General features: G+C 72.2%; 50 protein-coding genes (1 of these 50 only partly in view). 35 read left to right on the top strand and 15 right to left on the bottom strand.

The genetic code is table 11. The annotated features are described in order from the left end of the window. The 17 genes from ABD371_RS32405 to ABD371_RS32325 form a co-directional block, all read left to right on the top strand. On the top strand, positions 1-38 hold the 3' end of the coding sequence (locus ABD371_RS32405; RefSeq protein ID WP_344485125.1) for a DUF2617 family protein. Its footprint begins 514 nt before the window's first position; the window shows 38 of its 552 coding nt (coding positions 515-552); the start codon falls outside the window, past its left edge; it ends in the stop codon at positions 36-38. A 115-nt stretch (positions 39-153) separates the two neighbouring features. Next, positions 154-1755: a polyamine aminopropyltransferase gene (locus ABD371_RS32400; RefSeq protein ID WP_344485122.1), complete on the top strand. Its 1602-nt coding sequence runs from the start codon at positions 154-156 to the stop codon at positions 1753-1755. Between the two features lie 73 nt (positions 1756-1828). Then, positions 1829-2749 (top strand): SRPBCC family protein, encoded by a 921-nt coding sequence (locus ABD371_RS32395; RefSeq protein ID WP_344485119.1) that lies wholly within the window; start codon positions 1829-1831, stop codon positions 2747-2749. Positions 2750-2774: 25 nt separating this feature from the next. Beyond that, positions 2775-3584 carry an aldose epimerase family protein gene (locus tag ABD371_RS32390; protein ID WP_344485116.1) on the top strand — a complete coding sequence of 270 codons (810 nt, stop codon included), beginning with the start codon at positions 2775-2777 and terminating at the stop codon, positions 3582-3584. Between the two features lie 10 nt (positions 3585-3594). Beyond that, positions 3595-4143: an orotate phosphoribosyltransferase gene (pyrE, locus tag ABD371_RS32385; protein ID WP_344485113.1), complete on the top strand. Its 549-nt coding sequence runs from the start codon at positions 3595-3597 to the stop codon at positions 4141-4143. Between the two features lie 215 nt (positions 4144-4358). Continuing rightward, positions 4359-5381, top strand: coding sequence for a class II fructose-bisphosphate aldolase (fbaA, locus tag ABD371_RS32380; protein ID WP_344485110.1), 1023 nt, complete (start codon positions 4359-4361; stop codon positions 5379-5381). 142 nt (positions 5382-5523) lie between these two features. Further along, the gene (locus ABD371_RS32375; protein WP_344485107.1) at positions 5524-6126 is read left to right on the top strand and encodes a Uma2 family endonuclease; all 603 of its coding nucleotides are present in this window, start codon (positions 5524-5526) and stop codon (positions 6124-6126) included. Positions 6127-6179: 53 nt separating this feature from the next. Then, the gene (locus tag ABD371_RS32370; protein WP_344485104.1) at positions 6180-7622 is read left to right on the top strand and encodes an MFS transporter; all 1443 of its coding nucleotides are present in this window, start codon (positions 6180-6182) and stop codon (positions 7620-7622) included. A gap of 41 nt (positions 7623-7663) precedes the next feature. Beyond that, the gene (locus ABD371_RS32365; protein WP_190120940.1) at positions 7664-8077 is read left to right on the top strand and encodes a DUF3151 domain-containing protein; all 414 of its coding nucleotides are present in this window, start codon (positions 7664-7666) and stop codon (positions 8075-8077) included. Positions 8078-8227: 150 nt separating this feature from the next. Next, positions 8228-9049, top strand: coding sequence for a tryptophan 2,3-dioxygenase family protein (locus ABD371_RS32360; protein WP_344485100.1), 822 nt, complete (start codon positions 8228-8230; stop codon positions 9047-9049). Positions 9050-9056: 7 nt separating this feature from the next. Then, the gene (kynU, locus tag ABD371_RS32355; RefSeq protein ID WP_344485097.1) at positions 9057-10286 is read left to right on the top strand and encodes a kynureninase; all 1230 of its coding nucleotides are present in this window, start codon (positions 9057-9059) and stop codon (positions 10284-10286) included. A gap of 122 nt (positions 10287-10408) precedes the next feature. After that, positions 10409-11290, top strand: a complete 882-nt coding sequence (locus ABD371_RS32350) for an alpha/beta hydrolase family protein (protein WP_344485094.1) — start codon at positions 10409-10411, stop codon at positions 11288-11290. A gap of 52 nt (positions 11291-11342) precedes the next feature. Then, positions 11343-12185 (top strand): NAD(P)H-binding protein, encoded by an 843-nt coding sequence (locus tag ABD371_RS32345; RefSeq protein ID WP_344485091.1) that lies wholly within the window; start codon positions 11343-11345, stop codon positions 12183-12185. 85 nt (positions 12186-12270) lie between these two features. Continuing rightward, complete coding sequence (locus ABD371_RS32340) at positions 12271-13569, top strand: sensor histidine kinase (protein WP_344485088.1); 1299 nt, start codon at positions 12271-12273, stop codon at positions 13567-13569. Next, positions 13566-14225 (top strand): response regulator, encoded by a 660-nt coding sequence (locus tag ABD371_RS32335; protein ID WP_344485085.1) that lies wholly within the window; start codon positions 13566-13568, stop codon positions 14223-14225. Before ABD371_RS32340 ends, ABD371_RS32335 begins: the two co-directional genes overlap by 4 nt. Before the next feature lie 84 nt (positions 14226-14309). Then, positions 14310-15515 (top strand): cytochrome P450, encoded by a 1206-nt coding sequence (locus ABD371_RS32330; protein ID WP_344485082.1) that lies wholly within the window; start codon positions 14310-14312, stop codon positions 15513-15515. Between the two features lie 74 nt (positions 15516-15589). After that, a complete protein-coding gene (locus tag ABD371_RS32325; protein ID WP_344485079.1) occupies positions 15590-17047 on the top strand; it encodes a ricin-type beta-trefoil lectin domain protein in 1458 nt (485 codons plus the stop codon). 16 nt (positions 17048-17063) lie between these two features. Here ABD371_RS32325 and ABD371_RS32320 read toward each other — a convergent pair whose 3' ends face one another. Next, entirely contained in the window at positions 17064-18650 is a 1587-nt protein-coding gene (locus ABD371_RS32320) for an ABC transporter permease (protein ID WP_344485076.1), read from the bottom strand. Then, positions 18647-19543, bottom strand: coding sequence for an ABC transporter ATP-binding protein (locus tag ABD371_RS32315; RefSeq protein WP_344485073.1), 897 nt, complete (start codon positions 19541-19543; stop codon positions 18647-18649). Before ABD371_RS32315 ends, ABD371_RS32320 begins: the two co-directional genes overlap by 4 nt. A gap of 90 nt (positions 19544-19633) precedes the next feature. Here ABD371_RS32315 and ABD371_RS32310 point away from each other — a divergent pair, with 90 nt between their 5' ends. Next, positions 19634-20146 carry a GbsR/MarR family transcriptional regulator gene (locus tag ABD371_RS32310; protein ID WP_344485070.1) on the top strand — a complete coding sequence of 171 codons (513 nt, stop codon included), beginning with the start codon at positions 19634-19636 and terminating at the stop codon, positions 20144-20146. A 42-nt stretch (positions 20147-20188) separates the two neighbouring features. On the opposite strand, the gene ABD371_RS32305 is transcribed toward ABD371_RS32310, so the two are convergent. After that, entirely contained in the window at positions 20189-20992 is an 804-nt protein-coding gene (locus ABD371_RS32305; protein ID WP_344485067.1) for a diacylglycerol kinase family protein, read from the bottom strand. A 153-nt stretch (positions 20993-21145) separates the two neighbouring features. On the opposite strand from ABD371_RS32305, the gene ABD371_RS32300 reads away from it, so the two are divergent. The 5 genes from ABD371_RS32300 to ABD371_RS32280 all read left to right on the top strand — a co-directional run bounded on the left by ABD371_RS32300 (position 21146) and on the right by ABD371_RS32280 (position 29219). Next, entirely contained in the window at positions 21146-22429 is a 1284-nt protein-coding gene (locus tag ABD371_RS32300; protein WP_344485064.1) for an adenylosuccinate synthase, read from the top strand. A gap of 191 nt (positions 22430-22620) precedes the next feature. Continuing rightward, positions 22621-23187, top strand: a complete 567-nt coding sequence (locus ABD371_RS32295) for an RICIN domain-containing protein (RefSeq protein WP_344485061.1) — start codon at positions 22621-22623, stop codon at positions 23185-23187. Positions 23188-23615: 428 nt separating this feature from the next. After that, the gene (locus ABD371_RS32290) at positions 23616-24824 is read left to right on the top strand and encodes a DUF11 domain-containing protein (RefSeq protein ID WP_344485058.1); all 1209 of its coding nucleotides are present in this window, start codon (positions 23616-23618) and stop codon (positions 24822-24824) included. Positions 24825-24870: 46 nt separating this feature from the next. Then, the gene (locus tag ABD371_RS32285) at positions 24871-27006 is read left to right on the top strand and encodes a hypothetical protein (RefSeq protein ID WP_344485055.1); all 2136 of its coding nucleotides are present in this window, start codon (positions 24871-24873) and stop codon (positions 27004-27006) included. A gap of 86 nt (positions 27007-27092) precedes the next feature. Then, entirely contained in the window at positions 27093-29219 is a 2127-nt protein-coding gene (locus ABD371_RS32280) for a COG1361 S-layer family protein (protein WP_344485052.1), read from the top strand. 70 nt (positions 29220-29289) lie between these two features. Here the strand turns inward: ABD371_RS32280 and dapF are convergent, their stop codons facing one another. The 3 genes from dapF to ABD371_RS32265 all read right to left on the bottom strand — a co-directional run bounded on the left by dapF (position 29290) and on the right by ABD371_RS32265 (position 31243). Beyond that, positions 29290-30297, bottom strand: a complete 1008-nt coding sequence (gene dapF / locus ABD371_RS32275; RefSeq protein ID WP_344485049.1) for a diaminopimelate epimerase — start codon at positions 30295-30297, stop codon at positions 29290-29292. A gap of 68 nt (positions 30298-30365) precedes the next feature. Further along, on the bottom strand, positions 30366-30773 hold the full coding sequence (locus tag ABD371_RS32270) for a hypothetical protein (RefSeq protein WP_344485046.1): 408 nt from the start codon (positions 30771-30773) through the stop codon (positions 30366-30368). Between the two features lie 11 nt (positions 30774-30784). Continuing rightward, positions 30785-31243, bottom strand: a complete 459-nt coding sequence (locus ABD371_RS32265; protein ID WP_344485043.1) for an ATP-binding protein — start codon at positions 31241-31243, stop codon at positions 30785-30787. A 292-nt stretch (positions 31244-31535) separates the two neighbouring features. Here ABD371_RS32265 and ABD371_RS32260 point away from each other — a divergent pair, with 292 nt between their 5' ends. From ABD371_RS32260 to ABD371_RS32245, 4 genes are all read left to right on the top strand, one after another. Beyond that, a complete protein-coding gene (locus ABD371_RS32260) occupies positions 31536-32405 on the top strand; it encodes a helix-turn-helix domain-containing protein (protein ID WP_344485040.1) in 870 nt (289 codons plus the stop codon). Positions 32406-32434: 29 nt separating this feature from the next. Further along, entirely contained in the window at positions 32435-32620 is a 186-nt protein-coding gene (locus tag ABD371_RS32255) for a DUF397 domain-containing protein (RefSeq protein ID WP_344485037.1), read from the top strand. 113 nt (positions 32621-32733) lie between these two features. Beyond that, entirely contained in the window at positions 32734-33270 is a 537-nt protein-coding gene (locus ABD371_RS32250; RefSeq protein WP_344485034.1) for a phosphoribosyltransferase family protein, read from the top strand. 166 nt (positions 33271-33436) lie between these two features. Further along, positions 33437-34642: an esterase/lipase family protein gene (locus ABD371_RS32245; protein WP_344485031.1), complete on the top strand. Its 1206-nt coding sequence runs from the start codon at positions 33437-33439 to the stop codon at positions 34640-34642. Positions 34643-34759: 117 nt separating this feature from the next. Here the strand turns inward: ABD371_RS32245 and ABD371_RS32240 are convergent, their stop codons facing one another. The 5 genes from ABD371_RS32240 to ABD371_RS32220 all read right to left on the bottom strand — a co-directional run bounded on the left by ABD371_RS32240 (position 34760) and on the right by ABD371_RS32220 (position 40318). Further along, on the bottom strand, positions 34760-35878 hold the full coding sequence (locus ABD371_RS32240) for a methyltransferase domain-containing protein (RefSeq protein WP_344485191.1): 1119 nt from the start codon (positions 35876-35878) through the stop codon (positions 34760-34762). Between the two features lie 155 nt (positions 35879-36033). Continuing rightward, on the bottom strand, positions 36034-37326 hold the full coding sequence (locus ABD371_RS32235) for a glutaminase (protein WP_344485028.1): 1293 nt from the start codon (positions 37324-37326) through the stop codon (positions 36034-36036). A gap of 216 nt (positions 37327-37542) precedes the next feature. Further along, entirely contained in the window at positions 37543-39165 is a 1623-nt protein-coding gene (locus ABD371_RS32230) for a serine/threonine-protein kinase (RefSeq protein WP_344485025.1), read from the bottom strand. A gap of 68 nt (positions 39166-39233) precedes the next feature. Next, complete coding sequence (locus tag ABD371_RS32225; protein ID WP_344485022.1) at positions 39234-39701, bottom strand: MarR family winged helix-turn-helix transcriptional regulator; 468 nt, start codon at positions 39699-39701, stop codon at positions 39234-39236. Next, complete coding sequence (locus ABD371_RS32220) at positions 39698-40318, bottom strand: DJ-1/PfpI family protein (RefSeq protein WP_344485019.1); 621 nt, start codon at positions 40316-40318, stop codon at positions 39698-39700. Before ABD371_RS32220 ends, ABD371_RS32225 begins: the two co-directional genes overlap by 4 nt. Positions 40319-40434: 116 nt before the next feature. On the opposite strand from ABD371_RS32220, the gene ABD371_RS32215 reads away from it, so the two are divergent. Beyond that, positions 40435-41808 carry an aspartate aminotransferase family protein gene (locus tag ABD371_RS32215; RefSeq protein ID WP_344485016.1) on the top strand — a complete coding sequence of 458 codons (1374 nt, stop codon included), beginning with the start codon at positions 40435-40437 and terminating at the stop codon, positions 41806-41808. A 186-nt stretch (positions 41809-41994) separates the two neighbouring features. After that, positions 41995-43101: a hypothetical protein gene (locus ABD371_RS32210; RefSeq protein ID WP_344485013.1), complete on the top strand. Its 1107-nt coding sequence runs from the start codon at positions 41995-41997 to the stop codon at positions 43099-43101. 3 nt (positions 43102-43104) lie between these two features. Here the strand turns inward: ABD371_RS32210 and ABD371_RS32205 are convergent, their stop codons facing one another. Next, positions 43105-46746: an nSTAND1 domain-containing NTPase gene (locus tag ABD371_RS32205; RefSeq protein ID WP_344485010.1), complete on the bottom strand. Its 3642-nt coding sequence runs from the start codon at positions 46744-46746 to the stop codon at positions 43105-43107. A gap of 95 nt (positions 46747-46841) precedes the next feature. Here ABD371_RS32205 and ABD371_RS32200 point away from each other — a divergent pair, with 95 nt between their 5' ends. Next, positions 46842-48248, top strand: a complete 1407-nt coding sequence (locus ABD371_RS32200) for a glycosyltransferase family 39 protein (RefSeq protein ID WP_344485007.1) — start codon at positions 46842-46844, stop codon at positions 48246-48248. Positions 48249-48529: 281 nt separating this feature from the next. On the opposite strand, the gene ABD371_RS32195 is transcribed toward ABD371_RS32200, so the two are convergent. Then, a complete protein-coding gene (locus ABD371_RS32195; RefSeq protein ID WP_344485004.1) occupies positions 48530-49006 on the bottom strand; it encodes a hypothetical protein in 477 nt (158 codons plus the stop codon). A 70-nt stretch (positions 49007-49076) separates the two neighbouring features. On the opposite strand from ABD371_RS32195, the gene ABD371_RS32190 reads away from it, so the two are divergent. The 3 genes from ABD371_RS32190 (at position 49077) to ABD371_RS32180 (ending at position 53124) form a co-directional block, all read left to right on the top strand. Next, on the top strand, positions 49077-49766 hold the full coding sequence (locus ABD371_RS32190; protein WP_344485001.1) for a GntR family transcriptional regulator: 690 nt from the start codon (positions 49077-49079) through the stop codon (positions 49764-49766). A 56-nt stretch (positions 49767-49822) separates the two neighbouring features. Then, positions 49823-52267 (top strand): dolichyl-phosphate beta-glucosyltransferase, encoded by a 2445-nt coding sequence (locus ABD371_RS32185; RefSeq protein WP_344485188.1) that lies wholly within the window; start codon positions 49823-49825, stop codon positions 52265-52267. 206 nt (positions 52268-52473) lie between these two features. Beyond that, positions 52474-53124 carry a hypothetical protein gene (locus ABD371_RS32180; RefSeq protein WP_190120910.1) on the top strand — a complete coding sequence of 217 codons (651 nt, stop codon included), beginning with the start codon at positions 52474-52476 and terminating at the stop codon, positions 53122-53124. A gap of 25 nt (positions 53125-53149) precedes the next feature. Here the strand turns inward: ABD371_RS32180 and ABD371_RS32175 are convergent, their stop codons facing one another. Then, positions 53150-54376, bottom strand: coding sequence for an alpha/beta hydrolase family protein (locus tag ABD371_RS32175; protein WP_344484995.1), 1227 nt, complete (start codon positions 54374-54376; stop codon positions 53150-53152). 86 nt (positions 54377-54462) lie between these two features. Here ABD371_RS32175 and ABD371_RS32170 point away from each other — a divergent pair, with 86 nt between their 5' ends. Together ABD371_RS32170 and ABD371_RS32165 are read left to right on the top strand one after the other, a co-directional pair. Beyond that, positions 54463-55452, top strand: a complete 990-nt coding sequence (locus ABD371_RS32170; RefSeq protein ID WP_344484992.1) for an ArsR/SmtB family transcription factor — start codon at positions 54463-54465, stop codon at positions 55450-55452. A 22-nt stretch (positions 55453-55474) separates the two neighbouring features. Next, positions 55475-56350 carry a MerR family transcriptional regulator gene (locus ABD371_RS32165; protein ID WP_344484989.1) on the top strand — a complete coding sequence of 292 codons (876 nt, stop codon included), beginning with the start codon at positions 55475-55477 and terminating at the stop codon, positions 56348-56350. 4 nt (positions 56351-56354) lie between these two features. On the opposite strand, the gene ABD371_RS32160 is transcribed toward ABD371_RS32165, so the two are convergent. Further along, positions 56355-56831, bottom strand: coding sequence for a DUF6234 family protein (locus ABD371_RS32160; protein WP_344484986.1), 477 nt, complete (start codon positions 56829-56831; stop codon positions 56355-56357). Positions 56832-57051 lie beyond the last annotated feature (220 nt).

Here is a 57051-nt window from a genome sequence, read left to right as displayed (position 1 = left end):
AGCGGGTCAGACGGCTGCCGCAGCCCGTCGCGCTGTAGACCGGAGGGGACGGACCGGTCCCGGGACCGCCCCCGGGACCGGTCCGTACACCGTGGCGCAGGTGCACACGTGTGGGTGACAGTTCGCACGCCAAACGTGACGTAGCGTTACTGCATGATCGACCGTACGGAGCAACTGTCACCGCCCCCGGGCCCGGTGCGGTTGCCGGTACGCCCGGCGGCGGGCCGGTTCCTCGTGCTGCTGGTCGTCTTCGTCTGCGCGGCCTGTGGACTGGTGTACGAGCTGGAGCTGGTCGCCCTCGCCTCCTATCTCATCGGCGACTCGGTCACCCAGGCCTCCGTCGTGCTGTCGGTGATGGTCTTCGCCATGGGCGTCGGCTCGCTGCTGGCCAAGCGGCTGCGCTGCCGGGCCGCCGTCGGCTTCGGGCTGCTGGAGCTGTCGCTGGCGCTGATCGGCGGCTGCTCGGCGATGGCGCTGTACGCCTCCTTCGCCTGGGTGGGCGAGTCCCAGACCGTCCTGGTCGCCTTCTCGCTCATCATCGGGGTGCTCATCGGGGCCGAACTGCCGCTGCTGATGTCCCTGATCCAGCGCGTCTCCCGGCAGGACGTCGAGGGCACGGTCGCCGATCTCTTCGCCGCCGACTACGTGGGCGCGCTCGTCGGCGGGCTCGCCTTCCCCTTTCTGCTGCTGCCCTGGCTCGGCCAGCTCACCAGCGGACTGCTGACCGGCGCGGTCAACGCGGTCGCGGGCGGGCTGCTCGTCCTCTGGCTCTTCCGCCGCGACCTCACCCGGCGCTCCCGCGCCTGGCTGATCGTCGCCAACGCGGCCGTCCTCGCCGTGCTCGGCACCGCCACCGTCCTCGTGGACGACTTCGAGCGGGCCGCGCGCGCGGCGGTCTACGGGGACCGGGTGCGGGTCGCCGTCCAGACCGAGGTCCAGGAAGTGGTGATCACCGGCGACCGGGAGGGCCCGCTCGACCTCTTCCTCGACGGCCGCCTCTGGGTCAGCTCCCGCGACGAGCGCCGCTACCACGAGGCCCTCGTCCACCCCGCGATGCTCGGCCGGCACGAGCGGGTGCTGATCCTCGGCGGCGGCGACGGACTCGCCGCCCGCGAGGCGCTGCGCCACCCCGACACCGCCTCGGTGACCGTCGTGGAGCTGGACCCGGGCGTCGTCCGTCTCGCCCGCTCCGACCCGGCGCTCGCCGCGCTCAACGGGCGGGCCCACCAGGACCACCGGATCCGGGTGGTGACCTCCGACGCCTTCAGCTGGCTGCGCGCCCCGCGCGGTCTCTGGGACGTGGTGATCGTGGATCTCCCCGACCCCGGGATCACCCAGAGCGCCAAGTTCTACTCGCAGGAGTTCTACGGGCTGATCACCGCCGCGCTCGCCGACGGCGGCCGGCTGGCGGTGCACGCCGGATCGCCGGGCTCCCGCCCGCGCACCTACTGGACGGTCGACGCCACCCTGCGCGCCGCCGGGTTCGGCACCAGCCCCTACCGGGTCACCGGCCGGGGCTCCCGGCTCGCCGGCGGCACGGACAGCCGCGCGGCGGGCGAGTCCGCGACCCCGGGCGACTGGGGCTTTCTGCTCGCCGCGCGCGGCTCGCGCCCACCGCTCGGCCTCGACCCCGACGGCCCCCCGCCCCGGACGCTGACCCGGGCGTCCCTCGCCGCGAACGGCTGGGGCGCGGAGCGCACCAGAGTGCGGGGGCTGCGGCCCTCGACGCTGGTACAGCCCCGCTATCCGGACTGACAACCGATACACGGACACACGGCGGACACACAGACGCAGACGTGCGCGGGCCCGCTGGGTACGCTCGATTCCCATGGACCATGAGGTGTTCGTTCCGGTACCCGCTGAGACCGTCCGACAGGTGCTCAGGGACCCCGCGCGGGTCGCCCGCTGCGTCCACGGCCTGCAACAGGACGCCGACGGCACGGCGGGCCCGCTCTCCGGCCGGCTCAAGGTCCGCGTCGGCGGCCACTCGATCACCTACCGGGGCGCTCTGCGCCTGCTGGAGCGCGACGGCGGCTTCACCGCCGAGGGCGAGGGCACGGAGGCGCGCGGCGGCGGCACGGTACGGGTGACGCTGACGATCCGTCTCACCGAGGCCGACGGCGGTACGAATCTGAGCGTCACCGGCTCCGCCGAACCGGCCGGGCGGCTCGCCGAGCTGTCGGCCGGGGCCCGGGAGGAGACCGCCCACCGGCTGCTCGACCGGCTCGGCGAGCGGCTCGCCGAGGAGGCCGCCAGAGGGACCGCCGGGGAGGCCGAACCGCCCGGCTTCGAGGGCCCGGGGCCGGTGAGCGGCGCGGACGCCGAACGGCTGGGCATCACCGGGGAGGACGGGGACGAGGGCGAGGACGGGACGGCCTCCGTCTTCGACACCCCCGTACCGCCGTCCTCGCTCTCCGCCGACGCCGACGCCGACACCGATGCCGACGGGTTCGGCGGCGCCTCCGAGCTGGACGACCTGGAGGGGCTGGCGGACCTCTCCAAGTTCTCCGAGGAGCTGCCCGAGGAGCTGCCCGATGCCCTGCCGGCCGAGGCCGCCCACGCCCGCCGCACCATGATCGGACGCAGCGCCGAAGAGGTCGACCACGCCCCGCCGCGCGGCCGTTACGCCCCCGTCCCCGCGCCCGACGCGACCGCCACCGGCCTGCCGCTGCGCTGGGTCGCGCCCGCCGCCGCCCTCGCCCTCGCGTCGGCCGTCGTCGTCGGCCGGGCGCTGCGCCGCCGGAAATGATCACCCGTACCAGTACTGTCGTGGGGTGAGCAGCAGCGAAGAGAACGTCCGTCTGGCCTCGTCCGACGTCGAGTTGACCGTGAACCCGAAAGCCGGCTGCCGGATCGAGAGCCTGACCGTCGGCGGTGTCGAACTGCTGCGCCAGGGCGAGCGGTACGGCTCCTTCCCGATGGCCCCCTGGTGCGGCCGGACCGAGAACGGACGGTTCCGCAACGGCGGCGAGGTCCACCAACTGCCGCTGAACGCCGCACCGCACGCCATCCACGGCACCGTCCGCGACCTCCCCTGGCGCACCGCCCGCAGCGGCCCGGCCGAGGCGGCCTTCACCCGCGAACTCGGCGAGCCCTGGCCGTACGGCGGGCGCGTCACCCAGCTCTTCGAGCTGGCGGCGGACTCGCTCACCCTCACCCTGGGCGTCGAGACCCACGGCGACTCCTTCCCCGCCCAGGCGGGCTGGCACCCCTGGTTCCGGCGCGACCTCGGCAGCGGCGCGGCGGAGATCGCCTTCGAGCCGCAGTGGCAGGAGGAGCGGGGCGAGGACCATCTGCCGACCGGCCGGCGGATCCCGCCGCTCCCGGGCCCCTGGGACGACTGCTTCGGCATGCCCGACGGGGTCGCGGTCACCCTCACCTGGCCCGGACTGCTGGAGCTGACCGTCACCAGCCGCGCCGAGTGGGTCGTGATCTACGACGAGCAGACCGAGGCGATCTGTGTGGAACCCCAGTCCGGCCCGCCGAACGGCCTCAACACCCTGCCGCGTCTCGTCACCCCGATCGACCCGCTGGAGATCTCGACCACCTGGAGCTGGCGTCGGCTGGGAAACGACAGGCCCTAAGCTCGGAGCCATGAGTGATGTACGCGCTGAGCTGCTCCAGCAGATCAAGGACAAGGCCGTGGTGCACGGCAAGGTGACCCTCTCCTCGGGTCTTGAGGCCGACTACTACGTGGATCTGCGCCGGATCACGCTCGACGGCGCGGCCGCTCCGCTGGTCGGCCAGGTCATGACCGAGCTGACCGCCGATCTCGACTACGACTGCGTCGGCGGGCTCACCCTCGGCGCCGACCCGGTGGCGACCTCGGTCCTGCACGCGTCGGCCGCGCGCGGCCGGCGGGTGGACGCCTTCGTCGTACGGAAGGCGGCCAAGGCCCACGGCATGCAGCGCCAGGTGGAGGGCCCGGACATCAAGGGCCGCCGCTGCCTGGTCGTGGAGGACACCTCCACCACCGGCGGCTCCCCGCTCACCGCCGTCGAGGCCGTGCGCGCGGCCGGCGGCGTGGTCGTCGCGGTCGCGACGATCGTGGACCGGGCCACCGGCGCCGGGGAGAAGATCAGCCAGACGGCGGGGGTGCCGTATCTGTACGCGTACTCCCTGGACGAGCTGGGCCTTTCCTGAGCCCCCTGGGGCCTTCCTGAGCCTCCTTTGACCTCGACAAGCCCCTGACCTGCGGTGACGCAAGGTCGGGGGCTTGTTTGGCGCTCCGTGCGCACGGCGGGGGACCGGCCGTGGTGGAGTCCTGGGCCGAGTCTGGAAAGATGAGGGCTGACGATGACGTCGCCCCAAGGTCAGGGCCAGTACCTATCGCACACCGCACATAACAAGGAGCGGACATGCCCATCGCAACCCCCGAGGTCTACAACGAGATGCTCGACCGGGCGAAGGCAGGAAAGTTCGCCTACCCGGCCATCAACGTGACCTCCTCCCAGACCCTCCACGCGGCGCTGCGCGGCTTCGCGGAGGCCGAGAGCGACGGCATCATCCAGATCTCCACCGGCGGAGCCGAGTTCCTGGGCGGCCAGTACAGCAAGGACATGGTCACCGGCGCGGTCGCCCTGGCCGAGTTCGCGCACATCGTCGCCGCCAAGTACGACATCACCGTCGCGCTCCACACGGACCACTGCCCCAAGGACAAGCTGGACGGCTATGTCCGCCCGCTGCTCGCGGTCTCCGCCGAGCGCGTCGCCCGTGGTGAGAACCCGCTCTTCCAGTCCCACATGTGGGACGGCTCCGCCGAGAACCTCGCCGACAACCTCTCCATCGGCCAGGAGCTGCTGGCGCAGGCCGCCGCCGCCAAGATCATCCTTGAGGTCGAGATCACCCCGACCGGCGGCGAGGAGGACGGTGTCACGCACGAGATCAACGACGAGCTGTACACCACCGTCGACGACGCCCTGCGCACCGCCGAGGCCCTCGGCCTGGGTGAGAAGGGCCGCTACCTGCTGGCCGCCTCCTTCGGCAACGTCCACGGTGTCTACAAGCCGGGCAATGTCGTCCTCCGCCCGGAGCTGCTCAAGGACCTCCAGCAGGGCGTGAGCGAGCGGTACGGCAAGGCCGACCCGTTCGACTTCGTCTTCCACGGAGGCTCCGGCTCCACCGCCGAGGAGATCGCCACCGCGCTGGAGAACGGCGTCGTGAAGATGAACCTCGACACCGACACCCAGTACGCCTTCACGCGTCCCGTCGCCGCCCACATGTTCACCAACTACGACCGCGTCCTCAAGGTCGACGGCGAGGTCGGCGACAAGAAGACCTACGACCCCCGCACCTGGGGCAAGCTCGCCGAGGCCGGCATGGCCGCCCGCGTCACCGAGGCGTGCGGCGCGCTGCGCTCGGCGGGCACGAAGCTGAAGTAGTCGCGTAGATCGCCCCTGATGAGGCCCGGTGTCCCTGGTGGACGCCGGGCCTCACTCGTACGGGTGGACGAGTCGCTGTGGGACACATACGGGCCCGCCGTCCTACGATGATGTTCTCGACATCAGCCATCAGGAGGTTCATATGTCTGCCGCAGCAGTCGAGCACCCCTGTGACAGCGAGCCCGAGTCCCTCCTTGAGGCGGCGGACCGTCTCATGGAGGAGGGGCATCGCGTCGAGATCATCGGAGGCATCATCACCGTGTCCCCATCTGCGGACGGCGATCACGCCGATATCTTGACGGACCTCATGGTCCCTTTTATCGCCGCCGGGCTGCACGGCAAAGAGACCAGGGTGCATCAAAGCGTCGGCATCTGGCTGCCGAGTGGGCCGTCGGACTATGCGATCCCTGATCTCGCGGTGGTGGACGCAGACTTCCGTGATCATGTCGTTGAGCACGGATGCTTCGACCCGGTGATCGTTCACCTCGTCGTGGAAGTGACGTCCAGCAACTACAACAACGATCTCCGCGGCAAGGTCAACGCCTACGCCGAGGCCAAGATCCCGGTCTACTTGATCGTCAACCGCGAGCACGGCCGGATCCACGTCCTGACCGACCCGGTGGGCGTCGTCTACGAGAACCACCAGGTGTACGCCCCGGGGCAGCGGATCACCCTGCCCGCCTCCGTCGGGGCCGAGGGCACGTCCGAGATCACTCTCGACGTCTCGGAGCTGCTCGGCGTCTGAGCCCCCGCCCGGCCCCGCGAGCGGCGGGCCGTGATCGGGGGGATGATCCCGGTATGGGCGAGGCTCCCGGGGACATCAGGCTGGGTACGGCGACCGGGCGGTGGGTGGTGCTCACCACCGTGCTCGGGTCGACCATGGCGCTGCTGGACTCGACCGTGGTCAATGTGGCGCTGCCGCGCATCGGCGAGGACCTCAACGCGGACATGGCGGTCCTCCAGTGGACCGTGAACGCGTACATGCTCTCCCTGGCCGGGCTGATCCTGCTGGGCGGGGCGCTCGGCGACCGGTACGGGCGGCGGAAGGTGTTCGTCGTCGGGGTGGTGTGGTTCGCGGTGGGGTCGCTGCTGTGCGGGATCGCGCCGAGCGGGGAGACGCTGGTGCTGGCGCGGGCCTTTCAGGGGATCGGCGGGGCGCTGCTCACGCCGGGGTCGCTGGCGCTGATCCAGGCGAGTTTTCATCCGGACGACCGGTCGCGGGCGGTGGGGCTCTGGTCGGGGCTTGGCGGGGTCGGGGCGGCGGTCGGGCCGTTCGTCGGGGGGTGGCTGGTCGACGGGCCGGGGTGGCGGTGGGTCTTTCTGATCAATGTGCCGCTCGCGGCGCTCTGTGTGCCGGTCGCGCTGCGTCACGTACCGGAGTCGAGGGATCCCCGGGCGCACGGCAAGGGCTTCGACATCCTCGGCGCGGTCCTCGGCGCGGCGGCGCTGACGCTGGTCACCTACGCGCTGATCGCGCCCGCCTGGTGGGCGGGGGCGGCGGGGGTGGTGGTCGGGGCGGTGTTCATCGCGGTGGAGCGGCGGCGGCCGGATCCGATGCTGCCGCTGTCGATCTTCCGCTCGCGGCTGTTCACCGCCGTCAATCTGGTGACGCTCTGTGTGTACGCGGCGTTCGGCGGCTTCTTCTTCCTGGTGGCGCTCCAGCTCCAGGTGGTCTCCGGCTACTCCCCGCTCCAGGCCGGGGTGGCGCTGCTGCCGACCACCGTGCTGATGCTGCTCTTCTCGGCCCGCTCGGGCGCGCTCGCGGAGCGCATCGGGCCCCGGATCCCGCTGACCGTGGGGCCGCTGCTGTGCGCCGCCGGGATGCTGCTGATGCTGCGGGTGGGGGAGCGCCCCTCGTACGTGGCGGACGTCCTGCCCGCGCTGCTGGTGATGGGCCTGGGCATGGTGACCCTGGTCGCCCCGCTCACCGCGACCGTCCTCGCGTCCGTGGACACCGCCCGCGCGGGCATCGCCAGCGGGGTCAACAACGCGGCGGCCCGCGCGGCGGGTCTCCTCGCGGTGGCGGCGCTGCCGCTGCTGGCCGGCATGGGCCCGGAGGCGTACCGCTCGGCGGCGGAGTTCGGCGCGACGTTCAAGCGGGCGATGCCGATGTGCGCGGGGGTGCTGGTGCTGGGGGCGCTGATCGCGGCCGGGTGGGTACGGCGGCCGGAGCGGGCGGGTCCGCGCCCGGAGTGCAGGGTGAACTGCGGGGTGGGGGCGCCGCCCCTGGAGAAGGTGTGAGGCGCGCAGGTGCGCCTGCCGGGACCTGGGAGACTGGGGGCATGGGTATCCACGAGAATCTTCTGGGGGGACCGGCGCCCACGCATCTGCCGGACGAGGCCGAGCCGCGTGAGCTGCTGGCGGCCGGGGCCTCGGCGGCCGAGGTCGCCGCGAAGTTCCCGACGTCGTCGCTGGCGTGGGCGCTGCTCGCGGACGAGGCGTACGAGCGGGGCAGTGTGGTGGAGTCGTACGCGTACGCCCGCACCGGGTACCACCGGGGGCTGGACGCGCTGCGGCGCAGTGGATGGAAGGGCCACGGGCCCGTGCCGTGGGAGCACGAGCCGAACCGGGGATTCCTGCGGGCGCTGCACGCGCTGGCGCGGGCCGCCGGGGCCATCGGTGAGCAGGCCGAGTACGAGCGGTGCTCGACGTTCCTGCGGGACTCCTCCGAGACGGCGGCGGCCACGCTCGGCTGATCGGAAGCGGTGGACGGCGGGGCCCGTGCCCCTTTCGCGCAGACGCGTGGAGGGGGCACGGGCCCCGGCTTATGATGCGATTGGGGACCGGGGCTCCCACACCGGACAGGAAGGGGCGGACCGCTACCCGGACACGTCGAGGAGACAGCGATGTCACATGACGCGACCCCGAATCTGGACTTCGCGGGGACCACGCCCTACGAGGACTACGTCCAGGCCGATGTGCTGACCCATCTTCAGCACCCGAGGTCGAAGGACCCGGGCGAGATGGTCTTCCTGGTCACCACCCAGGTCATGGAGCTGTGGTTCACGGTGATCGTCCATGAGTGGGAGACCGCCGGCCGCGCCCTGCGCGAGGACCGGATCCCGGCGGCGGTGGACGCGCTCAAGCGGTCGGTGCGCGAGCTGGAGGCGCTGAACGCCTCCTGGAAGCCGCTCGGCCAGCTGACGCCCGCCCAGTTCAACGCGTACCGGGGCGCGCTCGGCGAGGGCTCGGGCTTCCAGTCGGCGATGTACCGGCGGATGGAGTTCCTGCTCGGCGAGAAGTCCGCGTCGATGCTGGTGCCGCACCGGGGCGCGCCCCGGGTCCACGCCGAGCTGGAGAAGGCGCTGCACGAGCCCAGCCTGTACGACGAGGTGCTGAGTCTGCTGTCGCGGCGCGGGCTGCCCGTACCGCAGGAGGTGCTGCGGCGCGATCCGGCGCTGAGGTACGAGCCGGACGCGGTCGTGGAGCGGATCTGGGCCGGGGTGTACGCGGAGCCCGGGCGGCACGAGGAGCTGATCCGGCTCGGGGAGGCGCTCACGGACGTCGGCGAGCTGGTGTGGCGCTGGCGCAACGACCATCTGGTGGCGACCCGGCGGGCCATGGGCTCCAAGACGGGCACCGGGGGCTCCGCCGGGGTGGCCTGGCTGGAGAAGCGCGCCGTGAAGAACGTCTTCCCCGAGCTGTGGACGGCCCGCAGCCATGTCTGACCACCGGATGACGGACGCTGACGGACTGGTCCGCGACGCCGCCGCGCTGGACGCCGCCGATCCGCTCGCCCCGCTGCGCGAGCTGTTCGTCCTGGACGGCGGGGTCTATCTCGACGGGAACTCGCTCGGCGCGCTCCCCGCCCATGTCCCCGCCCGTCTCGCCGATGTCGTCGCCCGCCAGTGGGGCGAACTGCGGATCCACTCCTGGCGCGAGAGCGGCTGGTGGGACGCGCCCGAGCGGATCGGCGACCGGATCGCGCCGCTGGTCGGGGCGGGGCCGGGGCAGATCGTGGTCGGGGACTCCACCAGTGTCAATGTGTTCAAGGCCGTGGTCGCCGGGGTCCGGCTGAGCGCGGACGAGAGCCGTACGGACATCGTGGTGGACGCCGCCACCTTCCCCACGGACGGCTATGTCGCCGAGTCGGCGGCCCGGATGACGGGCCGCCGGATCGTCCGCGCCGACCCCCGGGAGCTGTCCGCCGCGCTCGGCCCGGCCACCGCCGTCGTCCTCCTCAACCATGTGGACTACCGCAGCGGCCGGCTGCACGATCTGCCCGCGCTGACCGCCGCCGTCCACGAGGCGGGCGCGATCGCCGTCTGGGACCTGTGCCACAGCGCGGGCGCGCTGCCCGTGGGCCTGGACGCCCACGGGGTCGACCTCGCGGTGGGCTGCACCTACAAGTATCTGAACGGCGGGCCCGGTTCACCCGCGTATCTGTACGTCGCCGAGCGCCACCAGGAGGCGTTCGAGTCCCCGCTGCCGGGGTGGAACTCGCACGCGGACCCGTTCGCGATGGACCACCGCTACACCCCGGCCGGCGGCGCGGCGCGCGGGCGGGTGGGGACGCCGGACATCCTCTCCCTGCTGGCGCTGGACGCGGCGCTGGACGTCTGGGACGGGGTCGGCATGGACTCCGTACGGGCGAAGAGTCTGGCCCTGACCGACTTCTTCCTCCGGTGCGCGGAGGCGTACACGGAGGGTGGTCTCAACGGGGTTGATTCCAGGGTGAGTTCACTGACCCCGGTCGCGCACGAGGCCCGGGGCAGCCAGATCGCGCTGCGCTGCGCCGAGGCTCCCGCCGTGATGGAGCGGCTCGCCGGGCGCGGGGTCGTCGGGGATCTGCGCGGGCCCGACGTGCTGCGTTTTGGGTTTACGCCCCTGTACACCGGATTCGAGGACGTCCGGCGGGCGGCGGCAACGCTCGGGGAGGTGCTCGCCGAAGTGCCGAGGGCCTGAGCCGGGGTTGGGATCGGCCGGCGGGGGGTACTGATAGCGTCCCCGCTGATCAGATCATTTCCGCGGGTCGCCCTTCCGGGGCCCGCGGCCAATTCCGCGACTTCCCGGGAAGGTTGACCCGCATGCCGGACCCTGTCGCCCGTGACACCGCCGAGGCCGAGTCGGTCTTCTCGCACCCGGCGGTGGCTCCGGACGCCTCCATCGCGTACGGCGATCATCCCGATCAGCTCGTCGACTTCTACGCGCCGCGCGACGGCCGGGAGGGCGTGCCGCTCGTCGTCCTGCTGCACGGCGGGGCCTGGCGGGCCCGGTACGACCGGCGGCATGTCACCCCGTTCGCGGACTTCCTGGCCCGGCGCGGTCTCGCGGTCGCCAATGTGGAGTACCGGCGCGGCCGGGACCTGCCCCAGCAGGGCGGGTCCGGGCCGGTCGCCGGGCGCTGGCCGGAGACCTTCGACGATGTGGCCGCCGTGCTGGACGCACTGCCCGCGCTCGCCCGCGAGGCGCTGCCGGCGGCCGACGCCTCGCGGACCGTGCTGAGCGGCCACTCGGCGGGCGGTCAGCTCGCGCTGTGGGCCGCCGCCCGGCATGTGCTGCCCGCCGGGTCCCCCTGGCGGCTGCCCGCGCCGCCGCCGCTGCGCGGGGTGGTCGCGCTCGCCCCGCTCGCCGATCTGGCGCTCGCCGTGGAACTGGACGGCTGCGGCGGCGCGGTGCGCCAGTTCCTGGTGGGGGAGGGCGGCGGCGACGGACTGCTCGCCGAGCGGCGGGCGCACAGCGACCCGGCCGTGCTGCTGCCCACCGGGATCGCCACCGCCCTGGTGCAGGGGCGGGCGGACATCACCGTGCCGCACACGCTCGCCGAGTCGTTCGTCGACGCCGCAGCCAGGGCCGGGGAGACCGTCGGGCTGACCCTGCTGGAGGAGATCGGGCACTTCGCGCTGATCGACCCGGCGGCGGACGCCTGCGCGGTGGTCGCCGAGGAGATCGCCCAGCTCGCCTGGTGAGACAGACGGATTGAGGACAGCGGCTGACCGTAAGGCTTTCTACGGTGTTCCCATGACTCATCTCGTCACCGGAGCAACCGGAACCGTCGGCCGCCGGCTTGTCCGCGAACTGCTGGACCGAGGCCACTCGGTACGCGCCCTCACCCGTGACCCCGCGCGTGCGGACCTCCCCGCCGGGGTGGAGACCGTACGCGGCGACCTCACCGACCCCGAGTCCCTCGCCGCCGCCCTCCAGGGCGTCACGGGACTCCATCTGATCACCTTCGGCGGGCCGTACTTCACCCCGCTGGAGACCGGCCCGCGCATTCTGGAGCTGGCCCGCGAGGCGGGCGTCCGCCGGATCACCGTGCTGCACGGCGGCGGCCCCACCCCGCTGGAGGACGCGGTCCGCGCCAGTGAGTTCGGGTGGACGGTGCTGATGCCGGTCGAGTTCATGTCGAACGCCCTGGAGTGGGCCGAGTCCGTCCGTACCGACGGCGAGGTCCGCGAGCCGTTCACCGACCGGCTCAGCGCCATGGTCCACGAGGGGGACATCGGCGCGGTCGCCGCCGTCGCCCTCACCGAGGACGGCCACGGCGGACAGGAGTATGTGATCACCGGGCCGCAGGTGCTGACGATCGCGGACAAGACGGAGACGCTGGCCGCCGCGCGCGGCGGGGCCATTCGGCTGGTGGAGCTGACCGAGGAGGAGGCCGTCGCCCGCTGGCGGGCGGCCGGACAGTCCGAGGAGGTCGTCGACTTCCTGCTGATGGTCTACCGCGACACCCCGCCGGTGGGCCGTACCGTCGTCGACACCGTCGAGCGGGTCACCGGCCGCCCGGCGCGCACCTTCGCCGAGTGGGCGAAGGAGCACGCGGGCGTCTTCACCGCCGACGCGGCCAAGGGCGACGTGTGACCTACACGTAGTCCTCAGGACGGACGCGGCGGTATCCGCAGCCAGCGGGACGACCGCGTCCGTACCCGCCCGTACCGTTTGGGGCGTGACCGAGAAGACCCGAAGCCCTGAGTACCGGCTGGCCTCCGGGGCCCTGAGCGGCCTCCGCCAGGACCTCTTCCACGACGCCTTCGCCTACCGCCCGCTGCCCCCGCTGCGCCCCGACGGGTCGCTGATCCGCCGGCTCCCGGAGCGGATACGCGGGCACGCGGTCCGGGCCCCGCACGCCGCCGTGCTCACGGTGGCGGCGTTCATCATGATGGGGGCCGCCGCGTCGATCCGGAACGGCGCGCTCATGCCGCTGTTCGCCCTGGCCTACGGGGCCGTCGTGGCGATGACGCTGCTCCGCCCGGTCGCCGCGTTCTGGGCCTCGATGGCCGCCACCCCGCTCATCATGGCGCTCATGCCCTACGCGGACATGTGGCCGTGGACACCGCCCGGCTTCGTCGCGCATCTGGCGGTGCTGACGGTGGTGGCGCTGCGGACCCGGCCGCGCACCGCCGTCTGGATGTGGGTGCTGACCGCCGCCTACGCGATGCTCTTCGAGCTGTTCTTCGACTGGGCCGGGTACGGGAGCAACTCCGTGCCGCTGCTCTTCTGCGCCGCCCTGCTGCTGCTCGCCACCACCGTGGTGCACGTACGCCGCGAGGCCAGGGTGGAGGTCGCCGTCCAGCAGTCCGTCACCGCCGTGGAGCGCGACCGCCGCACCCTGCTGGAGGAGCGCACCACCATCGCCCGCGAGCTGCACGACGTGGTCGCCCACCACATGTCCGTGGTCGCGATCCAGGCCGAGGCCGCGCCCTACCGGGTGGAGAACCCGCCGCCCGAGCTGGAGAAGGCGTTCGCCACCATCCGCGAGAACGCGGTCGCCGCCCTGACCGAGCTGCGCCGGATCCTCGGCGTCGTCCGCGCGGAGGACTACGAGGCCCCCGACGCCCCGCAGCCCGTCCTCGGCGATCTGGGCCGTCTCCTCGACAACGTCCGCGAGGCGGGCCTCGAGGTGGAGAAGACCGTCACCGGATCGGTGCGGACCCTTCCGCAGGGCGTCGAGCTGTCGGCGTACCGGATCATCCAGGAGGCGCTGAGCAACGCCCTGCGGCACGCCCCGGGTTCTTCGGCGAAGGTCGAGGTCAGCTATGTTCTCGGCGGGCTCGGGCTGCGGGTCGTGAACACCGCCGCCAAGGGCCTGGTCAAGCCGTCGCCGGGAGCGGGGCACGGCATCACCGGGATGCGGGAGCGGGTGTCGATGCTGGGCGGCGAGATGACCGCGCTCGACACCGAGGACGGCGGCTACGAGGTCGCCGTCTTCCTTCCCGTCGCCCTGAACGCGGAGGAGCCGGTATGACGATCCGGGTAATGATCGTGGACGACCAGATGATGGTCCGCGAGGGATTCTCCGTACTGCTGAACGCGATGCCGGACATCGAGGTCGTCGGCGAGGCGGTCAACGGCCGCGAGGCCGTCGTCAAGGTGGCCGAGCTGCGGCCCGACGTGGTGCTGATGGACATCCGGATGCCGGAGCTGAACGGCATCGAGGCCACCCGTGAGATCGTCGCCGCCGACAGTGGTTCCAAGGTGCTGGTGCTGACCACCTTCGATCTGGACGAGTACGTCTATCAGGCGCTGCGCGCGGGGGCCTCGGGCTTTCTGCTCAAGGACGCCTCCGCGCGGCAGCTCGCCGACGGCGTACGGGTGGTGGCGGCGGGCGAGGCGCTGCTCGCGCCGACCGTGACCCGCCGGCTGATCACCGAGTTCTCCAAGCTCAGCACCGTGCCCAGGGTGGCTTCCGCCGCCCGGGTCGGGGAGCTGACCGAGCGGGAGACGGAGGTACTGGTGCTGATAGCCCAGGGGCTGTCCAACATGGAGATCGCCTCGCATCTGGTGGTCGCGGAGTCCACCATCAAGACGCATGTGAGCCGGGTGCTGGTGAAGCTGGGGCTGCGGGACCGCACCCAGGCGGCGGTCTTCGCTTATGAGGCACGGTTGGTCACTCCGGGATAAACACTCGATAGCCGCAGGTCACAAGCGGGTGGAGCTTGCTGTTCCGCTCTGGTCAGCGAGGTGCACGAGCGTTAACGTCCCGCTATGAGCGCACTTTTCGAACCTTGGTCGCCCGCCTTCGTGGCGAATCCGTACCCCGCGTATGAGCGGCTCCGGGCCGAGGGGCGGGTGCACTGGTTCGAGCCGACCCGGCAGTGGCTCGTACCGCACTACGAGGATGTCTCCGCGCTGCTGCGGGACCGCAGGCTGGGGCGGACCTATCTGCACCGTTTCACCCACGAGGAGTTCGGCCGCACCCCGCCGCCCGCCGCCCACGAGCCGTTCCACACCCTCAACGACCACGGCATCCTTGATCTGGAGGCCCCGGACCACACCAGGATCCGGCGGCTGATCACCAAGGCGTTCACCCCGAGGACGGTGGCCGCGCTGGAGCCGACCGTACGGCGGCTCGCCGCCGAACTGGTCGCGAAGGTGGTGAAGGAGGGCGGCGGCGATCTGCTCGCCGATGTCGCCGAGCCGCTGCCGGTGGCGGTCATCGCCGAGATGCTGGGCGTCCCGGAGGGCGACCGGGGCCTGCTGCGGCCCTGGTCGGCCGATATCTGCGGAATGTTCGAGCTGAACCCCTCCGAGGAGACCGCGCGCCGGGCGGTGACGGCGTCGGTGGAGTTCTCCGACTATCTGCGGACGCTGATCGCCGAGCGCAGAAGGTCGCCCGGCGAGGATCTGATCTCCGCCCTCATCGCCGCCCACGACGAGGGCGACCGGCTGAGCGAGCAGGAGATGATCTCCACCTGTGTGCTGCTGCTCAACGCCGGCCACGAAGCCACCGTCAACACCACCGCCAACGGCTGGTGGACCCTCTTCCGCCACCCCGAGCAGCTCGCCGAGCTGCGCGCCGACCACTCCCTCCTGCCCACGGCGGTGGAGGAGCTGATGCGCTTCGACACCCCGCTCCAGATGTTCGAGCGCTGGGTCCTCGACGACATCGAGATCGGCGGCACGCTCGTCCCGCGCGGCTCGGAACTCGCCCTGCTCTTCGGCTCCGCCAACCGCGACCCGGCGCGCTTCACCGACCCGGACGCCCTCGTCCTCGGCCGCGCCGACAACCCCCACATCACCTTCGGGGCGGGCATTCACTTCTGCCTGGGCGCGCCGCTGGCCCGGATCGAGCTGCTGGCCTCCTTCGGCGAGCTGCTGAGGTCGGCCCCGGCGATGCGGCTGACGGGGGAGCCGGCGTGGAACCCCGGCTATGTCATCCGGGGTGTGGACGAGCTGCTGGTGGAGGTGTAGGACAGGCCCCAGCGGCAGGGAAATACCGCTGATCCGCCATGAACGGTGAAGAATGGCGGTGAAAGGCGGCATTCATGGCGAAAGCGGGCGGCGGTGAGCGGCTGAGCCGCTGCGCCGCGGCCCTGGCGGCGCTGCTGCTCTGCGCGGTGACGGCGGCTTCCTGCGCTCCGGCGGGCTCGCCGCCGCCGCCCGTCGGCAGCGGCGAGCCCCCGGCCTCGCGGGCCGCCGCCTTCCCGAAGGATCCGCCCGGCTGCCGGCGCACCCTGGTGGGCGTCGCCCACCCGGACGACGACCTCTTCTTCGTCAACCCGGAGATCGAGCGGACCGTCCGGGCCGGCTGCGCCCTCACCACCGTCTATCTCACCGCAGGGGACGACGGGGAGCGCAATCCGCTGGAGGCCCGCAACTACGCGCGGAACCGGGCCAACGGCGTCCGCAAGGCGTACGCGGAGATGGCGGGGGCGGCCGACCGCTGGACGCCGGCCGATGTGGTGACCGGCGGCCGGGTGGTCCAGTCGTTCACCCTGGCCGGGCGGAAGCCCGGCGCGGAGGTGCGGCTGACCTTCATGAGGCTGCACGACGGCATGCCCAAGGGGGGCCAGAAGGACAGCATGCTGCGGCTGTTCACCGGCGACCGGCGGGAGATCTCGCTGTTCCAGCGTGGTGAGGGCTACGACGAGAAAGAACTGCTGACGACGCTGACCTCGCTGATCCGCCTCAGCGGGGCCCGGCGCGTCCTCACCCTCGACCACGACAACGCGTCGTTCGCCTTCGGGCTCGACGGGCGGGTCGACCACGCCGACCACGGCATCGGGGCCCGCTATCTCCGCAAGGCCGCCTACCGCGCCGGGGTGGAGCCGAGGGCCTATCTCGCCTACACGATGACCCCGCTGGCGGTGAATCTCACCCCGTCCCAGCAGGCCGCGAAGGAGCGGATCGCCCGCTGGTACGACGCCGAGCGGCAGTGCCCCCGGGAGCGGGTGTGCGTGGACGAGTCCCTCTACACCAAGCCCCTTCCGCACGACCACGCCGCGTGGGTGCTGCGCCAGTACGAGCAGCGCCACCGCGATCCCCGGCCCGGCGAGATCATGGGGGACATCGGGCGGACGACGGCGTTCACCGGCAGGAACCCGGAGCAGTGCCTCGGGGTACGGGGTTCCGCGCCCCCGTCCTGGTCGGTCGGGATCGCGGGCTGCGACGGCACCGGGGCCCAGCGGTGGGGCTTCGGCGGCGACGGTTCGATCAGACCCCGGGCGCACGGCGCGTACTGTCTGACCGCCGTCCGCACCGGTGTCCTCCTGCTCCGGTGCGAGGCGTCCCGGGCGGACCAGAAGTGGCGGCGGCTGCCGTGGCCCGACGGCTCCTGGAAGCGGTCGGCCTGGCGGATCGCCGGGACCGGGGACCGCTGCCTCCACCAGGAGGACCGCACCTTCCCCCGGTGGAACCAGGACCGCTACCGCAGCCCCCGGCCGGGGCTCACGCCCTGCGGGACGGTTCCCGACCCCGAGCTGTACTGGCGGATCGGCGGCTGAGATCCGCCCCTCGGGGTCAGCTCCGCAGGTCCCTGCGGCGCAGCCCGGCCAGGCCGACGGCGACCAGGGCGGCGGCGAGGGCCGTGAGGACCAGGGCGGGCCGCCACTCCATCGGGTTCCCCGGCAGCTTGGGGAGCAGCCCGAACGGGGACAGCTCCAGCAGGGCGTCCGGCAGCCGCAGCGCCGGGCCGATCCAGCCGACGGCCAGGGTGAGGCCGACGGCGGCCCAGGCGGCCACGACGGCCCGGGGGAGCACCCCGTACAGCGCCATGGCGAGCCCGCCCAGCAGCCAGACGGCCGGGAGCTGGGACAGGGCCGCGCCCAGGAGGGGGCCGGGGGCGGTGCCGTGGCCGACGGCCATGCCGAGTCCGGCGGCGGTGAGGATCAGGGCCGAGCCGCCGAGGGCGAGGGCGAGATGGCCCGCCGCCCAGTGGGTGCGGCCGACCGGGCCCGCGAGGACCGGTTCGGCGCGTCCGCCGGTCTCCTCGCCGTGCGCCCGGAGCACCGACGAGGTCGCGTAGACGGCGGCGACCAGGCCGAACAGACCGGTGATCGAGGCGAGGAAGGCATCGGTGAGACCGGTCTGCCCGCCCATCCGCTCGAAGATGCCCCGGGTGCTCTCGTTCTCGCCGACCAGAGCGGCCACGCCCGAGGCCAGCGAGCCGAAGGCGATCCCGGCGGCGAGGAAGGCGGCCGTCCAGCCGAGCAGCGCGCCCCGCTGGAGCCGCCAGGCGAGCCCGGTGGGGCCCGCGATCCGTCCGGCGGCCGGTCCGGGCCGCGACGGCAGGAAGCTCGTGCCGATGTCGCGCCGCCCGGTCAGCGCGTACGCCACCGCGATCTGCGCCAGCGCCACGAGCGCGAGCAGGGCGGCGAACTCCCAGCGCTCACCGGCGTACGGGCGGATCTGCTCCGCCCAGCCCAGCGGAGAGAGCCGGGTCGGCGCGGCGGAGCCGTCGGCGGCGGCCGAGTCGCCCGCCGCGCGGAGCGCGTAGGCGAGGCCGAGCGCGGCTGCGGCCAGGCCCTTCGCCGCGCGGGCGCTCTCGGTGAGCTGGGCCGTGATCGCCGCGAGCCCGGCGAAGACCATGCCCGTCAGCCCGACGGCCAGGCCCAGGGCGAGGGCCCCGGTGGCGGAGCCGGTCGGCCGGGCGAGCCCGGCGGTGATGGCCAGGGCGAGCGCGGTGTTGGCGATGAGCGCGGTGAGCAGGGCGGCGGTCAGCGGCGCGCGCCGTCCCACCATCGCGGAGGAGAGCATCTCCTGCCGGCCGCTCTCCTCTTCCTCCCGGGTGTGCCGCACCACGACGATCAGGCTCAGCGCGCCGGCCGCCAGTGCGGCGAAGACGCCGAAGCGCCAGCTGACGAGCGCGCCGAGGGAGTCGCCGAAGGCGGGGCCGAGCATGGCGCGCAGCGAGCCGTTGACGGCCAGCGAGCGCACGAGGTCCGCGCGCTCGGCGGCGGTGGCGTAGAGCGAGCCGACGGTGCCCGCGCCGCTGACGACGGTCAGCGAGAGCAGCCCGGCCCACAGCGGGAGCATGGCCCGGTCGCGGCGGAGCGCGAGCCCGAGGAGGGTCCCGGTGCCGGCCAGGGCGCGGCTGCCGGTGGTCATCGTGCCCCCGCCTCGTCCGTGTAGTGGCGCAGGAACAGCTCCTCCAGCGTCGGCGGGGTGCTGATCAGCGACCGCACCCCGGAGGCGGTGAGCGCGCGCAGCACCGCGTCGAACTTGTCGGTGTCGACCTGGAGCCTCACCCGGTGGCCCCGGACGTCGAGGCCGTGCACCCCGGGGAGGCGGGCGAGGCCGTTGGGCGGTCCGGCGAGTTCGGCGGTGACGCTGGTACGGGTGAGATGGCGCAGCTCGGCGAGGGAGCCGGTCTCCACGGTCCGGCCGGCGCGGATGATGCTGACCCGGTCGCAGAGGGCCTCCACCTCGCTCAGGAGGTGGGAGGAGAGCAGCACGGTCCGGCCCCGGTCGCGCTGCTGGGCCACACAGCTCTGGAAGACGCCCTCCATCAGCGGGTCGAGTCCGGAGGTCGGCTCGTCGAGGACGAGGAGTTCCGCGTCGGAGGCGAAGGCGGCGACCAGGGCGACCTTCTGGCGGTTGCCCTTGGAGTAGGCGCGCCCCTTCTTGGTGGGGTCGAGTTCGAAGCGCTCGATCAGCTCGGCGCGGCGGCCGGGGTCGAGCCCGCCGCGCAGTCTGCCGTAGAGGTCGATGACCTCGCCCCCGGAGAGGTTGCGCCACAGGGTCACATCGCCGGGGACGTACGCGATCCGGCGGTGCAGCGCGACCGCGTCGCGCCAGGGGTCCCCGCCGAGCAGCCGGACGTCTCCCGCGTCGGCGCGCAGCAGCCCGAGCAGCACCCGGACGGCGGTGGACTTGCCGGCCCCGTTGGGGCCGAGGAAACCGTGGACCTCGCCGGTCCCGACGGTGAGATCGAGCCCGGTGAGGGCGTGCGTCCGGCCGAACGACTTGTGCAGTCCGCCGACCGTGATGGCCTTCGTCATATCTGGAAACTACGCTTGTTTCACAAATTTGTGAAGTTAAAGAAACGTATAAAGTTGGGTGGGGGAGCGGGCCGGGAGAGGATCACGGGCATGACGACGGAACAGGACGCCGCCGGGCAGGGCCGGAAGCAGGACCCGGAGCTGGTCTCCGCCTTTGTGGAGAGGTTCGCCGGGCAGCTGGCGGAGGCCGGGATGGCCCGGATGCCCGCGCGGATCTTCGCGGCGCTGCTCGCCTCGGACTCCGGGGCGATGAACTCGGCCGAGCTGGGCGAGCAGCTCAAGGTCAGCCCGGCGGCGGTCTCCGGCGCGGTCCGCTATCTCGCCCACGTCGGCATGGTCTCCCGCGAGCGGGAGCCCGGCTCCCGCCGCGAGCGCTACCGGGTGCACAGCAACCAGTGGTACGAGGCGCTGGCCCACCGCGACCAGATCATCAAGAAGTGGGAGGACACCATGCGCGAGGGCGTGGCGAGCCTCGGCCCGGACTCGGCGGGCGGGCGCAGGCTCGCCGAGACCCTGGAGTTCTTCGAGTTCCTCCAGCGCGAACTGCCCCTGCTGCTGGACCGCTGGCGCGACCACCGCCGCCGCACTTTCGGCGGGGTGTAGCCGTCCGGCCCGGTCCGGGGTGCGGTGCGGGCCCCGGCCCGGTCACGGGGGCGGCTGGTAGGGCAGGGTGAGGCCCCAGGCGCCCGGGCGGAGGGTCCAGGTGCGGGTGCGGACGGGGCCGGTGACCTGGGTGTCGGCGCGGTAGCGGAAGTCGGGGCCGGAGACGGTCACGGTCAGGGCCTTGGCGGTGAGCGGCTCCCTGGACCCGCCCGGCTGGATGACGACCTCGGCCCGGCCCCCGGCGGTGCGGACCGTCACCCCCTCCACCTCGCGGTTCAGATCGGCCAGGACCAGCCCGTCCGCCTCCACCCGCAGCCGCTGGCGGTGGATCCGGGCCGCCGGGACCGGGGCCGGCCGGACCAGCGACCGGGCCAGATGGCGGCAGGCCCCCCAGACCGTCCCCGCCCCCGCCGGAACGGGCGAGGCGGGGATCGTCAGATCCCCCACCACCACCCCGTCGCTCTCGTCGACCAGCAGATCCAGCCGCCGGACCACCCCGTCCAGCACCGCCCGCGCGGCGGCCACCGGCCCCTGCGGGACCCCCAGGGAGTGCGCCAGCTCCACCGCCGGACCCACCGGAATCAGCGACAGGGCCCCGTCGCCGAGCCAGCGATCCCGGTACAGAAGGGACACCGCGCGCAGCAGCGCCCGGTCGTCCCCGATCACCACCGGCCGCCGCGAACCCCGGCGCGCCAGCGCCCGCGCGAACTCCTCGGGCCCCTCCGGAAGACAGATTTTCGCCTCCGACCCGCCGCACAGAACATCCTTCGCGATCCGAACGGACTCGCCGTCACTTCGGCGGGCGACCGGGTCGATGACCACCAGCAGCTGGTCGTGAGCCGACACCTCGGTCCTTCCTCGGGTAGCATCTTTGTGCAAGAGCCCCTTGCGCTATTGCGCCAGGGGCTTCGTCTATTCCGGGGCAACCGGTCCGCGGACTCAGGCACGGCTCACGCCCCCTGACCTTGGACATGCCCCGCCCGGAAGGGGTGTACGCCTGTGCCCGCACTTGTGCTGCTCGGTGCTCAGTGGGGTGACGAGGGCAAGGGAAAGGCCACCGACCTCCTCGGTGGATCAGTGGATTATGTGGTGCGATACCAGGGCGGCAACAACGCCGGCCACACGGTCGTCGTCGGCGACCAGAAATACGCGCTTCATCTGCTCCCTTCCGGAATCCTCTCCCCGGGGTGCACCCCGGTCATCGGCAATGGAGTTGTGGTCGACCCGGCCGTCCTGCTCTCCGAGCTGAGCGGGCTGAACGACCGCGGAATTGACACGTCCAAGCTTCTGATCAGCGGAAACGCTCATCTGATCACGCCGTACAACGTCACCCTCGACAAGGTGACGGAACGGTTCCTCGGGACGCGGAAGATCGGCACCACGGGCCGGGGCATCGGCCCGACCTACGCCGACAAGATCAACCGCGTCGGCATCCGGGTCCAGGACCTGTACGACGAGTCGATCCTGGTCCAGAAGGTCGACGCCGCCCTGGAGCAGAAGAACCAGCTCCTCGCGAAGGTCTTCAACCGACGGGCGATCGAGTCCGGCCGGATCGTCGAGGAGATGCTCCAGTACGCGGACCGGATCAAGCCGTATGTCGCGGACACCACGCTGATCCTCAACGACGCCATCGACGAGGGCAAGGTCGTCCTCTTCGAGGGCGGCCAGGGCACCCTGCTCGACGTGGACCACGGCACGTACCCCTTCGTCACCTCCTCGAACCCGACCGCCGGCGGCGCGTGCACGGGCGCGGGCGTGGGCCCGACGAAGATCTCCCGGGTCATCGGCATCCTCAAGGCCTACACCACCCGGGTCGGCGCGGGTCCGTTCCCGACCGAGCTGTTCGACGAGGACGGCGAGGCGCTGCGCCGTATCGGCGGCGAGCGCGGTGTGACCACCGGCCGTGACCGCCGCTGCGGCTGGTTCGACGCCCCGATCGCGCGCTACGCGACCCGGGTCAACGGTCTGACGGACTTCTTCCTCACCAAGCTGGACGTGCTCACCGGCTGGGAGGAGATCCCGGTCTGCGTCGCGTACGAGATCGACGGCAAGCGCGTCGAGGAGCTGCCCTACTCGCAGACGGACTTCCACCACGCGAAGCCGATCTACGAGAAGCTGCCCGGCTGGTCCGAGGACATCACCAAGGCGAAGACCTTCGACGACCTGCCGAAGAACGCGCAGGCCTATGTGAAGGCGCTGGAGGAGATGTCCGGCGCGCCGATCTCGGCGATCGGCGTCGGCCCCGGCCGTACCGAGACGATCGAGATCAACTCCTTCCTCTAGGTCGTACTCCGGAAGCGCCCGGGCGGTCTTTCCGCCCGGGCGCTTCTCTGTCAACGCGAACCCCTCACTCACTCCAATGGAGCATTCGCCGGGATCGGCGCATGCGGGCCCGGACGGCTGGCAATGCATACCGGCCAACACGGAGAGTCGCCATCCCCTCACGGGAAATGGCGTGGAGCGAGGGAGAGTTCATGACGACACATTCTCGACGGTCTCTGGCGGCGGGCGCGGTGGCGCTGATGGCGGGCGCGGCGATGACCCTCGGTCTGCTCGGTCCGGCGGCGGCGAGTCCTGGGGCGGCGAGTCCGGCGAAGCGGGCCGTGTCGGCGGAGCTGGTGACGCTCCGGCTGGCCAGTGACCCGGGGCAGGTCGCGGATGTCGCGGGGGCTTCGGGCGATGACGGGGCCGAGGTCGTCCAGTGGGCCCTCAACGGCCAGGAGAACCAGCGCTGGGAGCCGGAGGCCACCGGCAGCGGCTACTACCGCTTCAAGGCGGAGCACAGCGGCAAGTGCCTGAACGTCTGGGGGGCCTCGAACGACGACGGGGCCCGGATCATCCAGTGGCCCTGCGGCACCGACGACAACGAGCAGTGGAAGCTCGTCCCCAAGGGCGTCGGCTACCAGCTGGTGGTCAAGTCCAGCGGCAAGTGCCTGAACGTCGAGGGCGGTGCCGGCCAGGGCCGGAACCTGATCCAGTACACCTGTAGCGCCGACGGCGAGACCAATGACGTCTGGCTCCCGGTGTGGGAGACGGTCTGAGGGCGTGAGCCCCTGAGGGGCGGGCGCACGGCGGAGACGCCGTGGGCCCGCCCCTCTGGCATGCCCGGGTTCAACCGGTACACGGTCGCTAGTGCATTATGAGGAATTCTGAGTGGTTATCAGATAAAAGGCGCGGAGGCGGGGAGTGGTGGTCTCGGTGAATCATCGACCGGTGAGCACGGAGGGCATCCCGCATGAGAAGCGTCCACGGACGGTCCGCGACGGCAGCGCGCAGGGCCGGTGGAGTCATCGCCGCCTGTTGTGTGCTGGCGGCGGGCGCGCTGATCTCGGCCCCGGGCGCGAGCGCCTCGGCCACCCCGGGCGCCGGTGTCCCGGCCTCGGCCTCGGCGTCTCCGTCGGACGGCGGCTCCCCGCCGGCCCTCCCGACGCCGGCCCTGAGGCCCGTACAGCCCCCCGCGCAGCCGCCCGTGGGGACCACTCCCGGTCCCACCCCCACCCCTGACGGCAAGGCCGCCCCCGGCGAGCGCGCCGACCTCGCGCTCCACACCGAGGTCGGCCCCGCCGCCCCCACCCCCGTCACCAGGCCCGTGGAGCCGCCCGCAGCCGCCTCCGGGGCGGCCCGCGCCGAGCGGCCCGTCAACGCCGACGGGGTCTTCGACTACCGGATCACGGCCCTCAACCACGGCCCCTCCCAGGCCGTGAACGTCGTGATCACCGATGAACTCCCGCCCCAGCTGACCTTCGTCTCCTCCCCGGACGGCTGCACCGCCCAGGGCCGGACCATCACCTGCGGCCCGCTGCCCTCGCTCGCCGTCGGCGCCACCCACACCTGGCTGATCACCGTCGCCCTCGTGGACGGCTACACCGGCGACGGCTCCGACATCACCAACATCGTCGCCGTCGACTCCCAGACCGCCGACCCCTACCCCGCCAACAACACCGCGTCGACCACCGGCATCCATGTGCCGCCCGGCGCGGGCAAGGCCGACCTCTCCCTCCGCAAGACCGCACTGCTCCCCGAGGGGCGGAACTCGGTCAGCCCCGGCGAGACCTTCACGTACCGCCTCACGGTCCACAACAAGGGCCCGGCCACCGCCCGGAACGTCCAGGTCACCGACCCGCTCCCCGAGGAGCTGCGGTTCGTCTCCTCGCCCGGCGGCTGCGCGCCGTCCGGGGCCTCGGCGCGGACCGTGAGCTGCCCGCTGCTCGACCGGCTCCCGTCCGGCGAGTCGGTGACGTACGAGATCGTCGTACGGGTACGGGAGAACGCGCCCCGGTCCGGCGGCGGCCACGACGGCGGGCACGGCGGCGGTGGTGGCCACGGCGGCGGTGGCGGGCACGATGGCGGTGGCGGGCACGGCGGCCACCGCACCGAGATCGACAACATCGCGTCGGTCACCTCCACCACCACCGACCCGGTCCCGGGCAACAACCGGAACGCGTCCGGCACCACCGCCCCCGACGGCGGACCGCTGTATCTCCAGCACGGCTCCCGGCCGACCCACCCGCCTCGCCCGACGGACCCCACCGGGCCGGGCCACCCCCACCCCGGCGGCCGTCCCCAGCTGCCGAACACCGGCCGTGAGCTGCCCCGCTGGCTCCCCTGGTCCGCCGGTCTGACGCTGGCCGCCGGCGGCGCCCTCGTGGTCCTCGCCCGCCGCAGCACCCGGCGCTGAACCCGCCCGGCCGCCCGCCCACCGTTTCGAGAAGAGGCTCTGCGGAATGAGATTCACCCGGGGATCGGCCCGCACCGGGGCCGCCGGCGTCCGCCGGCGGCTCGCCCTGGCCACGGTGTGCGGGATGCTGCTCTGTCTGCTGCCCCAGTACGCCACCGCGCTCGACGAGGACCGCGCCACCCGCGCCGCCCACCAGCAGCGACAGCAGCCGCGCGCGCTGAACTTCCCCGTCCACGAGCCCTTCGACTCGGCCGTCGGCAGCCTGGGCACCGCCGTGGGCTCCGCCACCTTCCAGCCCGGCGGCTGGCTCCGGCTGACCAGCGCGGCCAGTTCCCAGGCCGGGGCCTGGGAGATGAACGACTCCTTCTCCACCAGCCTCGGCATCGTCGCCGAGTTCACCTACGCCACCTACGGCGGCACCACCTTCGACGGCAGGCGCGGCGACGGCCTCGCCTTCTTCCTCGCCGACGGCACCGCCCCCAACGGCACCGGCGCCCCCGGCGGCAGCCTCGGCTACGCCTGCGGCGGCGGTCCGCCCAACTGCAACCGCTCGGGCGTCCCCGGCGCGTTCCTCGGCATCGGCGTCGACGAGTTCGGCAACTTCTCCTCCGGTCAGGTCGGCAACGGCGGACCGGGCTCCCAGCCCAACCGGATCGTGCTGCGCGGCGGCGGCAACGGGACCACCGGCTACCGCTACGGCACCGCCGTGAACGGCCCCGGCGGCACGGTCGAGACCAGCGGCCGGGGCGACTACCGCACCGTCCGGGTCACCGTGATGCCCCGCTCCGGCCGGCTGCTGGTCTCCCTCTGGTCCGACACCGGACCGGGTACGCCGATGAACCAGCTGATCACCGACTACGACGTCAGCACCATCGCCAACCAGCCAGCCCTGCCGTCCACACTGAAGGTCGGCTTCTCCGGCGGCACCGGCGGCGCGACCAACATCCATGAGATCGGCGATCTGAAGATCAACGTTCCGGCGAATCTGTCGGTCACCAAGACCGGCAGCCCCGCCACCGTCCCGGCGGGCGGCGGCCCGGTGACGTACACCGTCAGGGTCTCCAACAGTGACGCCAACGACGTCGTCGGCGCGATCGTCAGGGACCTCGTTCCCGGGCTCACGGGGGTGACCTGGAGCTGCGTCGCCACCGCGGGCAGCCTCTGCCGGCAGAGCTCCGGCAGCGGCAACACCCTCAACACCACGGCCGATCTGCTGCGCAACGGCTCGGTGACGTACACCATCACCGGCACCGCGCCCGCCCAGCCGACCACCCTGAGCAACACCGCGACCGTCACCGCCCCGGCCAACCGCTCCGACACCAACGACGCCGACAACTCGGCGACGGCGACCACCACCGTCACCGCGCGGGCCGACGTCGCCGCGCTGAAGGCGGGCGTCGGCACCGGTCCCGTCACCCCCGGCCAGCAGTTCGACTATCAGCTCACGGCGCAGAACAACGGGCCCTCGGACACCACCAACGTACGGATCACCGACACCCTCCCCACCGGGCTCACCTTTGTCGGCTCGCCCAACGGGTGCACCGCGACCGGCCAGAACGTCAGCTGTCCGGTGTTCAGCAGCCTGCCCGCGGGCCGGTCCATCTCCTGGACCATCCGGGTACGGCTCGCCCCCACGTACACGGGCGACGGCTCCGATCTGCTGAACACCGCGACCGTCACCCATGACGTCAGCGACCCCAACACCGCCAACAACACCTCGACGGGCACCCCGCCGCCCGGCGGGGTGACGGTCCCCCGGGCGGATCTGCGGACGGCCAAACAGACGGTGACCACGGCACCCGTCTCGCCGGGCCAGACCTTCGAGTACACGGTCACCGTCACCAACGACGGCCCCTCGGCCGCCCGTCAGGTCCGGATCGGCGATCCGCTGCCGACGGCGCTGGCCTTCGTCTCCTCCTCGGACGGCTGCACCGCCACCGGCCGCAATGTGCTCTGCGGCCCGATCGCGGGCCTCGCTCCCGGAGCCTCGGTGAGCTGGACCTTCCGCGTACGGCTGGACGCCGGTTACTCCGGCGACGGCTCGAATCTGCGGAACACCGCCACCGTCGGCTCGGCCACCGAGGACCCCAACAGCGCCAACAACAGCGGTACGTCGGGCCCGCCCGGCGGCCGGGTGACCCCGCCCACCGCTGATCTGGTGCTCACCAAGCGGGCGGACTAGCCGACTGGCTGACCTCGGCCGCTCGAAGGGCCGGTGAGCCGCACAGTTCGTGTACGGCTCCGGATCATGAACGGAATCGATGCCAGATGAGATGGATGAAACGCCGGCTCCCGGGGGCGAGGGCGGCGGTGGCCGCCCTGGTCTGCGCGGTGACGCTGTGCTCCGGAACGGGAGCCTCCGGGGCGCTGGCCGCGGTGCCGCCGGTCGCCCCCGCGACCGCCGCCGAGGTGGTGACCCAGCTCGCCAGGGCCCCCGGGGAGCGAGCCGCCGTGCCCCCGGGCGGACTGGTCACCTACACCCTGACCGCCCGGAACAACGGTCCGTCGGTGGCGCGCAACGTCACCGCGACCGACACCCTCCCCGAGGGCCTGGAGTTCGTCTCCTCCTCCGACGGCTGCACCGCCGCCGGACGGATCGTGACCTGCGGTCCTGAGCCCCAGCTGAGCGTGGGCGAGGTCAAGACCTGGACCTTCGTGGTCCAGCTCAGCCCCTCGTACCAGGGCAATGGAAGCGATCTCGGGAACACCGCCACCGGCACCTCGGAGTCGGTCGACCCGGACCCCGGCAACAACAAGACCGACCCGGTCTCCCCGGTCGGCCCCTTCGACCCCGTCTCCGACATCAACACGATCAAGGAGGCGCTGGGCAGCGGCCCGATCGTGCCCGGCGAGGACTTCGAGTACCGGATCACCACCCAGAACACCGGCCCCTCGGACGCCCGCAATGTCACCGCGACCGACAATCTGCCCGCCGGGATCACCTTCGTCTCCTCCGCCGACCCCTGTGTCGCGGCGGGCCAGCGGGTCACCTGCGGTCCGCTCGGCGTGCTCCCGCCCGGGGCCAGTGTGTCCTGGGTGTTCCGGGTGAAGCTGAGCGAGGCGTACTCCGGGGACGGCACCAATCTGCGCAACACCGCCACCTCCACCTCGGACTCCACCGACCCCAACCCGACCGACAACACCTCGCCGCCCGTGCTGCCGCCCGGCGGGGTCACCCAGCCGCAGGCCGACATCTGGACCATCAAGCGGCCGACGACCAGCACCCCGATCTCGCCGGGACAGACCTTCGAGTACACCGTCGTCGTCACCAACGACGGCCCCTCGCAGGCCCTGGCCGTACGGCTCGCCGACACCCTCCCCACCCCGCTGGCCTTCGTCTCCTCACCCGACGGCTGCACCGCCACCGGCCAGAACGTCTCCTGCGGCCCGCAGGCGGTCCTCGCGCCCGGAGCCTCCAAGACCTGGCGCTTCACCGTCCGCCTCGACCCGAACTACCGGGGCGACGGCTCGGACATCGCCAACACCGCGACCGCGACCTCGGACACCACCGACCCCGTGCCCGGGAACAACACCAGCCCGCCCGCCGGACTCCCCGGCAGCGCGGTCAACCAGCCGTACGCGGACCTCGCGGTCACCAAGCAGGCCGTCGGCACGGTCGCGCCGATCCCCGGCCAGACCTTCGACTACCGCATCACCATCACCAACAACGGACCCTCGGCCGACGCGCTCAACGTACGGCTCTCCGACGAACTGCCCCCGGGCCTGACGTACGTCTCGTCCTCGCCCGCCGGGTGCACGGTCTCCGGTCTCGCGGTCTCCTGCCGCCGGGCCACCCCGCTGCGGGTCGGCGAGACCATCGAGTACACCCTCACCGTCCGGATCGACCCGGCGTACAAGGGCGACGGCAGCGATCTGCTGAACACCGCCCGCGTCACCGCCGACAACATCGACCCGGCCGGCGAGAACGACACCGACACGGCCACCGTGCCCGGCGGACAGGTCGCGGCTCCCTCCGCCGACCTGGCGATCGTCAAGAAGCCGGTGACCACCGACCCGATCGCACCCGGTGAGTCCTTCGACTACCAGGTGACGGTCACCAACAACGGACCCTCGCAGGCCGAGGAGGTCAGGGTGACCGACACCCTGCCCTCGTCGCTGACCTTCGTGGCCTCCGACGACGAGTGCATGTCGGGCGACGCGGTCGACTGCGGACCGCAGGCCACCCTCGCGCCCGGGGCATCCGTGACCTGGGTGTTCAGGGTGAAGCTCGATCCGGACTACACCGGCGACGGCAGCGACATCCGCAACACGGCCGTCGTGCACTCGGTGACCCGGGACCCGGTGTCCGGCAACAACCACAGCACCGCGGGGACCCCCGGCGGCAGGGTCGAGGAGCCCACCGCCGACCTCCAGGTGACCAAGAAGACGCCGTAACGGGCGGACAAAAAAAGGGGCGGGCCGCCGGTCTCTTCGACCGACGGCCCGCCCTTCGCCGTTTTATCGCTCAGGCGGGGCTCTTCAGCTCCATCTCGATGCCGGACTCCTTCAGCACCCGCAGATTCTCACCGTTCTGCGCCGCGAAAGCCTCGTTCTCGGCGGTGAAGTACGAGGCCTCGAAGACCACGGGCCCCTCGCCGAGCAGCGCCTCCGGCTCCAGCTCGGTGGCGTACACCAGCGTCGCGTTCCCCTCCAGCACCGGCTGCCACCGCTCCCCGTCGGTCAGCATCCAGCTGCGCGCCACCCCACCGGGGTTCCGCACGGTCACCGGCTGCTCCGGGGCCACCCGGCCCAGCCGCGACAGCACCGCCCGCGAGGCCGCGATCCCCGAGCCGCAGGACGGGGTGAGCCCCGCGCCGCGCTCGAAGGTCCGGATGAACACCTCGGTGTCCGCGAGCGGATGCACGAAGGAGACATTCGCCCCGATCGGGAACGTCGCCGGGGTCTCCGCGACCCGGCCGCCCGTCTCGATCAGCTCCGCCTCGTCGTACCCGTCGTCCACCACCGTGATCAGGTGCGAGTTCGGCACCGCGACCGCCGACACATGCCGGGACGGGTGGTACGGAGGCAGCGGCAGATCCACGAACGCCTGCTCCTCCGTGCCCGCCACGATCGGCTCCCCGGGCGCGAAGTCGACCGGCGGCAGCTCCACCGAGACCTGACGCACCCCGTACGAGGTCGTCTCCGCCGCCCGTACGGTGAACGCGTGCGGCCCGGTCCGCAGCACCACGCTCTCCGTCTCATGGCGGTCGAGCAGCACCCGTCCCGCGCCGCGCATCCCATTGCCGCAGAGCAGCGAGGCCGAGCCGTCGGGGTTGTAGAAGTACGCCTCGGCGCTCCCGTCCCCGTTGTCCGCCACGAAGTAGACGCCGTCCCCGCCGAGCCCCCGCTCACGGTCGCAGAGCAGCCGCACCGCGCGGGCGACGTCCGCCTCGGCGAAATGGTCCGTCGGCGCTCCGTCGATGACGAAGATGTCATTCAGACTGCCGTGCGTCTTGGTGATCGAGAGGGCCATGGTGCTCCGTCCGTCCTCCTGCCGGGCGGCTCACCCGGCACTTCCCTCAGTTTATGGGGTCGGCCCGATCACGCTGCGTGCCCATCGTCTCTCGCGGTGTACTCCGTGTACTCCGGATCGGCGTAGCTGAAGCTGTGCCCGCCCGGATGCCCCGCGTAGAGCACACACGCGTCGTCCCGCCCCGCCGGCAGCCCGTTCACCGCCTCGCAGTCCGGCAGCGCCGCGATACTCCCCGGGTCCTGCCCGCTCCTCCACCGGGCCCAGACCTCCCCCGGGTCGACCCCGTCCAGCTCCCGCACGAAGTCGTGGTGCGGCCCGCTGTGGTCCCGCTCCAGCCCGCAGCGCAGCCGGGTCGCGACCTCCAAAGGGTGGCTCTGCCCGTCGGGCGCGAACTCCAGCGCGATCAGCAGCAACTGGAGCGGCAGCGTCGCGCTCTCGCCACAGGCGTGGCGCTCGCGCGCGAGGTGCTCGTCCATCGGAAGCCCTCTCAGCTCTCGGCCGGCGCGGCGGCGGGTACGTCGACCAGGCACCACGTGCACGCCCCGTCCGGCGTCACCCCCCACGCGTCCGCCAGCAGATCCACCAGCCAGAGCCCCCGCCCTCTCTCCTCCATCGGCCCCGCCTCCCGCACACACGGCACCGTCTTCCCGCCCCCGCTGCTCACCTCCATGCAGACATACCCCTTCGTCCGCCACAGCCGGACCTCCACGGTCGCTCCCCGCCCGTGCTGAAACCCATTCGTCACCAGCTCCGACACCAACAGCTCCACCTTCTCCACCAACCCCTCCAACTCCCAGATCCCCAGATGCGCCCTCCCCGCCCTCCGCATCAACCCGGGCCACGTCCGGTCCTGCGCACTCATCGCCTCCCCGCTCCCGGTCCGCAACAGGCTGACGTCGAACCCGGTGACGATCTCTGCGCGCGGAGCGGCGGTGGTGATGGGCATGGCCCTGTTCCTTTCGGGTTTCGGACAGGGCGAGACCGGGCCCAGGGGTGAGGGTTGGGCCAGGTTTGTGTATCGCCGTCCGATGTGAGTCTGACTCAACTACGGTGATCTATATGCGAGTTAATATGCAAGCGCATAGGCCCTAGGGGGCGAAATTGGCAAATGCGCGAGAAGCGGCACGACTTGCCCAAGGGCCGACAGGTGGTGGGACACTCAGGGGGACGACATGCGTCGGCACCCCACAGAGGTCACATCGAGCACCGGCAGACCATCGAGGAGAGAGGACAGCAAGGTGGCAGCAAAACGGGGCGCGACATTCCGACGCAGAGAGCTGGGCAAGGAGCTGAGGAAGCTCCGCGAGGGCAAGGGCCTGACACTTCAGGATGTGACGGGAGAGCTTGGCTTCTCGTTCACGAAGCTGGCACGTGTCGAGATCGGCGAGAACGACCTCCCGCGCGTGGCGGACCTCGAAGCCCTCATGGACCTCTACGACATCGGCATGGCCAGGGAGGACCGGGAGACCCTGCTCCAACTCCACCGGGAGTCACTGAGCAAGGAGCCCTGGACGCCCTACAAGGCCTTCATGCCGTCGAAGATGCCGACGTACCGAGGGCTGGAGCAGGACGCGCGGGCCATGCGGGCCTTCCAGCCGAGCCTCGTCTACGGGCTGCTCCAGACGGAGGCTTACACCCGGGCGCTGTACTCGATCGCCAAGCCGGTGGACGAGACCAACTCGGAGTACGTCGAGCAGAACATCCGGCTCCGGATGGAGCGGAAGGAACTGATCACGCGCTCCGACAGCCCGCTGGAGCTGCGCGTGATTCTCGATGAGACCGCCGTGCGATGCATGGTGGGCGGTCCCGAGATCATGCGCGAGCAGCATGACGAGATCGTGGAACTGAACCGTCTGGATCATGTGACCATCCAGATCCTCCCCCATGACGTCGTGTCCTACCGGGCGGAGAGCAACTTCGTGATCCTCGACTTCTCCGAGGTGCTCGCCCCCGTCGTACAGGTCGACATGCCGAACACCATCAGCGTCACGGACGAGCGACGCGAGGTGCAGCGGAACATCCGCCGCTTCGACGCCATGCGGGAGAGCGCTCTGCCTCCGGCTCGTACAGCCGAATTTCTGCAACAACTAGCGCGACAGTGGGAGTAGCCATCAATACGCACATCACGGCCCTCGGCGTGGCCGATGAGTCCTCCTGGTTCAAGTCCTCCTACAGCAATGCCACAGGGGGCAACTGCGTCGAGGTCGCGGTCCTGACCAGCGGAATCGCCATCCGCGACTCCAAGAACAAGCAGGGCCCCGCCCTCGCCGTCCCCGCCGCTTCGTGGCAGGCGTTCCTGACGCTCGCGACGACCTCCGCGTAACTCTTCCCGGCGGAGCGCTCCCGCCCTCTCGGGCGCGAGCGCTCCGTCCCCGCCGCCGCGCAGCAGCCGGTATTGAGTTGCCGTGCTGTCCGGCGATCGCAAGACTCCCGCTCATGCCTACGACTGCGCGTGAGCTGGTTCTGGAGCACTTCCGATGGGTTGGCGGGCACGCCGATGTGTGGGCGGTCTTCCGCGATGCCGAGGCACTGGCCGCCGTGGTCGCCGGTCTCGTGGAACCGTTCCGGGACGAGGGGATCACGGCGGTCTGCGGGATCGAGTCCCGGGGATTCCTTCTGGGCGGTGCCGCAGCGGTCGAACTCGGCGTCGGATTCGTTCCTGTCAGGAAGGGCGAGGGCCTCTTCCCCGGCGACAAAGTGGTGCGCCGGTCGGTCCCCGATTACCGGCGTCTCCGTCACACACTGCGCCTCCAACGATCCGCGCTCACGCCGGCGGACCGTGTGCTGTTGATCGACGACTGGATCGAGACGGGGAGCCAGGCTGCGGCGGTCAGGAGTATGGCCGAGGAGTGCGGGGCGACCTGGGTGGGATGCGGGGTCATCGTCGATCAGCACACGGCTGCGCCGAGGAACGCGCTCGGCACCGTTCGTGGGCTGTTGGACGCGCGGGAACTTCCGGCGTTCGAAGCGTGACCGCGTAGGCGGCACTCGGCGACAGTGTTTCAGCCAAACGGCATGCCAAACCCTCTCTGTGCCGGTTTCATCCGAAGTAGTGAACCCCGCAGCTCAGAGGGGTTATGCGTCCTGATCATGCCCAGGATGACGTCGTCCTGCCGCCCCCCTCGCAAGGAGTACGCGTATGTCAGAGACGGCCGAGCCCAACGTCGGTTCGTTCACCCTCGGCGGTCCGCTGGCCGCTGAACCCGCCGGGCCGATCGAGGTGCCGGAGCATGAGGTGTGGCCCCTGCCGAACGGCTTCGCGTGGGTCTTCCTCGGGGACAGGAACCCGGGGGTCGTCCGGCCCGTGATCGTGGCTGACGGCTTCAGTCTCGGACGGAGCAAGCTGGATGTGCTCTACCAGGGGCTGGAGGGCGGCGAGTACCCGTTCATCAGCGAGCTGCGCAGGCGCGGCAGGGATGTGATCCTCCTGGGTTACGAGGAGCGCAGCGCGTCGATCCTGGAGAACGCCGACGCGGTCATCGGGGCGGTTCTGAGGGCCAGGGCGGAGCAGTTGGGCGATGCCCGGCTGGTGGTCGGCGGCTTCAGCATGGGCGGCATCGTCACCCGATACGCGCTGGCCAAGATGGAGTCGCAGGCGATCGACCACGGGGCCGCGCTGTACTTCTCGTACGACAGCCCGCACCGGGGTGCTTCCGTCCCGGTCGGTGTGCAGGCGTTCTCGCACTTCATCCCCTTCCCGAACGACTTCGCGAAGCAGATGAACAGCCCGGCGGCGCGGCAGATGCTGTGGCAGCACTACGACAAGGACACCGGCAAGATCGGCGTCGCCCCGGAGCGCACGGAGTTCCTGGCCGCCCTGGCGGAGGTCGACCACTGGCCGCAGGTCCCGCTGAAGATCGGTGTGGCGAACGGCCGGGCCGACGGGGTCGGTCTCCCGGAGGTGAAGCCCGGCGAGGTCGCGCTGCGGATCGAACGGATCTACCCGGGCACGACCTTCTACGCCCAGGCCCAGGGCGACGATGTGACGGCCGCCTATCTGAACCGCAGGTTCCCGAAGGCCCAGAAGACCATCACCACCGACGGCTTCCCGGAGGTGGACGGCGCCCCCGGCGGCACCCTGCACACCTACAAGATCCTCGCCGACGCGATGAAGAACGTCGGCGGCAAGATCGATCTGCGGTACGAGGACGTGTGCTTCGTCCCCTCCGTCAGCGCGGTCGCCATCCGTGACATCGAGAAGCAGGACGATCTGTACGCCAACATCGACGCCCTGCGCCCGGAGGAGAGCGAGCTGGACGACTTCCGCTGCTCGTCCGAGACCACCACGCACACGGCCATCACCGAAGAGCTGGGCACCTGGATCGTGGACCGGCTCCCCGACTGATCCCCGCCCGCCACGCGCCGATCAGGGCCGTCGTCCGCTCACACCAGGCGGACGGCGGCCCTGTTGTGAGCGCGGTCGTGGGGGCGGCGCACGGACGGGGCGGTACTGCTTTCGGCCTCAGACGGGCCAGGACCGGTTCGGAGTGTCCAGCCAGGCGGCTTGTCCTTCCGCTGTCACGGTGAGTCCGAACCGGTCGTGCCCCGGCCTGCCCTCGTTCTCCCACCAGCGATGGGCGGCTTCCGCCTCGCTCCAGAGACGGCGGGGGCCGGACTGCCAGACACGCGCCTCGCCGTCGTCACGGAACATCACGCACGCCCATGAGCGATCAGTGAGCCCGTACAGCCACACCGGCCGCGCACCGTCCCGCTTGTCCGCGATGACGTGGTGGCAGTGCGGCACCCGGAGACTGACAGCGAACCGCTGGGAGCTGAACCGCTCCCCCAGGAACATGTTCTCGGTAAGGCTGGTGGACGACGTGTCCCGGTCTCCCGGGCCGCCCGTCACGTAGTCGCCATGGACAACCGGGGGGAGCCGCTGTGCCCGGAGCTTCATGAACTCCACCGGTCCGGTGAAGGCCCCGGAAGCGCTCTGTCCATCAGCGGCGACCGCGAGACGGGCCACGCAGTCCCCGTTCCCGTAGTGGGTCCCCCAGGGGGCGACGATCAGGCCGCCCGGCCGGGTCTGCTCCACCCAAGCGAAGGGGACGTGGCGGACCCCGGCGGTAACGATGATCCGGTCGTACGGAGCACTCTCGGGACATCCCTCGTATCCGTCTCCGTGGATCACCCGCACTCCGGCCCCGAACCGTTCCAGGGCGGACCGCGCCCGCTCGGCAACGGCCCCGTCCACTTCCACGGTGACGACGTTCTCCGCGCCGACACGGTGGGCGAGCAGCGCAGCGTTCCACCCGGTCCCGGTGCCGATCTCCAGCACCCGGTTCCCGGGCCGCACGTCCAGATCGCGGAGCATCCGGAACACCACGCTGGGCATGGACGCCGACGAGGTGGAGACCTGCCCGGGGTCCCGGCCCGTGTGCTCTCCGTCGTCCCACTGGGTGACCACGGGTACATCAGCGTCCGCGTACCCGCACCAGACGGCCGGATCATCCGTCCGGGAGACGGCGATGCTCGTGCCCGCCTTCATGTCGAAGGGCCATATCAGCTCAGGGAGGAACGCTGACCGGGGGACAGCATCGAAGGAAGGGGCCCACTCCGAGGAGAGGGCCCCTCCTGACATGAGGACGCGCCCCAGCTCAGTGCGGCCGGGGCGCTCCTGGTGTGCGTGGGCAGTCACAGGTTGACTGCCTACGTGAAGCCGAGTGCGCGCGGTGTGGGGAGGTACCACCAGCTCCTCAAGCCGCCGGGCGGGATCTTCGCCGAGCTTCACCGGCTTCAGGACGGAGAGGGTGAAGTCATGACTTCTTCCACATCTTTTACGACGGTGACTCGGCCGCCGTCGCCGGGATCGGGATCGGGCATGACCGATTCCGGGTCGACGAGATAAACCTCGTGACCGTCCAGCGTGAGCCGGCGCACGACTTCCAGCAGCATGCGCCGTGCCACGTCGTCGATCGAATAGACCATGGTGAGGTCCAGAACCACCCTGGGTTCAGCGGGGGCGGTGTTCATGATTTCGCGGACGACTCGCTCGGCTCCGGCGAAGGCGATCCCGCCCTGCAGTTGGAGGATCCGGACCGGATTCGGTCCGCCGACGCCGATGATGTGGTTGGACCGCACGATGGCGCGCGCGGCGGCGGGGACCTCCATCACATGGAGGCCCATGTCGGAGGAGAAGCGCTCGAACAGCGACACTCCGCGAACGCTGTTCCCGTGGGCGTCCAGTCGTGGTGAGAAGGTGGCGATGCCGATCTGGCCGGGGAGGGCGCCGATCAGGCCGCCGGCCACGCCGCTCTTCGCCGGGATGCCGACCTGGGTCGCCCAGTCGCCGGCGGCGTCGTACATGCCGCAGGTGGACATGACGCTCAGCACTTGGCGCACCACCGGTTCGTGGATCACTCGCTCGCCCGAGAGGGGATTGACGCCGCGATTGGCCAGGGTCGCGGCCATCATGGCCAGATCTCGCGCGGTGACGAGGACGGAGCACTGGCGGGTGTAACCCTCGACGACGTCCCTGGGGTTCTCGGTGAGGATGCCGTAGCTGCGGAGCATGTGGGCGATGGCGAGGTTGCGGTGCGCGTGCTCCATCTCCGACACGCATACCGACTCGTCGATTTCCAGCGGGCGACCGGCGAACGCCGAAAGGCCGCGGACCACGCGCTCCACGCGCTCGGACGGATTCATGTCCTCCGAACCGGCGAGCGAGTGGGCGGTGATGGCACCGGCGTTGATCATGGGGTTGAGAGGGCGTCCGGTGTCGATTTCGAGGGAGATCTGGTTGAAGGCCTCTCCCGATGGCTCGACACCGACTTTGGCGAGCACGGGGTCGAAGCCGCGATCGGCCAGTGCCAGTGCGTACGCGAACGGCTTGGAGATCGATTGGATCGTGAACTCGGTGTCGATGTCGCCGGCACCGTAGACCTCGCCGTCCACGGTGGCGAAAACCGCGCCGAGGCGCTCGGGGTCGGCTGCCGCGAGCTCGGGGATGTAGTCCGCCAGCCGGCCGGACGTGTCCGACTCGACATCTCCGAGGGCCTGGGCCAGATAGTCGGGAATGATCGACCGCATGCGTCCTCCTCCTCCGTACCCGATGCGTGAACCGTAGCCGCACCTTCCTGCTCGGCCCTCCTCCGCTCAGCCGCGCGGCGTGGTTTTCCCCGCGGTCGGTGCGAGCCGAAGGCGGCGGTACGAGAGGGCAGGGCGGCGCCGGTCAGGGCGGCGGCGTCGGCCCGGAGGCGGGTCCGGCTCCGCCGCGCGGGGGGTACGGGGGTGCTCCGCGCGGCCTCAGTAGTCGGTCTTGGCGTAGGTGAGCGGAGCGCCGGCGGAGCCGACCAGCTCGCGGACGATGGTCGAGTCGCCGGAGAGACGGAGGCGGCTCCACTGCCCGGGGGAGCACTCGGCGGGATCGCCCGAGGTGACCTCGGTCGGGCCGAGTTCGAGCGGGGGGCCTGTGGCCCGGAGGGGGGCGGACCAGCCGCATTCGTACGAGGGGCCGCTGCCGGTGAGGGTCATGACGGGTGCGCCGGCTGTGCCCTCGGTGAGGGTCATGGTGCGGGTGTGTTCGCCGTCGGTGGTCTCGAAGACGGCGCGCCAGGTGCCGAGGTATGCCTCGGGCACGGTGGCGGCGGGTGCGGCGGGGGACTCGGCGGCGGCGGCGCTGGGGGAGGGGGCGGCGGAAGTGGTGGCCGTGCGGGCGGACTTGGGGTCGGCGGCGGGTGGTTCGTCGGGGCCGGTGAGGAAGTGGAGGGCCGCGCCGCCCGCGGCGAGGAGCAGGACGGCGGCGAGGCCGAACAGGGTGCCGGTGCGGCCGACGCGCTTGGTGGAGGGCTGGTTGAAGGGGGCGGGGGTGGCGTTCAGCCAGGCGTCCGGCGGCGGGTAGGGGCCCGGGGCGGTGGTCGCCGAGACCAGGGTGGGGGAGGGTGTTTGGTACGGGGACTGAACGCGGGTCCGGTCCCTGGGGGCCTGGGCCTGTGCCTGGGGCGGGGGTTCGGACCGGGAGCGGGAGTGGGGCGGCTCCTCGGCCTCCAGCAGCCACACGGCCTGCCGGCCGAGCTGGGCGATGAGCGCGCCCGGCAGCCAGGGCTCGGAGCTCTCACCGGCCGGGGCCGCCGTGCGCTCCAGGATCCGGGCGGGGGTGGGGCGTCGCCCCGGCTCCTTGTGGAGACAGTCGCGTACGAGATCGGCCAGGCCGGCCGGTACGCCGGTCAGATCCGGCTCCTCCTCGGCGATCCGGTACATCATCGCGTGCCGGCCGGCCGACACCGGGCCGAAGGGATGCCGTCCGGTCGCCGCGTACACCAGCACCGAGCCCAGGCAGAAGACGTCGCAGGCGGCGGTGACCCGCTCGCCGCGCACCTGCTCGGGGGCCATGAAGCCGGGGGAGCCGACGACGGAGCCGGTGCGGGTGGGGCCGCCCTCGCCGCCGTCCAGGGCGCGGGCGATGCCGAAGTCGATGACGCGCGGGCCGTCGATGGTGATGAGGACGTTGGAGGGTTTCAGATCGCGGTGGATCAGCCCGGCCGCGTGGATCTCGCCCAGGGCGTGGGCGAGGCCGGAGCCGAGGGCGCGCACCGAGCGCTCGGGGAGCGGGCCGCGCGCGATCACGGTGTCGAGCCCGGGGCCCGCGACATAGCCGGTGGCGACCCAGGGCACCGGGGCCTCGGTGTCGGCGTCGAGGACGGGCGCGGTCCACTCGCCGCCGACCCGGCGGGCCGCGCGCACCTCGCGGCGGAAGCGGTCGCGGAACTCCTCCTCGCCGGCCAGCTCCCGGCGTACCAGCTTGACCGCCACCGTCCGGCCCCGGTCGCTGCGGGCGAGGTAGACCCGGCCCATGCCGCCCTCGCCGAGGCGCGACAGTAAGCGGTACTCGCCGATGCGCCGAGGATCGTCGGCGGTGAGGTGGTTCATGGCCGCGTGGCTCCCCCGGTCGCGACTACTGCGGTTACTGCGGTCGGGAGTTGAGGATAGTGCGCTTCTCACCCCTCCTGGATTGCCGCCATCGCTTCGGAGAGCCGATCCAGCACCCGGACCGTCTCCGCGAACCCCTCGGGGCCGAGCGCCGCCGCGAGCCGGGCGGCCAGCGCCGCGTGTCCGGGGTCGAGCCGCCGGACGGCGGCCAGACCCTCCTCGGTGGCGCGCAGCAGCTTGGCGCGGCGGTGCGCGGGGTTGGGCTCGTACGCGGCGAGGCCGTGTTCGACCAGGAGATCGGCGCTCCGCTGGACGCTCTGGCGGGTGATGCCCATGGTCCGGGCGATCGCGGCGACCGGCTGCGGGCCGGGGAGGACCGCGCCGAGCACCTGCCACCAGGAGGCCGTCAGCCCGGCCTCGCGGGCCAGTTCGTCGGAGACCGCGAGGAACTGGCCGTTGAGCCGGAAGATCCCGAGGGCGGTACGGGAGAGCAGATCCCGCTGCTCCCGTCCGCCCGCCCGCTCCCCGGCGCTCACGCGCCCTCGCCTTCGCCCGCGAGGACCGCGTAGGCGCTCGCATCGGAGTCGTGGAAGAGCCGGTACCAGGCGTCCAGCCGCTCGCCCTCGTACACCTTGAGGAGGGCGAGGACCTCGCGGGCGAAGGCGACGGGCTCGGTGGGGCCGGCGGTGATCAGGCCCCGGTCGGTGACGGCGTCGGCCTCGCGGTAGCGCCCGCCGCCCCGGTAGCCGGTGGCGGCGAGGTGGTAGGAGACGGCGCCGGTGTGGTCGCGGTCGTCGAGCAGCCCTTCGCGGGCGAGGCCGGCGGTGGCTCCGCAGATGGCGGCGACGGGCGTGCCCGCGTCGAGGAAGGCACGGGCGGCGGACGCGAAGGGCGCGAGGGTGTCGCCGCTGTCCCAGGCGCTCGCGCCGGGGAGGATCAGCAGCGCGCTGTCCTCGGGACGGAGGTCGGTGAGGGCCAGATCGGGCTGTACGCGGAGCCCGCCCATGGTGGTGACGGGGGCGGTGGTGAGGCCGACCGTGCGGACGGGGTGGCCGTGCTGGGCGAGATGGGCGGTGGCGTGGCCCGTCTCCCAGTCGGCGAGGGTGTCGTAGACGGCCAGATGGACGGTGGGGCGGGCGCTCCGGTCGGTCATGGCGGGCTCCTCCGGCGGTACCGAGCTGCTGATGACAGCATGCTGTCATAGCGACAGTGTGCTGTCAATGATCGAGGGTCTCCCCGTACCGGGTCCCGCTCCCTACGCTGGGGCGCATGACCTCACAAGCCCAGCCGCAGCCGCCCGCCGACCCCTGCGCCGGTGCCGCCGTGAAGGCGGCGGACCGCGCCCATGTCTTCCACTCCTGGTCCGCGCAGGGGCTGATCGACCCGCTCGCCGTCGCCGGGGCGGAGGGCTCGTACTTCTGGGACTACGAGGGGAAGCGCTACCTCGACTTCACCAGCGGTCTCGTCTTCACCAACATCGGCTATCAGCACCCCCGGGTCGTCGCCGCCATCCAGGAGCAGGCCGGGAAGCTGGCCACCTTCGCCCCCGCCTTCGCGATCGAGGCGCGCTCCGAGGCGGCCCGGCTGATCGCCGAGCGGACGCCCGGTGACCTGGACAAGATCTTCTTCACCAACGGCGGGGCGGAGGCGATCGAGAACGCGGTACGGATGGCCCGGCTGCACACCGGCCGCCCCAAGGTGCTCTCCGCGTACCGCTCGTACCACGGGGGCACCGCCACCGCGATCAATGTCACCGGGGACCCGCGCCGCTGGCCCTCCGACAGCGGCACCTCCGGAGTGGTCCACTTCTGGGCCCCCTTCCTCTACCGCACGCCCTTCTACGCCACGACCGAGGCGGAGGAGGCCGAACGCGCCCTGCGGCACCTGGAGGACACCATCGCCTTCGAGGGGCCCGGGACCGTCGCCGCGATCGTGCTGGAGACCGTCCCCGGCACGGCCGGGATCATGGTCCCGCCGCCCGGCTATCTCGCCGGGGTCCGGGAGATCTGCGACCGGTACGGGATCGTCTTCGTCCTGGACGAGGTCATGGCGGGCTTCGGCCGCACCGGGAAGTGGTTCGCGGCCGAGCACTTCGACGTGGTGCCCGATCTGCTGACCTTCGCCAAGGGCGTCAACTCCGGCTATGTGCCGCTCGGCGGGGTCGCGATCTCCGCCGAAATCGCGGCCACCTTCGAGACCCGGCCCTACCCCGGCGGGCTCACCTACTCCGGCCATCCGCTGGCCTGTGCGGCGGCCGTCGCCACCATCGGGGTGATGGCCGACGAGGGCGTGGTGGAGCAGGCCGCCCGCATCGGCGAGGACGTCATCGGCCCCGGCCTGCGCGAACTGGCCGAACGCCACCCGAGCGTCGGCGAGGTCCGGGGCCTCGGCGCCTTCTGGGCCCTGGACCTGGTCCGCGACCCGGCGACCCGCGAGCCCCTCGTCCCGTACAACGCGACGGGCGAGGCCAACGCGCCGATGGCCGCCTTCGCCGCCGCCTGCAAGGCGCGCGGACTCTGGCCCTTCGTCAATATGAACCGCACGCATGTCGTACCGCCGTGCAACATCAGCCAGGCGGAGGCCAAGGAGGGGCTGGCGGTGCTGGACGAGGCGCTGTCGGTGGCGGACGGGTTCCTGGCCTGACTCGGGACGGCCTCCGGTGGGCCCGCGGCCCGCGGCCCGCGCCGTGGGCCCGCTTCCCGGGCGTCACACCAGGCCGGTCCAGTCACTTACGACAGTAAATATAACCGTCCGAATGTATGCCTGTGCGTTGCGTAGTCGACCTGTGAGAGTGGAGCGGTCAGACACACCGACCTCAAGGGGACGTTCATGCCGACCGCCGAGGGCATCGAGCAGGGCTACGCCTACCGTCTGAAGAACAAGCGCAACGGTCTGTACCTGACGAGTTCCGGCTTTCTGGGGGACACCTACTCCACGCTCTGGCCGAGCGAGAGCGGCGGGCCGGCCCGGCTCTCCCAGACCTGGAACGTTTTGAGCCTGGACAACGGCGAGTATCTGATCGCCCAGAAGGTCGCGGGCAATCTGCTCACCCCGGACAACTACTCCAGCGGCGACGTCCGGGTGAACCTCTTCCCGCCGCAGAACGTGGCGGACACCAACATCCGTAACAGCCAGACCTGGCTGTTACGGTCCGCGGGGAACGGCTACTACACGATCAGCAACAAGAACGGCGGGCTGTTCCTCACCCCCAACTACTTCGGCACGCGCGGCAACGACCAGGTCAACACGTACTGGCGGGCCTCGGGCGCCGACGGCGACTCCCAGCTGTGGCTTCTGGAGAAGGACACCCGCTACGACAACATCCTGAGCGCGAAGGTCGGCCAGACCGGCTCGTCCGTCGGCGATGTGATCCGTATGACCCGCCATGCCAGGCCCAACCCGGAAACCACCCCGGAAGTCCTCATCGGCAGCTCCCTGCTGCCCTTCCCGCTGGTGTCGGACCCCGCGCTCGGCCGCCCCCGGCAGGCCGCCGAGAGCCCGTACTACCTCCTCAAGCGGTACGGCTTCTACAAGGTCATCTACTACTACGAGCACAGCGGCCAGGTGAGCAAGAAGGAGTCGCAGAGCACCACCGTCGGCGTGACCACGAGCAATGCCCGCGAGGTCGAGACCACGACCAGCATCTCCGTCACCGCCGAGGCCAGCTTCAGCTACAAGGGCTTCTCCTCCTCCCTCAGCACCACCATCAGCCATCAACTGCGCACGAGGGTCTCCCAGGAGACCACCCAGTCCAGCAGCCGTACCGTCACGGTCGAGCGGGAGTACCCGGCCAACGGCAAGCGCCTTTCCCAGGCGGTCTGGTTCCGCGCCGACCGCTACGTCCTGGAACGCGCCGACGGTAGCAAGGTCACCGAATGGGAGACCACCACCGACCAGGACTCGATCGACGACGTCTTCCCCGTCGTCCCGGCCTGAGGCTCAGGGGCAGGTCGGGCGGTACGGAACGGCCGGCAGATAGAACTCCCACTCCGGCTCCGGCAGCCCCGTCCTGATCCGTTCGCAGATCGTCCCCGCCGCGTGCCGGGCGGAGAGCGAGTAGGCGCGCGAGGCGACATGAGGGGTCGTCACCCGCAGCTCCTGACGGCCCGGTCCCGGGACGAAGGACAGCGCCAGCACCGGACCGCCGGCGCGCGGCAGGGGCGAGCCCTGGGAGCGCGGTGAGGCGGTGTCCCAGAGCCGCACCCCGCCGTGGGCGTCCCCGACGGCGAGGGTGCGGCTGTCGGGGGAGAACGCCAGCGCGGGCGGGCGGGATGCGGGGCCGCGCCGCTCCCCGGGGACGAGGACGGCGAGCAGGGTCCGGCCCTCGCCGTCCCAGAGCGTGATCCGGCCCTCCCAGTCGCCCATCGCCATGAAGCGGCCGTCCTCGCTGAACGCGGCGGCCGTCGCCGCGCCCTGGCCGCGCATGACGCGCCGGGCGCTGCCGTCGCGGGGATCGATCAGCTGCCGGTACTCCGTGAAGTAGGAGCCGTCCGGGGCCGTCGCCAGCACTCTGCCGTCGCCGCTCCGGCGCAGCTGTTCCCAGCGGCCCCGGCCCGGTCCGGGCCGCAGATCGGCCGAGTCGAGGGCCTTGAACGACAGGGAGGAACGGGAGACGGCGACGTCCCGGCCGCCTCGGGAGAGCGCGAGGGAGTCGATGCCGGGGCGCGGGGGGAGTGTCGTCTCGGCATCGCCGGTGTAGAGGTTCCGTACGACGACCCGGTTCTTGGCGTCGAGATGGGCGAAGCGCGGTCCGTCGGGCTGGAAGGCGATCGTCGGACCGCAGCCGTCGCAGCTCTTCGGCGCGGGCAGTCTCCGGCGCTGCTTCCCGTCGGCGTCACGGAGTTCGAGTACCCCCGCGCGGGTGGTCGCCAGAGTGCGGCCGTCCGGGCCGAAGGCGGCCCCGGTGAGCGGGATCCGCTCCCGCTCGGTGGGGGTCGGGGCGTCGAAGGCGATGGTCCGCAGGGTCAGACCGGGCTCGGTGCCCGAGGCGTAGCGGATGATTCCGGCGGCCAGATCCAGTCGCAGATCGTGCAGGGCCGCCCCATGGGCGGGCACCTGGAGCACGGGGGCGTCCGGGGCGTCGGTCCGCCAGAGCTGGACGGTCTCTTTCGTGAGGGTCGCGACATGGGTGCCGTCGGAGCTGAAGGCCATGTCCGGTGTGCCGTCGGTCTCGATCCGGGGGCGCTCCCGGCCGGACCGTACCTCCCAGCTCCGTATCCCGGTGGGGCTGTTGAACGCCAGGGCCCGGCTGTCCGGGGTGAAGAGCAGCTCGCTCTCGACGCAGGCCCCGGACTCCGGCACCGCCTCGCCCAGCCAGGGTGTGGGGAGTCTGCGGCGCTCGCGGACGTCCCACAGCCGGAGCGGGCCGCGCTCCGGGCAGTACGCCAGCAGCCGGTCGTCGGGCGACACCTGGACCCGGCTCAACTCCGCCGATCCGTCCGCGATGCCGAGCAGCTCGCGGCCGGTGGCGGTGTCCCACAGCTGGAGTCCGCCGCCCGGGGTGTGGCTGGCGAACACCCGCCCGCCGGGGGTGAACCAGCCGGAGACGCCCTCGCCGCCGGGCCCGAAGGCCGGACCCATTCCGGCGGCCTCCAGATCCCGGAGCCGGATGCCCCCGGGGGTGGCGACCGCCACGGTCCGGGCGTCGGGGCTGATGTCCACGATCCGCTTCGCATGCTTCCCCAGCCCCGGCAGATCTTCCAGCGGACCTTCCGACCCGACGTCCCAGCGGTCCGTCCGGTCCGGGCCGACCCGGACCAGGGTCGTGCCGTCCTGGCCGAACCGCGTCCAGACGGTGTTGTCCTCGGGCTCGAACTCCGGGGTGATCGGGGTGTAGACATCGGTGTCCGGCTGGGCCGCCGCCGCGAACAGCGCCTCCCTGGTCTCGGGCAGATCCGCGATCCTCCACGACGCCAGGCTCAGCCAGGTCGCGGTGTACGGGTCGGAGACCCTCATCGTGTCCGCGACGCCCGCCAGCCGCCGCGCGTCCGCCTCCGTCGCGCGCCGGCCGCTCTCCCCGCTCTGGTGCCAGGCGGCGATCCCCGCGATCACCGCGAGGCAGAGCAGCAGGGAGAGCGTCACGGTCAGCCCGCGCAGCCGGCGGGCGGTGCGCGCGGAGGCGAGCCGCTCGGCGTCGCTCGCGCGCACGGAGGCGTCCAGGAACTCCCCCTCCTCGGCGGTGAGTCCGGCATGTTTCACGTGAAACGCCTCGCGGGCCGTCTCCAGTTGGGCCCCCCGGTACAGCGCCCCCGGGTCCCGGCCCAGCTCCGCCCACATCCGTGCCGCGTCCGTCAGCCTGCGGTGCGTCCGCAGCAGCTCCCGGTCGTCGCCGACCCAGCCGCGCAGCCGGGGCCAGCCGGTGATCAGCGCCTCGTGGGCGAGATTGACGGAGGTGTCGTCGACGGTGAGAAGGCGGGCCCGCACCAGCCGTTCCAGCACCCGGGCGGAGGCGGGGTCGCGGACCAGTTCGGCGCGGGCGGCCGGGCGGCGGGTGTCCTCGGTCGCATCCCCCGGGGATATCAGCCGCAGCAGCAGCGCCCGGGCGGCCCTCGCCTCCTCCTCGGTGAACTCGGCGAAGACCTCCTCGGCGGTGTGCGCGATCGCGCCCTGGACACCGCCGATCGCCTCGTACGCCGCCTCCGTGAGGGTCCGGCCGCGCCGTCGCCGCCAGGTCTCCAGCAGGGCGTGCGACATCAGCGGCAGCCCGCCCGGCTCGCCCGCGACATCGGCCACGATCCGGGCGGTCAGCGCGCGCTCCACGATCAGCCGCCCGGCGCTCGCGGGCCCGACGACGGCCGACCTCAGCTGCTCGGCCGTCATCGGGCCGACGAGGAGCACCGCCCCCTTCAGGGCCGCCACCAGAGCGGGGTGCTCGGCGCACCGGCCGTAGAAGTCGGCCCGCACGGCGATGACCGCGCGGGTGTCCGGGCCGGTCAGCAGCGCGATGAAGGCGCTCCGTTCGGCGGGGTCCCGGCAGAGGGTGAAGACCTCCTCGAACTGGTCGACCAGCAGCAGCGCCCCGGGGGTGAAGAGCCCGCGATGGGTGCGGGCCGGGGCGGGGCCCGGGGTGAGGATCCGGATCACGGCCGGGACAGCGCCTTCCTCCTCCTGGAGCGCGGGCACCAGACCGGCCCGCAGCAGGGAGGACTTCCCGCTGCCGGACGCTCCGACGAGCGCGGCGAAGGGGCCGCGCCGGGTCAGCTCCAGCAGCTCGGCGACGAGTTCGGCCCGCCCGAAGAAGTGGTCGCGGTCCTCGCGGCCGTACCGGGCGAGACCGGGATAGGGCGCGGCCGTGTCGTCGCCCCCGACGGGCACGGGATCCTCGGACACGGCCTCGTGCCACCGCTTCTCCCACAGCTCACGGTCCCCGCCGCAGGCGGTGACATAGGCGAGGGCGACCGGCAGCGAGGGCAGCCGCTCACCGGAGGCGGCGGCGGAGAGCGTGGGCGCGGAGTACCCGGAGCCCGTCGCCATCGCGCGGTAGGTCGGTCCGCCCGCCGCGCGGCGCAGCTCGCGCAGCCCGTGGGCGAAGGACCGCACGGGCCCGTCGTCCGGGTCCAGCGGCTTCTCCCGGCGTCCCATGTCTTCCGCCTCCGATCTCCCCCGGGAGCGTAATGAATTGATGGGTACGGCGTGTGGGGCCTGCCCATCAACGCGGCGGCCGATGAACTCGCCTGATGACCGACACCGCCCACCCATTCGTCCGCCCGTCCGTCCGCCCCACGCCCGGTGAGCGGCTGCCCTCGCTGACGGTGGCCCTCGCCCCCGCCGCGCTGATGCTGCTGCTCGGCCTGTGGGGGATCGAGCGCGAGGGAACCCTGTGGACCGACGAGGCGGTCACCTACGACATGGCGCGGCGGTCCCTGCCGGAGATCTGGCGGACGCTCGGCACGATCGACGCCGTCCACGGCCTCTACTACCTCCTCATGCACGCCGTGTTCGCCGTCTTCGAGCCCAGCCTCGTCGCGCTGCGGCTGCCGTCCGTGCTCGCGATGTGCGCGACGGCCGCCCTGGTCGCGCTGATCGGCCGGCGGCTGGCGGGCCCCCGCGCGGGGCTGCTCGCCGGGCTCCTGCTGCCGCTGCTGCCCGTCGTACAGCGCTACGCGCAGGAGGGGCGCTCGTACGCGCTGGTGTGCGCCCTGGTCGCCTGGGGGACCCTGCTGCTGCTCCAGCGGCGCTGGGGCGCGTACGCGGCGGTCATGCTCGCGGCCTGTCTGATGCACGAGTTCGCGGTGCTGACCCTCCTCGCGCACGGCGCGAGCCTGTGGCGCGAGCCGCCGCGCGGCTGGACGGTCGCCGCGCTGGGCACGGTGGCGGGGCTCACCCCGCTCGCCCTCTTCAGCGTCACCCAGTCCGCCCAGGTCGACTGGATCGGCTCCCCCGGGACACCCAAGATCATCGCGTTCGTCCTGACCGCCCTGCTGGGCTGCGCCTGCGCCTGGACCCCGGGCGGCGCGGCGGTCCGGAAGACCGCCCTCCCGCTGCTGGTCCTCCCGACGGGACTGCTGATGGCGGTCTCCTTCATCCACCCGCTGTACGTGGACCGCTATGTCCTGCCGTACGTCATCGGCCTGGCCCTGCTCCTGGGCGCGGTCCTCGACCGCCACTGGTCCCCGGTGCTCGCCCTGGCCTCGGCCGCCGCCGCCCTGCTGTCCCTGCTCTTCTTCAGCCCCCATCTGCGCTCCCCGGAGAGCCGCAAGAGCGATGTGGTCGCGGTGGGCGAGGTACTGGCGGAGTCCGGGCGGCCCGGCGACGGGCTGCTCTTCATACCGTTCCGGCGACGGGTCTGGACGCTGGTGCGCCCCGGCGAGACCGGGCATCTGACGGACCTGTCCATGAAGAGCTCCCCCCGGGCCTCCCACACGCTCTACGGCACCGAGCTGCCCCCGGAGCGGATCCGTGAACGGATGCTGGCCCACGACGGCCGGGTGGTGGTCGTCCAGGACCTGGCGGGGCAGCCGCTGGACGCGGTCGCCGAGGAGGAGATCAAGCGGGAGGTGCTGCGCGAACACTTCACCCTCTGCGAGGAGACGGCGGTGAACGAGGCCAGGGTGGGGGTGTACGCGCGGAACGGCGACTGCTGAGGATCCGGCCCGGGGGGCCGGGTCCGGCCGGGCCGGGAGCCTCGGCGCTCCGGGCCGGGCTCGCCCCGGTTCGGTCCGGTGCCGACGGGCTTCTCCGAGGGGGCGAGGCTGAGCAGCGCCCTTGGCCTGCGGCCCCGGCGGGCTGCTGGGCCCCGCCCAGGCGTGCCTGGTGCGACCCGCCTCCGGTCCGGTGCCCATGGGCCGCCCGTCTGCCCCGCAGCGGCCCACCGGGACCAGGCCCAAGGACCCGCACCCGCAGGGCCCGCCCGACGGGCCGGGGCTCAGCCCGGTCCCGGTCCCGGTCCCGGGTCCGGCAGGGGCTCCGCCTCCAGGAACCAGCGGCGGCGCGGCCCCCGGTACAGCAGCGCCTCCCAGCCCAGCTCGCCGAGGATCCGTCCGCACTCCCGGAGTGACCCCTCCTCCTCCCGCGCGGCCCCGCCGCCCGCCGGGCCGGCCCACTCCACGCGTACCGCGCCGTCCCGGTCCGCGGCCAGCACCCGGTACCCGGTCGCCGTACGGGTGCCGTCCCCGCCCGCCGCCGAAGGCGGCACCCCGGCGGCCTCCAGGGCCAGCGCCACCGCCCGTACCGGCTGCCGCCGCTCCCACGGCGCGGGTGTGCCCCCGGTGCCGGAGACCCGGCGGATCTGGAGCAGACCGGCGTACGCCGTCCGCACCTCCGCCGCCCGGCCCTCCCCGCCCGCCGCCGGACCGTCGCCCGTGGCCGCCTCGAAGACCCCGCCGCCGACTGTCTCGTTCACCTGCACCTCACCCGGTTCGTACCGACTGGCCTATCGTGTCCGGGACCCCCCGGCGAAGGAGAAGCCATCGATGCCCGGCCCCGGACCGCGCGACGCGAGCACCGCCGTCACCCGCAGCACCCTGCGGCAGCAGATCGCGGACGCGCTGCGCGACGAGGTGCTGGCCGGGCGGCTGCTGCCCGGACAGGAGTTCACGGTCAAGCAGATCGCCGAGCAGTACGGAGTCTCCGCGACCCCGGTCCGCGAGGCCCTCGTCGACCTGGCCGCGCAAGGACTCCTCGACTCCGATCAGCACCGCGGCTTTAGAGTGCACCAGTTCTCCGTCGCCGACTACCGGGCCATGATCGAATCCCGGTCCCTCGTCATGGAGGGCGTCATCCGGCACGCCGAGCGCCGGGGCCGCACCCGGGTCGGGGCCAAGGCCGTGGTCTCGGTCCGCCGCCGCGCCGAGGAGGCCGCCCGCGCGGCCCGCTGCGGCGACCTCGACATCCACATCGGCTACGACCTGCGCTTCTGGCACGAGCTGGGATCGCTCATCGCCAATTTCTACATCGCCGGCTTTCTGCACCGGCTGCGCGTGCAGAGCTGGGTCTTCTCGGTGCCGCATCTGCGCGCCGACGCCGACCGGCGGCAGTGGCTGTGGAGCGGACACGAATCGCTGGTCGACGCGGTCGCCCTCGGCGATCTCGCCGCGGCCCGGTCGGTCATCTGTCTGTACAACGACCGGGCGCTCGCCTGGGCGGATCGGCTGGAGCGGTAGCGGTGAACAGGGACCCGGTTCCAGGACTCCCGGCGGTGTACGACACCGTGGACGCCATGGAACACCACGGCAGCGGGGTGGAACTGAGCGTCGTGGTTCCCGCCTACAACGAGGAGAGCAGGCTCCGGCCCACCCTGGACGCGATCGCCGCGTATCTGCGGGCGGACCCGGAGCGCTGGGGCGAGTGGGAACTGATCGTGGTGGACGACGGCTCCACCGACTCCACCGCGAAGATCGCCGAGGAGGCGTCCGCCGAGGAGCCCAGAATCCATCTCGTCCGGGCGGACAGAGGGATGAACCGGGGCAAGGGGGACGCGCTGCGGCGCGGCGTCCTCGCCTCGTACGGCCGCCGGGTCCTGGTCACCGACGCCGACCTGGCGACCCCGATCGAGGAGCTGGACCGGCTGGACACCCAGCTCGCGGCCGGCGGGCAGGCGGCGGTGATCGGCTCCCGGGCCCACCCCGACTCCCTCATCGACGTCCATCAGTGGCGGGTCCGCGAGTGGCTCGGCCGGCTGGGCAACGGGCTCATACGCGCGATCGCGGTGCCCGGGATACACGACACCCAGTGCGGGTTCAAACTCTTCGACGGGGACCGGGCCCGCGCGGCGTTCGCCGACTCCCGGCTGGACGGGTGGGGGATCGATGTCGAGATACTGCGGCACTTCCGGCGCGAGGGCTGGCCGGTGACGGAGGTCCCGGTCCGCTGGTCGCACCAGCAGGGCTCCAAGGTCAGACCGCTCGACTACGGCAAGGTCCTGCTGGAGCTGCTCCGGCTGCGGACCCGCCCCCTGCGCCGCGCCGACCTGCTGATCGTCCTCGGCTTCGTCCTCGTCTCCGCCGTCCTCTACAAGGATCTCTGGGCCGACCTGGACCGGGGCTATCTCGCGGACGCGGGACAGGACCAGAACCAGTGGGAGTGGTTCTTCCGCGTCACCGCCGACAATGTCGTCCATCTGCGCAATCCGCTCTTCACCACCCTCCAGGGACATCCCGAGGGCGTGAACCTGATGGCGAACACGGTGATGCTCGGGCTGTCCGTCCCGCTCACCCCCGTGACCCTCCTCCTCGGACCCACCTTCACCTGGGCGCTGGTCCTCACCGGAGGCCTCGCCGCCACCGCCACCGCCTGGTACTGGCTGATCGCCCGGCGGCTGACCGCCGGCCGCTGGGCCGCCGCCGTCGGCGCGGCCTTCGCCGCCTTCGCGCCGCCGATGATCTCCCACGGCAACGCCCACCCCAACTTCCTCGTCCTCTTCATGATCCCCGTGATCGTGGACCGCGCGCTGCGGCTCTGCGAGGGCCGCGCCGTGGTCCGCGACGGTGCCTTCCTCGGCCTCTTCGCCACGTACCAGATCTTCCTCGGCGAGGAACCCCTGCTGCTCGCCACCATGGGCATGGTGATGTTCGCGATCGCCTACGCCGCCGTCCGCCGGGACGTGGCGCGGGCGGCCTGGCGGCCACTGCTGCGCGGCACCCTGATCGGGCTCGCCGTCTGTCTGCCGCTGGTGGCCTTCCCGCTGACCTGGCAGTTCTTCGGACCGCAGAGCTACACACATGTGATGCACGGGTCCAACACCGGGAACAGTCCCCTCGCGTTCATGGAGTTCGCGGGCCGCTCCCTCTGGGGCTCGGACGAGCGCGCCGACCCGCTGGCGATGAACCGCACCGAGCAGAACGCCTTCTTCGGCTGGCCCGTCCTCGCCCTGACGGCGGCCCTCGTGATCCGCATGTGGCGGCTCCCGCTCGTGAAGGCGCTGACCTTCACCGCCCTCGCCGCCGCCTTCCTCTCGCTCGGGGTGCGCTTCCGCGTCCCGGCCACCGACATCGTGCTGACCGGCCCCTGGCGGGCGCTCGCCAACCAGCCCCTCCTCGAATCCGTCATCGAGTCCCGGGTCGCGATGATCTGCGCCCCCGTCATCGGCATGCTGCTCGCCCTCGCCGTCGACCGGATCGCGGTCACCCGCCCCCCGGCGCTGCGCGCGACGGGCCTCCTCGCGGTCGCCGCCGCGCTGCTGCCCGTGGTGCCGACGCCCTATCCCGTACGGGAGCGGGAGCCAGTGCCCGCCTTCATCGCCGAGAAGATGTACCGCTCGTACGTCGCCGAGGGCGAGTCGGTGGTGACCGTCCCGCTGCCCAGCCCCGGCGGCGCGGACGCCCTCTACTGGCAGTCCTCCACCGACCTCGGCTTCTCGGTCGCGGGCGGATACTTCAACGGCCCCTGGGGTCCGGACCGCGTCGGCATCTACGGCTCCACCCCGCGCCACACCTCCAACCTCTTCGGCGACGTCCGCAACACCGGCCAGGTCCCCGACATCGGCCCCCAGTGGCAGGAACAGGCCAAAGCGGATCTCGCGGCCTGGCGGGCCGGGGTGGTCGTCCTGCCGCCGCAATACAACGAGCAGGCCCTTTACACGACCGTGGAACGACTGCTGGGCAGGGCCGGAGAGAAGATCGGCGGAGTCTGGGTGTGGGACGTGGGCAAACCCGGTGGCCGTTGAGGAAGCACCGGTGCGCGCCGGGGGAGCGTGTGCGACGGTAAGGCTGTGCGCGGCGAGGGGGGCGGGTCCGGGCAATGCGGGCCGCGCCCTTCGCCGTGACCGGCCGGGGCACTACTCTGTCCCGACCGTACTGCCCGATGTGCTGCCGACGTACCGCCGAGCGTGCTTCCGACAGTGCCCGATCCCGCCTGAGAGCGAGCCCTCCCTTGGCCTGTGACCTGTGGCTGGTCCCCCTCGTCGACGTGCTGTGTCACAGCCCCGACAACCCCTTCGCCGAAGAACTCGCCGCCTACGACAAGGCGCTGACCGAGGCGGGACAGCCGGCGGTGCCCGTCTTCGCCTATATGCCGGGGCTCTCCGGGGACGTGGCCCCGGTCGCCGGGTTCGACTACGACGCACTCCACTTCCTGCGGCGCGCGTATCTCCTCCAGCTCTGCGGTCTTGCCGTCACCCCCGTCGACGAGCTGGGCGGGGACTACGAACAGCTCCTGGAGATGTTCGAGGCGACGGCCCAGCAGTCCCATCTCGTGTGGCACTACGACCACGCCGGGGCCTATGTCCCCGTCGACTTCGCCGCCCCCCTCTCCAACGACGAACTCCTCGCCGGCGGCGGCCCCCTCGGCTCCACCCAGGGCCTCCTGCGCGAGCTGGAATTCGTCGCCCCCGCCATCGGCATAGACCCCGGCAACCCGCCCCACGCCCCCCTCCCCCCGGACCGCCCCACCTCCCTGGAGGAGCCCGCCGGACCCATCCCCCACGACGACAACCCCTTCGCCCGCGAACGCCATGTCTGGCTCGGCCTCCACGCCGCGGCGACCCGCAGCCTGGGCCAGGGCTCGATGATCGTCTTCAGCTGAGCCCGGCCGCGGGCCGGACCCGGCCTCAGCGCGGAGACAGGTGCCGGGAGAAGAACGACCGCACCCGGTCGCGCACTCCCGGCACAGCCTCCGCCGGATCGATCGCGCCGACCAGCTTGTTCCGGTCGGCGGCGGTCATCAGACCGGCGCTCTGGAACTGGGGCGCCATCGCCGCGTAGTCGGTGAACACCCAGTGCTGGGCGTCGTCGATCCACCGCCGGCGGGTGCGGCCTCCCGGGTGGGCGAGCATGGCGGACCAGGAGCGTTCGAAGCGGGCGTCGTGGTAGCCGTCGGTGCCGAACAGAAGCAGCGGCCGGTTCACCCCGTACCGGGCGACGGGGAGCAGCTCGCCGTCCCGGCCGGGGGCGTCCGGCGGGTGGTCGAGATAGCCCTCCAGGTTGACCTCGGCGCGGATGCGGCGGTCCTCGTACAGGGCCTGGGAGGCGGTCGCTCCGCCCGCAGAGTGGCCGTAGACACCGACGCGCCGCGGATCCAGGGCGCGGCCGAGGTCCTCGGGGAGCGGGCGGGCGTGGGCGTCGGGGTTGTGGCCGGCGGCGAGCGCCGACAGCTGGTTCAGTACGAACCGGAGGTCCGCGAGCCGGGTGCCGATCAGGGTGCGGAAGGTCGGGCCCTCCCGGGGGTCCCCCGTGAGCGCGAACGTCCGTACTCTGCCGTCGGGGAACTCGACCGCCCCGGGCTCTCCGGGATGGTCGACGGTCACCACCACATTTCCGTGGCTGGCCAGCTCCTCGGCGAGCCCGGTGCCGACGGTGCGCGGATCGGCCCCTCCGGGGGTGTACAGCAGCACCGGCCGCCGGACGGGCCGCGCGGGCGCGCCGGTGTACGAGTGGGTCATGGTGGCCGCCCAGTCCACACCGCGCTTCGGCAGCTCCGGATGCAGATACACGGGGTCGAACGCCTTGAACACCTCCACCGCGCCCGGAGTCATCTGCGGTGCGGGCGGACACCCCCGTACCGAACGAGCCGGGTAGTACACCGAGACCATCACCTCCCGAACGCTCCCGCCGTCCCACGGATCCCTCCGGTCCGGGTCGATCAGATGCAGCATCGTGGTGCCGACGCGGTGCGGGCCGGTCGGTTCCGGCAGCCGTACGGTGACCTCGTCCGCGCCCCGGGCCCATGCGCGGCCACCCCCTGCCAGCAGGGTCGCGGTGGCCAGTACGGCCGAGGCGGCGACGGTGCGCCGGGTCGCCCCGGCGGTCTTCTCGGGGAACCTGGAATGAAGGGTCATGCCCCGAATGCTGGCGCTGAACGGGGCGCGCGGGCCAGGGTTGAGACCCTGGTCGAAAGGATGGCGCGGCGCGGACGGGGAGAGCAGTGATCCGGATCCACTTCACGGCCGCCGACTTCGCCCGGGTCCGGTTCGCCCTCCGGCCGTCCCCGCTGGCCGAGCTGAACACGGCGCTGATGACGATGAGCCGCCCCGACGGGCAACCGCTCTTCGGGCGGTGGAGACAGCGGGTGCTGCGCTCCCTGCCGGCCGCCGTCGGGCCACTGCGGGACCTCGTCCCCGCCGGTGAGGCCCCTCGCTTCATCGATGTGTTCAGCGAGACCCTCGACGAAGGGCTGAACGCCGTCCGGGCCTCCCGTCCGGAGCTGGTCCGCTCCGAGATCGAGCGGGTCCACGCCGCACACCCGGCTCCGGCACCCCCGTGGATCCGCGATCTGCGCCGGAGCGACCCCGCCGCCTGGCGAGTCCTCCGCCGCGCCCAGCACTCGGCCTTCGAAACGATCGTGCGGCCCGTGTGGGACCTGGTGCAGGACCTGCACCACACCGAGTTCACCCGGCACGCCCTGACCGTGGCCGAACACGGCATCGGCGCGGCGCTCACCGGGGCAGGGACCGGGACCGGGACCGGGCGCGTCCGCGAGGACGTCTGGGAGATCGAGGGCCCGGAGCAGGACATCCATCTGCGCGGACGCGGCGTGCTCCTCCGGCCCACCTTCCACTGGACCGGCCACCCCCTCGTCTCCGACCTCCCCGACCACCCCCTGGTCGTCACCCTCCCCGCCGGCCCCGGCCTCCCCCTCACCCCCGCCGGCCCCCCGACCGCCCGCACAGCCCTCGCCTCCGTCCTCGGCCACACCCGCGCCGACATCCTCCTTCTCCTCACCCGAGCGCACACCACCACCGCCCTCGCCCACCACCTCCGCCTCTCCGCCCCCACCGTCTCCACCCACACCGCCGCCCTCCGCGCCGCCGGTCTCATCACCACCACCCGCACGGGCCGCGCGGTGCTCCACCGCCGTACCGCTCTGGGGAGTTTGCTGGTGCGGGGCCGTACGTACGGGTTGCACCTTCCGTAGCGGCATGTGGTCCGGTGGACTCATGCATGCGTCTTTCACGCCGCCCCGCCAGGTCAAGATCGGTGACGCGGCGGCCTTCACCGGCAGCACACCACGGGCGATCCGCCACTACCACGAGATCGGCCTGCTGCCCGAGCCCGAGCGGGGCGGCGACGGCCGCCGCCGCTACGAGTACGAGGACATGATCCGCCTGCTGTGGATTCGCAGGATGGCCGACGCCGGGATCGCCCTGGAAGACATCCGTGACGCCTTCGCCACCGGCACGGCCTCGGCCGGGGCGGACGACGGAGAAGGCATCGCGGGCACCCTGGAGCGGCTGGAGGAAACCCTCGCCGAGCAGGAGGCGAAACTGCGGCGGCAGCGAATCTCCGTGCGGCGGATGCGCACCGAAGGCAGCCGGACGGGCCTGCTCTCCGACTTCGTCACCGAACGCCTCAAGGACCTGCCCGAGGGCTCCCTCCGCCAGGCCGACCTGGACAGTCTGCTGGTCATCGAGCGGATCTTCGGCCCGCTCGGCGCGGCCGTCCACGCCACCCGTTTCATCGCCCTGGCCACGCATCCCGCTCTGCGGGAGGACTCCGACCGCATCGACGAAGCCGAGGAGGCACTCGACGACAGCGTCGCCGTCGACGATCCACGGGTGGCCCGAGTGGCCGCCGAGCGGCACGCCTTCGAAAGCGCCCTGCACGCCGTCATCGAGGAGTCCGGTGGGGACGACGAGGCCCTCTTCGACGCCTGGGACACTTTGCACCCCGAGGACGGGGCCGACCTCGGCCCCGGCGGCCGGGAGGCCGGCTCCATGAGTGCCCTCGAAGCCATCGGCAAGATGCCCTACGGCTTCTCCCCGGCCCGCCTGCGCTGCATGGAACTGGCCGAAGAACTCTCCGCCCAGGACTAGGGCCCTAGCCGCCGAGGCACTCGCTGCTGTCGCCCCCGGACCGGCAGGGCGAGCCCGGCGCGGGAGCGGTCGGGGCGGGCTGTGGGCGCGCCTCGCGGTCCTCGTAGTGCATTCCGGCGAGGGCCGCGATCACCAGGCCCAGTCCGGCGAGGACTTGCACGCCGCCGCTGATGATCACGCGGGCCCTGAACAGAAGGAGCGCGGACACCAGGACGATGCCGCCGACCACGGCCACGTAGCCGAAGGGACGGGCCAGGGAGGGGGACGAGTCGTCGGCCGCGGCGTCGAACATCGTGTATCCCACGGCTTCGAGTCCGAGGACGAACGCGACGAGCGAGGCGACGGCGTCGATCACGAGCAGGCCGATCGCGAGCCCGATGTCCGCGCCCGTGCGTATCCACTCGTGCCGCTGCGGCAGCAGGGGCCGGCCGTCCCCGGGGTGGCTGGGGTGGGGAGTCGGCCACGAGGGCGGCGTAGTCATGGGCCCAGCGTCCCTCAGAAGCGGACCCGGGTCCTGAGTACCTCTACTCAGGACCCCAGGCATGGCCGACAGAGCCGCGCACGTCCGCACGACGGTCTGTTGAACCGCTCACCGGCCGAGTCCCCGCGCCGTGGTACGTCAGCGCGGCGGCTCCGGGGGCCGTTGGCGGGGCATGTTCGGGCGGGTGCCCGGGGGGAGGGAGGTACGGGTGGGGTGGGGG

It is taken from the genome of Streptomyces amakusaensis (genome assembly GCF_039532665.1).
In the GTDB taxonomy this organism is placed as follows: Bacteria; Actinomycetota; Actinomycetes; order Streptomycetales; family Streptomycetaceae; genus Streptomyces; species Streptomyces amakusaensis.
The sequence above is the reverse complement of the archived record's forward strand: the minus strand, read 5'-3'. Positions and strand labels throughout refer to the sequence as shown.

What these genes read in the sequence shown, in the direction of transcription:
- ABD371_RS32400 (WP_344485122.1), top strand. Translation starts at nt 154, where the DNA reads ATGATCGACCGTACGGAGCAACTGTCACCGCCCCCGGGCCCGGTGCGG.
- ABD371_RS32395 (WP_344485119.1), top strand. Translation starts at nt 1,829, where the DNA reads ATGGACCATGAGGTGTTCGTTCCGGTACCCGCTGAGACCGTCCGACAG.
- pyrE (WP_344485113.1), top strand. Translation starts at nt 3,595, where the DNA reads ATGAGTGATGTACGCGCTGAGCTGCTCCAGCAGATCAAGGACAAGGCC.
- fbaA (WP_344485110.1), top strand. Translation starts at nt 4,359, where the DNA reads ATGCCCATCGCAACCCCCGAGGTCTACAACGAGATGCTCGACCGGGCG.
- ABD371_RS32375 (WP_344485107.1), top strand. Translation starts at nt 5,524, where the DNA reads ATGTCTGCCGCAGCAGTCGAGCACCCCTGTGACAGCGAGCCCGAGTCC.
- ABD371_RS32370 (WP_344485104.1), top strand. Translation starts at nt 6,180, where the DNA reads ATGGGCGAGGCTCCCGGGGACATCAGGCTGGGTACGGCGACCGGGCGG.
- ABD371_RS32365 (WP_190120940.1), top strand. Translation starts at nt 7,664, where the DNA reads ATGGGTATCCACGAGAATCTTCTGGGGGGACCGGCGCCCACGCATCTG.
- ABD371_RS32360 (WP_344485100.1), top strand. Translation starts at nt 8,228, where the DNA reads ATGTCACATGACGCGACCCCGAATCTGGACTTCGCGGGGACCACGCCC.
- kynU (WP_344485097.1), top strand. Translation starts at nt 9,057, where the DNA reads ATGACGGACGCTGACGGACTGGTCCGCGACGCCGCCGCGCTGGACGCC.
- ABD371_RS32350 (WP_344485094.1), top strand. Translation starts at nt 10,409, where the DNA reads ATGCCGGACCCTGTCGCCCGTGACACCGCCGAGGCCGAGTCGGTCTTC.
- ABD371_RS32345 (WP_344485091.1), top strand. Translation starts at nt 11,343, where the DNA reads ATGACTCATCTCGTCACCGGAGCAACCGGAACCGTCGGCCGCCGGCTT.
- ABD371_RS32335 (WP_344485085.1), top strand. Translation starts at nt 13,566, where the DNA reads ATGACGATCCGGGTAATGATCGTGGACGACCAGATGATGGTCCGCGAG.
- ABD371_RS32330 (WP_344485082.1), top strand. Translation starts at nt 14,310, where the DNA reads ATGAGCGCACTTTTCGAACCTTGGTCGCCCGCCTTCGTGGCGAATCCG.
- ABD371_RS32325 (WP_344485079.1), top strand. Translation starts at nt 15,590, where the DNA reads ATGGCGAAAGCGGGCGGCGGTGAGCGGCTGAGCCGCTGCGCCGCGGCC.
- ABD371_RS32320 (WP_344485076.1), bottom strand. Translation starts at nt 18,650, where the DNA reads ATGACCACCGGCAGCCGCGCCCTGGCCGGCACCGGGACCCTCCTCGGG.
- ABD371_RS32315 (WP_344485073.1), bottom strand. Translation starts at nt 19,543, where the DNA reads ATGACGAAGGCCATCACGGTCGGCGGACTGCACAAGTCGTTCGGCCGG.
- ABD371_RS32310 (WP_344485070.1), top strand. Translation starts at nt 19,634, where the DNA reads ATGACGACGGAACAGGACGCCGCCGGGCAGGGCCGGAAGCAGGACCCG.
- ABD371_RS32295 (WP_344485061.1), top strand. Translation starts at nt 22,621, where the DNA reads ATGACGACACATTCTCGACGGTCTCTGGCGGCGGGCGCGGTGGCGCTG.
- ABD371_RS32285 (WP_344485055.1), top strand. Translation starts at nt 24,871, where the DNA reads ATGAGATTCACCCGGGGATCGGCCCGCACCGGGGCCGCCGGCGTCCGC.
- ABD371_RS32280 (WP_344485052.1), top strand. Translation starts at nt 27,093, where the DNA reads ATGAGATGGATGAAACGCCGGCTCCCGGGGGCGAGGGCGGCGGTGGCC.
- dapF (WP_344485049.1), bottom strand. Translation starts at nt 30,297, where the DNA reads ATGGCCCTCTCGATCACCAAGACGCACGGCAGTCTGAATGACATCTTC.
- ABD371_RS32270 (WP_344485046.1), bottom strand. Translation starts at nt 30,773, where the DNA reads ATGGACGAGCACCTCGCGCGCGAGCGCCACGCCTGTGGCGAGAGCGCG.
- ABD371_RS32265 (WP_344485043.1), bottom strand. Translation starts at nt 31,243, where the DNA reads ATGCCCATCACCACCGCCGCTCCGCGCGCAGAGATCGTCACCGGGTTC.
- ABD371_RS32250 (WP_344485034.1), top strand. Translation starts at nt 32,734, where the DNA reads ATGCCTACGACTGCGCGTGAGCTGGTTCTGGAGCACTTCCGATGGGTT.
- ABD371_RS32245 (WP_344485031.1), top strand. Translation starts at nt 33,437, where the DNA reads ATGTCAGAGACGGCCGAGCCCAACGTCGGTTCGTTCACCCTCGGCGGT.
- ABD371_RS32240 (WP_344485191.1), bottom strand. Translation starts at nt 35,878, where the DNA reads ATGTCAGGAGGGGCCCTCTCCTCGGAGTGGGCCCCTTCCTTCGATGCT.
- ABD371_RS32235 (WP_344485028.1), bottom strand. Translation starts at nt 37,326, where the DNA reads ATGCGGTCGATCATTCCCGACTATCTGGCCCAGGCCCTCGGAGATGTC.
- ABD371_RS32230 (WP_344485025.1), bottom strand. Translation starts at nt 39,165, where the DNA reads ATGAACCACCTCACCGCCGACGATCCTCGGCGCATCGGCGAGTACCGC.
- ABD371_RS32220 (WP_344485019.1), bottom strand. Translation starts at nt 40,318, where the DNA reads ATGACCGACCGGAGCGCCCGCCCCACCGTCCATCTGGCCGTCTACGAC.
- ABD371_RS32215 (WP_344485016.1), top strand. Translation starts at nt 40,435, where the DNA reads ATGACCTCACAAGCCCAGCCGCAGCCGCCCGCCGACCCCTGCGCCGGT.
- ABD371_RS32210 (WP_344485013.1), top strand. Translation starts at nt 41,995, where the DNA reads ATGCCGACCGCCGAGGGCATCGAGCAGGGCTACGCCTACCGTCTGAAG.
- ABD371_RS32205 (WP_344485010.1), bottom strand. Translation starts at nt 46,746, where the DNA reads ATGGGACGCCGGGAGAAGCCGCTGGACCCGGACGACGGGCCCGTGCGG.
- ABD371_RS32200 (WP_344485007.1), top strand. Translation starts at nt 46,842, where the DNA reads ATGACCGACACCGCCCACCCATTCGTCCGCCCGTCCGTCCGCCCCACG.
- ABD371_RS32190 (WP_344485001.1), top strand. Translation starts at nt 49,077, where the DNA reads ATGCCCGGCCCCGGACCGCGCGACGCGAGCACCGCCGTCACCCGCAGC.
- ABD371_RS32185 (WP_344485188.1), top strand. Translation starts at nt 49,823, where the DNA reads ATGGAACACCACGGCAGCGGGGTGGAACTGAGCGTCGTGGTTCCCGCC.
- ABD371_RS32175 (WP_344484995.1), bottom strand. Translation starts at nt 54,376, where the DNA reads ATGACCCTTCATTCCAGGTTCCCCGAGAAGACCGCCGGGGCGACCCGG.
- ABD371_RS32165 (WP_344484989.1), top strand. Translation starts at nt 55,475, where the DNA reads ATGCATGCGTCTTTCACGCCGCCCCGCCAGGTCAAGATCGGTGACGCG.
- ABD371_RS32160 (WP_344484986.1), bottom strand. Translation starts at nt 56,831, where the DNA reads ATGACTACGCCGCCCTCGTGGCCGACTCCCCACCCCAGCCACCCCGGG.